Annotated in this window: 50 protein-coding genes and 1 pseudogene (2 of these 51 only partly in view); 17 read left to right on the forward strand and 34 right to left on the reverse strand. The window is 42.3% G+C overall.

Features of this window, described 5'->3' with window-relative positions:
• The 5 genes from AB0756_RS24075 to AB0756_RS24095 all read right to left on the reverse strand — a co-directional run.
• A protein-coding gene (locus AB0756_RS24075) for a two-partner secretion domain-containing protein (protein WP_167844745.1) crosses the window boundary here: on the reverse strand, nucleotides 1-3,676 show its 5' portion. Its footprint begins 1,121 nt before the window's first position; the window shows 3,676 of its 4,797 coding nt (coding positions 1-3,676); the start codon lies at nucleotides 3,674-3,676; the stop codon falls past the left edge of the window.
• Nucleotides 3,677-3,983: 307 nt separating this feature from the next.
• Nucleotides 3,984-5,651: a response regulator gene (locus AB0756_RS24080; protein WP_038081941.1), complete on the reverse strand. Its 1,668-nt coding sequence runs from the start codon at nucleotides 5,649-5,651 to the stop codon at nucleotides 3,984-3,986.
• 46 nt (nucleotides 5,652-5,697) lie between these two features.
• Nucleotides 5,698-6,093: a VOC family protein gene (locus AB0756_RS24085; protein ID WP_038081939.1), complete on the reverse strand. Its 396-nt coding sequence runs from the start codon at nucleotides 6,091-6,093 to the stop codon at nucleotides 5,698-5,700.
• A 51-nt stretch (nucleotides 6,094-6,144) separates the two neighbouring features.
• Complete coding sequence (locus tag AB0756_RS24090; protein WP_408019788.1) at nucleotides 6,145-7,983, reverse strand: energy transducer TonB; 1,839 nt, start codon at nucleotides 7,981-7,983, stop codon at nucleotides 6,145-6,147.
• 408 nt (nucleotides 7,984-8,391) lie between these two features.
• Nucleotides 8,392-9,585, reverse strand: a complete 1,194-nt coding sequence (locus tag AB0756_RS24095; protein WP_050045211.1) for an MFS transporter — start codon at nucleotides 9,583-9,585, stop codon at nucleotides 8,392-8,394.
• A 1,106-nt stretch (nucleotides 9,586-10,691) separates the two neighbouring features.
• On the opposite strand from AB0756_RS24095, the gene AB0756_RS24100 reads away from it, so the two are divergent.
• On the forward strand, nucleotides 10,692-11,708 hold the full coding sequence (locus AB0756_RS24100; RefSeq protein ID WP_038078936.1) for a DUF2235 domain-containing protein: 1,017 nt from the start codon (nucleotides 10,692-10,694) through the stop codon (nucleotides 11,706-11,708).
• 479 nt (nucleotides 11,709-12,187) lie between these two features.
• On the opposite strand, the gene AB0756_RS24105 is transcribed toward AB0756_RS24100, so the two are convergent.
• The 4 genes from AB0756_RS24105 to AB0756_RS24120 all read right to left on the reverse strand — a co-directional run bounded on the left by AB0756_RS24105 (nucleotide 12,188) and on the right by AB0756_RS24120 (nucleotide 21,122).
• Nucleotides 12,188-15,364, reverse strand: coding sequence for an efflux RND transporter permease subunit (locus tag AB0756_RS24105; RefSeq protein WP_038078939.1), 3,177 nt, complete (start codon nucleotides 15,362-15,364; stop codon nucleotides 12,188-12,190).
• A gap of 108 nt (nucleotides 15,365-15,472) precedes the next feature.
• Nucleotides 15,473-16,813, reverse strand: a complete 1,341-nt coding sequence (locus tag AB0756_RS24110) for an efflux RND transporter periplasmic adaptor subunit (RefSeq protein ID WP_038078942.1) — start codon at nucleotides 16,811-16,813, stop codon at nucleotides 15,473-15,475.
• A gap of 313 nt (nucleotides 16,814-17,126) precedes the next feature.
• Entirely contained in the window at nucleotides 17,127-19,775 is a 2,649-nt protein-coding gene (locus tag AB0756_RS24115; RefSeq protein ID WP_038078944.1) for an MGH1-like glycoside hydrolase domain-containing protein, read from the reverse strand.
• Nucleotides 19,776-19,931: 156 nt separating this feature from the next.
• Nucleotides 19,932-21,122: an MFS transporter gene (locus AB0756_RS24120; protein WP_038078946.1), complete on the reverse strand. Its 1,191-nt coding sequence runs from the start codon at nucleotides 21,120-21,122 to the stop codon at nucleotides 19,932-19,934.
• Nucleotides 21,123-21,354: 232 nt separating this feature from the next.
• Between AB0756_RS24120 and AB0756_RS24125 the strand changes: the two genes are divergently transcribed.
• Nucleotides 21,355-23,577, forward strand: coding sequence for a CHASE2 domain-containing protein (locus AB0756_RS24125; RefSeq protein WP_038078948.1), 2,223 nt, complete (start codon nucleotides 21,355-21,357; stop codon nucleotides 23,575-23,577).
• On the opposite strand, the gene AB0756_RS24130 is transcribed toward AB0756_RS24125, so the two are convergent.
• The 12 genes and pseudogenes from AB0756_RS24130 to AB0756_RS24185 all read right to left on the reverse strand — a co-directional run bounded on the left by AB0756_RS24130 (nucleotide 23,553) and on the right by AB0756_RS24185 (nucleotide 34,436).
• Nucleotides 23,553-26,492 (reverse strand): beta strand repeat-containing protein, encoded by a 2,940-nt coding sequence (locus AB0756_RS24130; RefSeq protein WP_038078949.1) that lies wholly within the window; start codon nucleotides 26,490-26,492, stop codon nucleotides 23,553-23,555. The two genes, AB0756_RS24125 and AB0756_RS24130, sit on opposite strands and share 25 nt — an antisense overlap.
• Nucleotides 26,493-26,511: 19 nt before the next feature.
• Nucleotides 26,512-27,270, reverse strand: coding sequence for a DUF928 domain-containing protein (locus AB0756_RS24135; RefSeq protein ID WP_038078951.1), 759 nt, complete (start codon nucleotides 27,268-27,270; stop codon nucleotides 26,512-26,514).
• A gap of 63 nt (nucleotides 27,271-27,333) precedes the next feature.
• A complete protein-coding gene (locus tag AB0756_RS24140) occupies nucleotides 27,334-27,468 on the reverse strand; it encodes a hypothetical protein (protein WP_272899759.1) in 135 nt (44 codons plus the stop codon).
• Between the two features lie 152 nt (nucleotides 27,469-27,620).
• Nucleotides 27,621-27,860 carry a hypothetical protein gene (locus AB0756_RS24145; RefSeq protein WP_038078953.1) on the reverse strand — a complete coding sequence of 80 codons (240 nt, stop codon included), beginning with the start codon at nucleotides 27,858-27,860 and terminating at the stop codon, nucleotides 27,621-27,623.
• Between the two features lie 2 nt (nucleotides 27,861-27,862).
• Entirely contained in the window at nucleotides 27,863-28,009 is a 147-nt protein-coding gene (locus AB0756_RS24150; protein ID WP_237265937.1) for a BREX system ATP-binding domain-containing protein, read from the reverse strand.
• 139 nt (nucleotides 28,010-28,148) lie between these two features.
• Nucleotides 28,149-28,634, reverse strand: coding sequence for a GNAT family N-acetyltransferase (locus AB0756_RS24155; protein ID WP_038078957.1), 486 nt, complete (start codon nucleotides 28,632-28,634; stop codon nucleotides 28,149-28,151).
• On the reverse strand, nucleotides 28,635-28,916 hold the full coding sequence (locus AB0756_RS24160; RefSeq protein ID WP_038078960.1) for a type II toxin-antitoxin system TacA family antitoxin: 282 nt from the start codon (nucleotides 28,914-28,916) through the stop codon (nucleotides 28,635-28,637).
• Nucleotides 28,917-29,567: 651 nt separating this feature from the next.
• Entirely contained in the window at nucleotides 29,568-29,867 is a 300-nt protein-coding gene (locus AB0756_RS24165; RefSeq protein ID WP_038078962.1) for an RNA recognition motif domain-containing protein, read from the reverse strand.
• 280 nt (nucleotides 29,868-30,147) lie between these two features.
• Nucleotides 30,148-30,406: pseudogene (gene nifH, locus AB0756_RS24170) on the reverse strand (nitrogenase reductase); the annotation flags it as partial.
• Between the two features lie 2 nt (nucleotides 30,407-30,408).
• Entirely contained in the window at nucleotides 30,409-30,714 is a 306-nt protein-coding gene (locus tag AB0756_RS24175) for a P-II family nitrogen regulator (RefSeq protein ID WP_038078967.1), read from the reverse strand.
• A gap of 193 nt (nucleotides 30,715-30,907) precedes the next feature.
• A complete protein-coding gene (locus tag AB0756_RS24180; protein WP_082051593.1) occupies nucleotides 30,908-33,574 on the reverse strand; it encodes a CHAT domain-containing protein in 2,667 nt (888 codons plus the stop codon).
• 145 nt (nucleotides 33,575-33,719) lie between these two features.
• The gene (locus AB0756_RS24185; RefSeq protein ID WP_038078970.1) at nucleotides 33,720-34,436 is read right to left on the reverse strand and encodes a pirin family protein; all 717 of its coding nucleotides are present in this window, start codon (nucleotides 34,434-34,436) and stop codon (nucleotides 33,720-33,722) included.
• Nucleotides 34,437-34,719: 283 nt separating this feature from the next.
• Here AB0756_RS24185 and AB0756_RS24190 point away from each other — a divergent pair, with 283 nt between their 5' ends.
• Together AB0756_RS24190 and AB0756_RS24195 are read left to right on the forward strand one after the other, a co-directional pair.
• The gene (locus AB0756_RS24190) at nucleotides 34,720-34,986 is read left to right on the forward strand and encodes a hypothetical protein (RefSeq protein WP_038078972.1); all 267 of its coding nucleotides are present in this window, start codon (nucleotides 34,720-34,722) and stop codon (nucleotides 34,984-34,986) included.
• Between the two features lie 123 nt (nucleotides 34,987-35,109).
• Complete coding sequence (locus AB0756_RS24195; protein WP_038078974.1) at nucleotides 35,110-35,433, forward strand: hypothetical protein; 324 nt, start codon at nucleotides 35,110-35,112, stop codon at nucleotides 35,431-35,433.
• A gap of 295 nt (nucleotides 35,434-35,728) precedes the next feature.
• Here AB0756_RS24195 and AB0756_RS24200 read toward each other — a convergent pair whose 3' ends face one another.
• The 3 genes from AB0756_RS24200 to AB0756_RS24210 form a co-directional block, all read right to left on the reverse strand.
• A complete protein-coding gene (locus AB0756_RS24200; RefSeq protein WP_038078976.1) occupies nucleotides 35,729-36,034 on the reverse strand; it encodes a putative quinol monooxygenase in 306 nt (101 codons plus the stop codon).
• 101 nt (nucleotides 36,035-36,135) lie between these two features.
• Nucleotides 36,136-36,276 (reverse strand): SDR family oxidoreductase, encoded by a 141-nt coding sequence (locus tag AB0756_RS24205; protein WP_082051594.1) that lies wholly within the window; start codon nucleotides 36,274-36,276, stop codon nucleotides 36,136-36,138.
• Nucleotides 36,277-36,438: 162 nt separating this feature from the next.
• On the reverse strand, nucleotides 36,439-36,999 hold the full coding sequence (locus AB0756_RS24210) for a MerR family transcriptional regulator (RefSeq protein WP_237265936.1): 561 nt from the start codon (nucleotides 36,997-36,999) through the stop codon (nucleotides 36,439-36,441).
• 162 nt (nucleotides 37,000-37,161) lie between these two features.
• Between AB0756_RS24210 and AB0756_RS24215 the strand changes: the two genes are divergently transcribed.
• On the forward strand, nucleotides 37,162-37,341 hold the full coding sequence (locus tag AB0756_RS24215) for a hypothetical protein (protein WP_050045212.1): 180 nt from the start codon (nucleotides 37,162-37,164) through the stop codon (nucleotides 37,339-37,341).
• 267 nt (nucleotides 37,342-37,608) lie between these two features.
• Here AB0756_RS24215 and dps read toward each other — a convergent pair whose 3' ends face one another.
• The 7 genes from dps to cysE all read right to left on the reverse strand — a co-directional run bounded on the left by dps (nucleotide 37,609) and on the right by cysE (nucleotide 42,177).
• The gene (gene dps / locus AB0756_RS24220; protein ID WP_038078982.1) at nucleotides 37,609-38,181 is read right to left on the reverse strand and encodes a DNA starvation/stationary phase protection protein Dps; all 573 of its coding nucleotides are present in this window, start codon (nucleotides 38,179-38,181) and stop codon (nucleotides 37,609-37,611) included.
• Between the two features lie 679 nt (nucleotides 38,182-38,860).
• Complete coding sequence (gene nifT, locus AB0756_RS24225; protein ID WP_038078986.1) at nucleotides 38,861-39,064, reverse strand: putative nitrogen fixation protein NifT; 204 nt, start codon at nucleotides 39,062-39,064, stop codon at nucleotides 38,861-38,863.
• Between the two features lie 52 nt (nucleotides 39,065-39,116).
• Nucleotides 39,117-39,410, reverse strand: a complete 294-nt coding sequence (locus AB0756_RS24230) for a nitrogen fixation protein NifZ (RefSeq protein WP_038078988.1) — start codon at nucleotides 39,408-39,410, stop codon at nucleotides 39,117-39,119.
• On the reverse strand, nucleotides 39,397-40,533 hold the full coding sequence (nifV, locus tag AB0756_RS24235) for a homocitrate synthase (protein WP_038078990.1): 1,137 nt from the start codon (nucleotides 40,531-40,533) through the stop codon (nucleotides 39,397-39,399). The genes AB0756_RS24230 and nifV overlap by 14 nt, the downstream gene beginning before the upstream one ends.
• Nucleotides 40,534-40,898: 365 nt before the next feature.
• On the reverse strand, nucleotides 40,899-41,108 hold the full coding sequence (locus AB0756_RS24240) for a DUF2949 domain-containing protein (RefSeq protein WP_038078992.1): 210 nt from the start codon (nucleotides 41,106-41,108) through the stop codon (nucleotides 40,899-40,901).
• Between the two features lie 53 nt (nucleotides 41,109-41,161).
• Nucleotides 41,162-41,407 carry an Asr1405/Asl0597 family protein gene (locus tag AB0756_RS24245; RefSeq protein ID WP_050045213.1) on the reverse strand — a complete coding sequence of 82 codons (246 nt, stop codon included), beginning with the start codon at nucleotides 41,405-41,407 and terminating at the stop codon, nucleotides 41,162-41,164.
• Nucleotides 41,408-41,409: 2 nt separating this feature from the next.
• Nucleotides 41,410-42,177, reverse strand: coding sequence for a serine O-acetyltransferase (gene cysE, locus AB0756_RS24250; RefSeq protein ID WP_038078994.1), 768 nt, complete (start codon nucleotides 42,175-42,177; stop codon nucleotides 41,410-41,412).
• A gap of 1,097 nt (nucleotides 42,178-43,274) precedes the next feature.
• Between cysE and AB0756_RS24255 the strand changes: the two genes are divergently transcribed.
• Nucleotides 43,275-43,973, forward strand: a complete 699-nt coding sequence (locus AB0756_RS24255; RefSeq protein ID WP_038078996.1) for a carbonic anhydrase — start codon at nucleotides 43,275-43,277, stop codon at nucleotides 43,971-43,973.
• Nucleotides 43,974-44,030: 57 nt separating this feature from the next.
• Here AB0756_RS24255 and AB0756_RS24260 read toward each other — a convergent pair whose 3' ends face one another.
• Nucleotides 44,031-44,972, reverse strand: coding sequence for an NAD(P)-dependent alcohol dehydrogenase (locus tag AB0756_RS24260; protein WP_038078998.1), 942 nt, complete (start codon nucleotides 44,970-44,972; stop codon nucleotides 44,031-44,033).
• A 304-nt stretch (nucleotides 44,973-45,276) separates the two neighbouring features.
• Here AB0756_RS24260 and AB0756_RS24265 point away from each other — a divergent pair, with 304 nt between their 5' ends.
• The gene (locus tag AB0756_RS24265) at nucleotides 45,277-45,738 is read left to right on the forward strand and encodes a hypothetical protein (RefSeq protein ID WP_167844743.1); all 462 of its coding nucleotides are present in this window, start codon (nucleotides 45,277-45,279) and stop codon (nucleotides 45,736-45,738) included.
• 137 nt (nucleotides 45,739-45,875) lie between these two features.
• Here the strand turns inward: AB0756_RS24265 and AB0756_RS24270 are convergent, their stop codons facing one another.
• Entirely contained in the window at nucleotides 45,876-46,502 is a 627-nt protein-coding gene (locus AB0756_RS24270; RefSeq protein WP_038079000.1) for a type I restriction enzyme HsdR N-terminal domain-containing protein, read from the reverse strand.
• Between the two features lie 1,591 nt (nucleotides 46,503-48,093).
• Between AB0756_RS24270 and nifB the strand changes: the two genes are divergently transcribed.
• From nifB to AB0756_RS24315, 9 genes are all read left to right on the forward strand, one after another.
• Nucleotides 48,094-49,554, forward strand: a complete 1,461-nt coding sequence (nifB, locus tag AB0756_RS24275) for a nitrogenase cofactor biosynthesis protein NifB (protein ID WP_038079002.1) — start codon at nucleotides 48,094-48,096, stop codon at nucleotides 49,552-49,554.
• Between the two features lie 128 nt (nucleotides 49,555-49,682).
• The gene (locus AB0756_RS24280) at nucleotides 49,683-50,087 is read left to right on the forward strand and encodes a 4Fe-4S binding protein (RefSeq protein ID WP_082051595.1); all 405 of its coding nucleotides are present in this window, start codon (nucleotides 49,683-49,685) and stop codon (nucleotides 50,085-50,087) included.
• Between the two features lie 81 nt (nucleotides 50,088-50,168).
• Nucleotides 50,169-51,377 carry a cysteine desulfurase NifS gene (nifS, locus tag AB0756_RS24285; protein ID WP_038079004.1) on the forward strand — a complete coding sequence of 403 codons (1,209 nt, stop codon included), beginning with the start codon at nucleotides 50,169-50,171 and terminating at the stop codon, nucleotides 51,375-51,377.
• A gap of 91 nt (nucleotides 51,378-51,468) precedes the next feature.
• A complete protein-coding gene (gene nifU / locus AB0756_RS24290; protein WP_038078008.1) occupies nucleotides 51,469-52,371 on the forward strand; it encodes a Fe-S cluster assembly protein NifU in 903 nt (300 codons plus the stop codon).
• A 159-nt stretch (nucleotides 52,372-52,530) separates the two neighbouring features.
• Nucleotides 52,531-52,887: a group I truncated hemoglobin gene (locus AB0756_RS24295; RefSeq protein WP_038078023.1), complete on the forward strand. Its 357-nt coding sequence runs from the start codon at nucleotides 52,531-52,533 to the stop codon at nucleotides 52,885-52,887.
• Between the two features lie 280 nt (nucleotides 52,888-53,167).
• On the forward strand, nucleotides 53,168-54,058 hold the full coding sequence (gene nifH, locus AB0756_RS24300) for a nitrogenase iron protein (protein ID WP_038078010.1): 891 nt from the start codon (nucleotides 53,168-53,170) through the stop codon (nucleotides 54,056-54,058).
• Nucleotides 54,059-54,265: 207 nt separating this feature from the next.
• Entirely contained in the window at nucleotides 54,266-55,696 is a 1,431-nt protein-coding gene (gene nifD, locus AB0756_RS24305; protein ID WP_137986109.1) for a nitrogenase molybdenum-iron protein alpha chain, read from the forward strand.
• 177 nt (nucleotides 55,697-55,873) lie between these two features.
• Nucleotides 55,874-56,458 (forward strand): GNAT family N-acetyltransferase, encoded by a 585-nt coding sequence (locus AB0756_RS24310; protein ID WP_137986110.1) that lies wholly within the window; start codon nucleotides 55,874-55,876, stop codon nucleotides 56,456-56,458.
• A 12-nt stretch (nucleotides 56,459-56,470) separates the two neighbouring features.
• Complete coding sequence (locus AB0756_RS24315) at nucleotides 56,471-56,731, forward strand: hypothetical protein (protein WP_038078012.1); 261 nt, start codon at nucleotides 56,471-56,473, stop codon at nucleotides 56,729-56,731.
• A gap of 84 nt (nucleotides 56,732-56,815) precedes the next feature.
• Here the strand turns inward: AB0756_RS24315 and AB0756_RS24320 are convergent, their stop codons facing one another.
• Nucleotides 56,816-57,394: a hypothetical protein gene (locus AB0756_RS24320; protein WP_038078019.1), complete on the reverse strand. Its 579-nt coding sequence runs from the start codon at nucleotides 57,392-57,394 to the stop codon at nucleotides 56,816-56,818.
• Between the two features lie 127 nt (nucleotides 57,395-57,521).
• Between AB0756_RS24320 and AB0756_RS24325 the strand changes: the two genes are divergently transcribed.
• Nucleotides 57,522-57,671, forward strand: partial view of a prolyl oligopeptidase family serine peptidase gene (locus AB0756_RS24325; protein WP_137986111.1) — the 5' portion only. 2,052 nt of this gene lie beyond the right edge of the window; the window shows 150 of its 2,202 coding nt (coding positions 1-150); its start codon is at nucleotides 57,522-57,524; its stop codon lies off the right edge, out of view.

Below are 57,671 nucleotides of genomic sequence, written 5' to 3' on the forward strand. Positions count from 1 at the left end.
CAGAGGCAGCGCGAACAGTGGTTGCCAGTTGTGCCCCATTGGTCAGGGACAGCGAATCACCTGTAATCCTGATATCACCACCGTCACCTACGGCTCCTGCATTCACAGTACTCAATACGGCGCTGCCTAATCCGCTATTTGCTGTTCCATCAAAGGAAATAGCTCCCCTTGCTGTCAGTGAAATTGTTCCCGCTTTACCTTGTCCAGAAGTACTGGAAGTTAGTTGTCCGCCATTAGTTAATGAGAGTGAGCCTGCTGTAATGTTGATGTCACCTCCATTGCCCACTACACCCCGACCTACACTCGTCCCAACTCCACTAAAGAATGCACCACTTGCCCCATCCATCGTCACTGCATCGCGAACATTGATATTTACATTCCCCGCATCTCCACGTCCTGCGGCTAAAGAACCAGAAGCTTCGTAAACGCTAGTTTGCAATTGTGCGCCGTTATTCAACAACAGCGAGCTTGCTGTAATATTGATACCGCCCCCATTGCCTACTCCTCCTGCTTCCACACTGCTGAAGATAGTCGTGTTTCTACCAGCCAGAGATACTGCTTCATCTGCTTGCACAAATACACTTCCTGCATCTCCTAAACCAAAGGTAGCGACGGATACCTGAGCGCCATCAGTTAAAGACAGCGCTCTAGCATTCAGGCGAATGTTTCCCCCCTTGCCTTCTGCACCCTTTCCCAGACTGCTAGAAATAAGGGCATTTCTCAGGGAGACAGTATCTGTAGCTTGAATAGAAAGATTACCTGCTTTGCCCTGTCCCGACATATCGGCGTTCAGTAAACCATCGTCAAATAGAGACACTGAACCAGTTTGAATATTGATGTTACCACCATTGCCAACTGCTCCAGTTTCTACACCGCTGAGTATTCCACTGCGGAGTCCATCGCTACCAACTCCAGCGATGGTCAACCTATTGCGAACATCAATACTCACATTTCCAGCATTGCCACGACCACCAGGCACACTACCAGACGAACCGCGTACAATTGTTCCCAGTTGACTCCCTTTGAAAAGGGAGAGTGACTCTGCAGCAATCCTAATATCACCACCGTCACCTACTGCTCCTGCATCCACAGTACTCAATGCGGAACTGCCTATTTCACTGCCTGGTGTACCAAAAGAAATAGCTCCCCTTGCTGTCAGCGATATTGTTCCCGCTTTGCCTTGCCCAGCACTGCTTGCAGATAATTGCGCGTCATTGGTCAATGATATTGACTCTGCCGTAATGTTAATGTTACCCCCATTGCCGACTACACCCCGCTCGACAGAGGTAAAAACTCCACTTGGGAATATGCCATTTGCCCCATCTATCGTCACTGCATCGCGAACATTGATATTTACATTCCCCGCATCTCCACGTCCTGCGGCTAAAGAACCAGAAGCTTCGTAAACGCTAGTTTGCAATTGTGCGCCGTTATTCAACAACAGCGAGCTTGCTGTAATATTGATACCGCCCCCATTGCCTACTCCTCCTGCTTCCACACTGCTGAAGATAGTCGTGTTTCTACCAGCCAGAGATACTGCTTCATCTGCTTGCACAAATACACTTCCTGCATCTCCTAAACCAAAGGTAGCGACGGATACCTGAGCGCCATCAGTTAAAGACAGCGCTCTAGCATTCAGGCGAATGTTTCCCCCCTTGCCTTCTGCACCCTTTCCCAGACTGCTAGAAATAAGGGCATTTCTCAGGGAGACAGTATCTGTAGCTTGAATAGAAAGATTACCTGCTTTGCCCTGTCCCGACATATCGGCGTTCAGTAAACCATCGTCAAATAGAGACACTGAACCAGTTTGAATATTGATGTTACCACCATTGCCAACTGCTCCAGTTTCTACACCGCTGAGTATTCCACTGCGGAGTCCATCGCTACCAACTCCAGCGATGGTCAACCTATTGCGAACATCAATACTCACATTTCCAGCATTGCCACGACCACCAGGCACACTACCAGACGAACCGCGTACAATTGTTCCCAGTTGACTCCCTTTGAAAAGGGAGAGTGACTCTGCAGCAATCCTAATATCACCACCGTCACCTACTGCTCCTGCATCCACAGTACTCAATGCGGAACTGCCTATTTCACTGCCTGGTGTACCAAAAGAAATAGCTCCCCTTGCTGTCAGCGATATTGTTCCCGCTTTGCCTTGCCCAGCACTGCTTGCAGATAATTGCGCGTCATTGGTCAATGATATTGACTCTGCCGTAATGTTAATGTTACCCCCATTGCCGACTACACCCCGCTCGACAGAGGTAAAAACTCCACTTGGGAATATGCCATTTGCCCCATCTATCGTCACTGCATCGCGAACATTGATATTTACATTCCCTGCATTTCCACGTCCTGCGGCTAAAGAACCAGAAGCTTCGTTAACGCCAGTCACCAATTGTGCGCCGTTATTCAACAACAGCGATCCTGCTGTAATGTTGATACCACCTCCATTTCCTACCCCTCCTGCTTCCACACTGCTGAAGATAGTCGTGTTTCTACCAGCCAGAGATACTGCTTCATCTGCTTGCACCAATACACTCCCTGCGTCTCCCGAACCAAAAGTAGCTGCGACTATCTGAGCGCCATCAGTTATGGAAAGCGCTCCAGATCTAACGTTGATATTACCGCCTTTGCCAACTGCTCTACTTTGTAGATTGTTAAAGATAAAACTGTTCCCTATTTTGACGGAACCTGGAACATCAAGTGTAATGTCTCCTGCACGACTATTGACTCCTCCTGAGTCTCTTCTAATGCCTGCACGTAGGAAACTGTTTTCAGAAAGCTCTAAATTCTGAGCATTGATTGTCAAACTGCCACCATTATCGGCAACAACATTAGCTTCAGCCGCGTTTGTAAGAGTTACATTCGCTCGTGCTATATTCTCAGGAAAGCTCAGGCGTAAATTGTTACCATCAACGTCTATACCTACGGTTCCATCTCCTGCTAATCCTCCTATTTCTACATGACCGCCTAAAGCATTTAACCTTCCCCTATTTAAATTCACATCACCACCTACCAGGAGTAAACTCCGACCATCTGGAACCCGTAAACCAAGTACATTTGTTCCTACTGAGTTTGAACCTGAAATTGCTGTTGACCTGTTTTCTATGGCTGCATTTTGAATTTGGTTAAACAGCAACGCAGAAGGATTGACGGACAGTAAAGGATTTTGACTGTCAACGGTTGAATTGAGAGAAAATTTGTTATCTCCAGGAAACTGAATAGCACTAGCAGTCGTGGCTACAAACGAGCCACCGACTTCTAATCGAGCGTTAGGTCCAAAAATAATCCCGTAGGGATTCATGAGAAAAAGATTGGCGGTGCCATTTGCCCGAATCGTTCCTTGAATATCAGATGGATTTCCACCTGTAACTCTAGCCAAAATATTAACAATGCCGATGTCATTGAGGAAGGAGGCAGTACGATCGCTAGGAACACTAAAGTTAGTGAAGCTATGGAAAAGATTCCTACCACCAACGGTCGTGCCTCCTGTAATTTCAAAGACATTACCGTTAACCGTAACTACAGTTCCTACAGAGGGAGGTTGGTTAGACTGAGCAAGTGTTTTCGATATAACTCCCCCGAACACACCCTCTCCCACTCCCATTAAAGTCAACAAACCCACAAGTCCCGACTGCCAAAACCAACTGAGCCAGCTTTTCGTAAACATAAGATTTCTTGACCCTATGAGGACTTTGTTGACCAAAAATATTTTAAATTAAAGAGAAAAAATAAATTCACGAGCCATTGGAATGTACAAATTTCTTTAACATGACTCTAAGTTAGAGGGTCATGATAGTGAAAAGGAATAAAGGTTCTGAAACCCACGTAGGTGGGTTTCGCTTGTATAGCCGCGACTTCTAGTCGCAAAGGCAAGAATTAAAGATAAGTTAGTCGTTGTTTTTTGATAATGATACTCTTTTATTTTAACCACCAACCACTGTGGGGGCGCAATGCCTTGCGCCCCTACTAACCATTTACAACACATTACTCAGATATCGGTGGACAAACTGAACGCAAATTGACCCCTCACCCACTCCAGAAGCGACTCGCTTCACCGAACCGTGACGCACATCTCCGACTGCAAAAATACCGGGGATGTTTGTCTCTAGTAAAAAGGGATTGCGGTCTAGCGTCCATCCTTTAATAGGGCTGCCATCTTTTTGCAAGTCGGGACCCGTTAATATGTAACCGCGTTCGTCTCTTGCGATCGCGCCATCTAACCAATCGGTACGGGGAACAGCACCAATAAAGATAAACAAGGAAGTTGCTCTAACAGTTTGTGTTTCACCAGTTAAGGAGTTTTGAAGAGTCAGTGCTTCTAAACTTGTCTCGCCCTTTGCTTCTATCACGCTCGTATGTGTCTTAACTGTAATATTTGGTGTTTCTGCAATTTGGTCAATTAAGTATTGGGACATACTCTTTGTTAAAGAATCAGCACGTACAAGCATAGTGACGTGCTCGGCATACCTAGAAAAGTACATTGCCGCTTGTCCTGCTGAGTTTGCGCCTCCTATGATGTAAACTTCTTCTCCTTGGCAACTCAAAGCTTCACTCTGCGCCGCACCGTAATAAACTCCTGCACCTGTCAAACGTTCTAACCCTGGAATGTCTAACCGCCGCCACGAGACACCTAATGCCAAAATCATGGCATGGCAACTGATTTCCCTTCCATCACCCAATTGTACAATTCGATACTGGTCTTGTAAGCGAATACCCGTAACTTCTTGCGGAGTAAGAATCTCAACACCAAAGCGTTTTGCCTGAGTAACAGCGCGTCGTGCCAAGTCTCCCCCACTCAATCCAACAGGAAAACCAAGGTAATTTTCAATACGCGAGCTTGTCCCTGCTTGACCTCCAGGAGCTTCTCGTTCAATCATGACAGTGCGTAGCCCTTCCGATGCGCCATATACCGCAGCTGCCAAACCAGCCGGTCCACCGCCAATGATAATTAAATCGTAGAATGGCTTTTCTGCTTGGGTTCGCAGCCCAATTTTCTCAGCAACTTGGAGGTTGGTTGGCTGCATGAGAGTGGAACCGTCAGCAAAAAGAACGAGGGGTAAATTTAATTTATCGCAGTCAGCGTATTCAGCTAATTTTTGTGCTTCTTCTGATAGTTCGATATCCAACCACTGATAAGGTAGTTGATTCCGCGCTAAGAAGTCTTTTATTTGATGGGAATGGGGAGACCAGCGATTGCCAATAACACGAATGCCTTCAAATGGTGGACGGAAATCTGCTATCCAATAATCTAGCAAATCGTCAAGCACCGGGTATAAGCGTTCTTCTGGTGGGTCCCACGGCTTCATCAAGTAGTAATCGATTTTGGTGTTATTGATGGCGCGAATCGCAGCATCGGTATCTGCATAGGCGGTTAATAATGCCCGTTTTGCATCAGGGAACATTGACATGGCTTGTTCCAAAAATTCCACTCCAGACATTTGTGGCATTCGTTGATCGACTAAAAACAATGCCACTGGCTGATTGCGGAGCTTGATCTGTTCTAACGCTTCGAGCGCACTAGCACCAGATTCGGCGCGGATGATTCTGAAGCGATCGCCGTACTCTTGGCGTAGGTCCCGCGCCACAGCTTGTAAAACTTCTGGATCGTCGTCCACCGTCATAATTACAGGTTTCGTAGCCATAGCGCTTTGACAACCTCCCCTTGTTAAATTCCTGGTGTATTTTAGATTACATTAAATATTGGTACAAACCAATGAGAGTGCCATCTGGATCTCGAAGATAAGCTGTTTTTAAGTTGTAGTATGGATTATTCATGGGTGCAGCAGTAAAATTCACGCCTTTATGCCTCAATCTCTGATATTCTTCCTCTAAATCATGTACGATAAAAACTAGAGCTACAGTATCTTGGCATTCTGCATGAGCAGGCTTATCGGCATTGTGAATCATTTGTGCCATTTCTTGTCGTCGAAATAGAGTTAACCGCATATCTCCCGCTTTAAACTCAGCATATCCGGCTTCTTCATCTACCACTGCAACATCAAATTCAATAACCTCTTTATAGAAGAAAAAGCAATCTTTCCAGTTTTTGACAAGCAATCTTGTATATGCCGTATCAACTTTCATTTTGACCCCATAGGTGAGAGTTTAATTATTTATTTTCCTATTTCGCTGTCTCTATTGCCCCATAAATAAATCGAGTTGCCCATAAACGTTAATACTAAACGTAAATTCAATAGATAAATAGTTTCCTGAATACGTAGTTGGTAAAGGAGCAAAAGGTGCTGCTCGCTGGACGGCGTTCAGCGCAGCTTCATCAATAGCGTCGAATCCAGAGGGTTGTGCAACTTGAAGACCGGTGATTCGACCCGAACGACTAATAGTAAAGTAAAGGACTGTTCGGCGGGACGATTGGGTAAGTCCGGGTATCCATTGCTGCTTCACTCGTTGCTGCAATTGTGCTAGATAGGGACCCAAGTCATCCTTGCGAGCATCCATACCATCAACAGCTCGATTGGAGGGGTTAGAATCAGGTAGGGCGGCTAAATTTTCAATATTGCGACTTGATAAACTGACTGGACCACCCAAACGACTCGCTGCTCCTGATGTCCGAGATGGCTTAACTTTAGGTGGTGTGCTTTGAGTCGATCTAGGTTGTAATTGTCCGGATGAAGGGCTAGCTACCAGCTTTTGTGTGCGATTTGCTGGTTTAGTTGTAGGTGCAAGGTTTGTTTGGCTGGGTTTAGGTTTTGTAAAAGTGGTACTGCGAGCAATAGTTGTTTGCTGGGGTTTGGGTTGTGATGGTATCGCAGATGGAGTTGGTGTTGGTTGCGTTGCGGGTGTTGGGGACGTTCTGACGCGACGCGCTAGCGTGGATTGTCGGAGTTTGTTGTTTAATGCTGTGGTGTCGTTGGGAGTTGGTGTTGGTTGTACTTCGGGTGATAGGGACGTCCTGACGCGACGCGCCAGAGTGGATTGTCGGAGTTTGTTGTTTAATGCTGTGGTGTCGTTGGGAGTTGGTGTTGGTTGCGTTGCGGGTGATGGGGACGTCCTAACGCGACGCGCCAGAGTGGATTGTCGGAGTTTGTTGGTTAATGCTGTGGTGTCGGGAGTTGGTGTTGGTTGCGTTGCGGGTGATGGGGACGTCCTAACGCGACGCGCCAGAGTGGATTGTCGGAGTTTGTTGGTTAATGCTGTGGTGTCGGGAGTTGGTGTTGGTTGCGTTGCGGGTGATGGGGACGTCCTAACGCGACGCGCCAGAGTGGATTGTCGGAGTTTGTTGGTTAATGCTGTGGTGTCGGGAGTTGGTGTTGGTTGCGTTGCGGGTGATGGGGACGTCCTAACGCGACGCGCCAGAGTGGATTGTCGGAGTTTGTTGGTTAATGCTGTTGTATCGTTGGGAGTTGGTGCTGGTTGTATTTCGGGTGTTGGTGTTACAACAGATGGATTTTCCTCTTTTTGTGGAAGTTGCGGTTCTGGAGAAGTGTTGGTGGGAACTTCCGAGCGAGCGATTTGAGGTTCTGTTTGTTGCGCCAGAGGTGCGATCGCTTGTGATGGTTGCGATTGCTGTTGTTGAGATGATGAATTTGGTGATATTGCTGGTTGTTGCGTTGGTGGCTGTGGTGGCGATACTGTTGCTGGATTTGGTTCGGGTAAGGTTTGAGGGCGAACAGTAGGGGTTTTGGATTCTGCTGGTAATGCCGATTTTGTGACAGCAATTGAGCTTTTCTGTTTAACTTTGCCACCGTTTGCAGAATCTCTGGCTGCTCGTTTTGAGGTTTCTGGAGGTTTCTTTGCTGGTTCGGGAGGAACTTCAAGATATTCTATTGGAATGGGTTGGGAAAGTTCTTTCTCGCGATTGGGCTTAAAAACTTGCAACCAATAATCCATGCCAAATAATACGATGGCGTGTAGGAGGATGGAAGTGACCAGATAAAAGAGCAAATCTCTGGGAAAGCGATCCCTCTGTTCTGTCTTTTCTGTCTTTTCTGGCTGTGATGTATAAGACTTAACCATAGCGAGCTAGTGTCCTATTTTCTTAACAACAGCCTCAAAATTGTATCTAACATTGGTTTGGTATGTTCCAGCTACGTATAACGAGTATTTTTCTCCTTAATTATAGAAAGATTACCGAATAATCTGCACTCCTGTCTTTCATGTTCTTGCGGAAAATGTTCTTATCTTGCTTGCAGCAGAATAAAAACTTCAGAAAAGCAATAGTTTTCTGACTTCTTCTCTCTACGTAATCTGTAGATTTATAGTTAAGTATTTTACTATAAATCTACAGATCGCGCAGAGGAAAAAGATAAGGAATTGCCACCTAAATCAAACTTTTATAAGTCATTCTAACAGGGATAGGCGATCGTAAATACCTTGTATCCAACTGAAAATGTTGGGTTGAGGCTGTAGGGGAGCTAGCTTAACTTATAAACAGGTGCAGTATTTAAACACAACGAGAATTAAGAGGGAAAATGCTGCACCTAAATAAAACACGCTGTTGATACCTCCAAAACCAAAAGCTACAAGCATCAGTAGCGGTCCTAAAGTTTGGCCCAATCCAAAAAACGTGCCATTGACAGATAAAATTGTCGCTAAATACTGTTTTGGTGCAATCTCGGTTAACCGAGTTTGTATACTTGGAGAACCAATTCCCAAACCAATACCAAAAATTGTCGTCGGAATCAAGAGTAACCAAATATTCTTTACTAGGGGAACAGTTAACAGAGCTAAAGCATATAAAATGAAAGATGCTCTAATCAATGTTGTAGAGTGGTACTTTTTCGATAACCTTCCTAATTGTGATGATGTAATTGTAATAGCCACGGAAACGCTAGATAGTAATAATCCAATGGTAGCTGCGGGCGCTTTAAATGTCTGACTAATAAGTTGAGGTAGATAAGTTATGTAAGCCCCGTAGAGAAGAACAAAGTTAGCAGCACTACCAATAAATAACCCAGCTAATTTGCGATTTTTTAAAGTTTGTAGAGCATTTTTCAAATACTCTTTTAAGTTTCTTTCTCCCTGGGGTTCTTGATTTTTCAATGTAAATAATACCAGAAACCCAATTGGAATTGCTGTTACAGGCAATAAAAAGGGGTAGTACCAACCAAAAGTTGCTAGCAAACCACCTATTGTCGGGTAAAATGCTGTACCAATACTAGTAACGCTAGCATTGTAACCCATTGCCATTGTGCGTCTATCAGCAGCATATATATCGCCAATTAAGGTAATACTGAGAGATAGCAAAGAAGCTGCACCAATTCCTTGTAGGAACCGCAGTAAAAGCAACAGGTTAAAATCGCGAGCTAATGCACAAGCTGTACCTGCTAGACCAAATATAAACAGAGAAGGAACAATAATTTTTTTCCTCCCCATGCGATCGGCTAGGACACCAATAAAAGGACCTAGGATAACAGTTGGAAAAGTAAATACCGTGACTAATAATCCCAAATTTTTTGGGTCAACATTTAATGCTTGAGCTAGTTTAGGAAAAGCAGGGGTAATGCTAGAAACTCCAATGACTGCTATGAGAGAAACTGCACAAATAATTTGAAAATTTGTGTCTAAGTACAATGGTTTGGGTGACTCTGGCTGGCTGTCTGGGCTGGCTGGTTCCATGAATTTAATTTCTCAATACAAGAGATTTGTAAGTAATTAGTACCAATGCATCAATTTATCAAAAAGTCCGCATCAACTTAAGTATTGATGACTTTCAAGACACAAGAATCTCTATGGTGGAGTTTTTACGGTTATGGCAATCCTATTTTTCTGGTAAAAATTTACAGATCCCAGAGACCCGGCTTTTTTAAGAAGTCAGGGCTCTAACTTGGATATATGAGAAATTCACTTGACAGGTACAGGGAAGGAACTCACCACGCTGTGGTAAGCTAATGCATCTTTAAATCGTATAGCATGAGAGGCAAGATGCCAATACCGCAGGAGTAGTTAAATATCAAGGACACTTCTTTGCGAACTCCTCATACATACTTGTATTTACTTATACCATGCTACTAAATGATTGCTATATGCGATCGCCAAGTCCCGTTCAACCAGGGGGAATCTCATTTGTTTCAAAGATTTCAGGAATTAGTCTTACACTTATACTTACGCAAGCTTCTCAATTTCAATCGCACTCCAACCTGATTTACGTAAATATATCAGTTGTCTCTGAGAATTTATTTATGCCACTATAGTCATGACACTAAAACTTAATAGTATAAAGTTTTAGAAATCAAATAGAACCTTAGCATTACTACTGTCTATCAATCTATCATCACTATTTCCAAAATACTTCCTGATACCAAACAGACAATCTTCCTCAAACACATGTTGTTCTTTATTGAGAGTTCTTAATAAAGAACAACATGAAGATCGTCAAACTCTTGTAAGAAAATAATGGAATTGAATGATAAATTTGATTCTTTAATTATGTATTGACAAGACTTTTTGTCAAGACGATGTTAAGGCGTGTTTCCTAGTTTTATGGCCAACCCATAACTGATTGAAGATTCGGAGGTAGAGGGTAACAGGAATGATGTTTGTTGGAGTTGAGATTTCCAAAAACTCGTAGATAGCTTGCAACCAGAGGGATTTTAAACCACTGGAGCAGCTTTGTTAATGGAATAAAAGGTATTAATATCACCTTCCATTTGATTCTTCATAACTGCCCTTTGCCTTCCTTAATAAAATGTCGATCTAAGTCTCAAAAGCTTTGAAATAGAAATATGAAGCGTCTTGTTGTTTGTTGTGATGGAACTTGGCAACAGTTAACTAGCCCTTACCCAAGCAATGTGGTGAAACTGGCTCAATCCGTGAAATCTATCGCCCGTGATGGGGTTGCACAGATCGTGTTCTATGACGAAGGTATTGGAACCGAGAGTCAAAAGGTTTTAGGGGGCGCGACTGGACTGGGAATCGATAGAAATATAGAAGATGGCTACCGATTTCTGAGTCTTAACTATGTTCCTGGTGATGAAATCTATTTGTTTGGCTTCAGTCGTGGTGCTTACACGGTAAGAAGTTTAGCAGGTATGATCTATTGCTCTGGTCTGCTAGATCGCCCTCATGTTACCAAAACCCATGAAGCTTACGAGCTTTACCGTAACCGAAATATTAAACCTAAGGATCGCTTAGCAGCAGAATATCGTGAAAGCTACGGAGATCGCGTTCCTATCACTTTGGTCGGTTGTTTTGATACTGTTGGTGCGCTTGGTATCCCTGGATTACCCGCCTTCAGTAAGCTGCACGAGCAATTGAATAAGCGCTACAGATTCCATGACACCACTTTAAACAAATGCGTTCAAAATGCTTTGCACGCAATGGCGATCGATGAAATCCGCGAAGTCTTTGATGTGACTCCTATGAAGAAGCATCCTGAGGCTGAAAACCAGCGAGTGATTCAAAAATGGTTTCCTGGCGAGCATGGCTGCGTTGGTGGTGGAACCGAAGAACAAAGCGGTTTATCCGATGCTGCTTTGCAGTGGATGATTGATTCGATTGGTGAGTTGGGATTGGGACTTGACTTCGATACAAGTATGATTCCTACAGGTATCAACCCCAATTATGAATGTGACTTTAAGAACGATCCTGGATTCTTTAAATTGGCAGGAATCAAACTTCGTGAAGTCGGTGATGCCATTGAAGATCTTCATGATAGCACGCTCAAGCGTTTGAAAGGTCGTAAGGATTATAGACCCAAGAATCTACAACAAATTCTTTCCAAATTAGATACCCACGTATAAGTTACCTGCAACAAGACAAGCAGGCGTTCAAAGACTTTCAAAAGCGTTTGAGGGAAATCGAACAAAAAACTTCCGAGCGGAATGCTACTTTGGTAAAATCCGGTCAAAAACCCTATATCTATCTCCTACCGTCTCGAACTCCGCAAAGTATTGCTATTTGAGTGAGCGGAAGAACTGGCTAAACGGGAAAAAGATAACTTTCACTGCAACGCACATTTAAATTGAAGAAGGCAGAAGTACGAAGGCAGAGGGCAGAAGGTTCCATTTAGAAGGGGATTCAGACCCCTCCTAAATGGTAGCGACTGAACGGAGTTCAGTCGGGGTCTTAAACCCTTGTTCCCTTTGGTCACTCGCAGAGAGCGGAGCCAGTATTCTCGAATGCCTCCTGCAAAGCTGCCCTCTGCCTTTCTTAATAAAAATGGCAATGAAAAGGAGTAAGAGTCTGACTCTTACTCCTTTTTATTGCATTTTACCCGTATTTAGCGATGCGTTTCATAAGGAACACGATCGCCTTTTTCAGCAGCTTCTAACGCCAATGAAGGACGGCGTGGCGCAAAGCGAGCGCGAATATTGCTAATTACGATGTAAAGGATTGGCACAACAAACAAACTTAAGAACGTTGCTACTAACATTCCACCGAACACGGCTGTCCCCAAAGATTTACGGCTTGCTGCACCTGCACCTGTAGCGACTGCTAGTGGATAAATACCCAACAGAGTAGAAAGAGCAGTCATCAGAATGGGTCGCAAACGTTGTTGTGATGCTTCCACAGCAGCTTTAGCAATCGAAAGACCTTGGTCTCTCAATTGGTTAGCAAACTCCACAATCAAAATTGCGTTTTTACTTGCCAAACCAATAAGCATTACCAAACCAACTTGACAAAAGACATCGTTAGGTAAGCCCCTTAACAACTGAGCTGATAGCGCCCCCATGATAGCTAAGGGAACTGACAGCATGATGATCAAGGGGTCAACGTAGTTTTCATATTGTGCTGCTAGCACCAAAAAGACGAAGACCAACCCCAAACCAAAAATGAGAGGTGCTTGACCGCCAGATTGTAACTCTTCTGCAGCAGTTCCCGACCATTCATAACCAAAACCTGCTGGTAAAATTTGTTTTGCGAGTCCCTCCATTGCTTGAATAGCCTGTCCGGAACTAAAACCGGGTGCTGCAGCACCGTTAATTGCAATCGAGCGAAATAAGTTGTAATGGTTAATGGTCTGCGCCCCAGTTGCTGAAGTTATTTTCACTAAATTACTGAGGGGAATCATTCGATCGCTAGCAGAACGGACATACAAACGACCAATATCTTCAGGATTGGAACGGAATTGAGCATCTGCTTGAACGTAAACTCGGTAAGTCCGCTGAAGATAGTTGAAGTCATTAACGTAGCGGGAACCCAAATAACTTTGTAGAGTGTTAAAAATCTCATCAACATCGACTTGTAGAGCTTTAGCTTTATTGCGGTCTACCTCAATTAAAAGTTGAGGTGTATCTGCAGCAAAGGTACTAAAGACAGCTTGTAACCCCGGAGTTTGATTTCCTTGACCAAGTAATTGACCCATGACCTGTACCATAGCATCCAAGCCACTCGTACCTCTTCTGTCTTGTAACTGGAATTCAAAGCCGCTGAAGTTACCCAAACCTTGGATGGCTGGTGGGTTAACTGGTAAAACCCTCGCTTCCGTAATTGTGGATAGCTTTCCAAATAAATTACCAATAATTCCTTGTACTGACTGACCTGGTTGAGTCCGCTCATCCCAAGGTTTCAAGGTTGTAAAAATAACACCATTGTTGACCGTGCTACCAGTAAAACCAAAACCACCTATGGCAAAAGTCCCTACAACTTCTGGTAACTTGAGAATTTCCTCTTCTACCTGACGCATAACTTTACTCGTGTAATTAAGCGAAACTCCTTGTGGACCTTGGATGATAGTGATGAAATATCCTTGGTCTTCATCAGGAATAAACGCTGTAGGTACGCGAGTATAAAGCCATCCTGTAAACCCTAAAGACAGAACAAACAACAGTACAACAATAGCTTTTAGACGGACAAGGCGCTTGAGTAACCAAGTATACCCGCTTGTCATGGCATCAAGAAATCGGTTAATTATACCAAAAAACCAGCCAAAAATACCGCCCTGTCTTTGCTGGGGACGCAGTAACAAGCCAGCTAAAGAAGGAGTGAGGGTAACCGCAAGGAAGGTAGATATTGCGATCGAAAAGGCTATTGTTAAAGCAAATTGTTTGTAAATTTGGCCTGTTGAACCAGGAAAGAAAGCAACCGGTACAAACACAGCCATCAACACTAGAGAAGTCGCGATAACTGCTCCAAAAAGTTCGTGCATTGCGGAAGATGCGGCTTGACGTGGCGACATCTCTTCTTGTTGAATGAGACGGGCAATGTCTTCTACTACAACGATCGCATCATCGACCACCATACCTGTTGCTAGGGTTAAACCAAATAAGGTCAAGGTATTGATGGAAAAATTGAACACTTTTACAAAGGCAAAAGTGCCAATCAATGCCAGGGGAATAGTAACGATGGGAATGATAGTGGTGCGCCAATCTTGTAAGAAAAGAAAAATCACTAAAACAACGAGGATAATTGCTTCAAACAATGTCTTGGCAACTTCTGCGAGTGATTCTTCTACAAACGAGGTCGTATCGAACGCCACTTGATATTTCATCCCTGGTGGAAAATCCAGGGCAAGTTTTGCCATTTCTTCTTTAACAGCCTTCGCAACACTCAAAGCATTACTACCTGGAATTGGAAATATTCCAATCCCAACACCTTCTTGACCTCTAAATCTAAGGAATGTGTTGTAGTTTTCTGCTCCGAGTTCTGCCCGACCGATATCTTTGAGCTTAACAAGCGTACCATCCTGACCGGATTTAATCACCATGTCCTCAAATTCGGATGGTTCTCTAAATCGACTCAGCGCCCGCAGGTCTACCTGATACATTTGGCTTTCTGGAGCAGGTTGCTGACCAATTTGTCCAGCACCTACCTGTATGTTTTGCTCGTTGAGAGCATCAACCACATCTTGGGCTGTGAGGCTGCGACTTGCAAGCCGGTTGGGGTCGAGCCACAGACGCATTGCATAACGGCGTTCGCCAAAAATCCGAGCTTCACTCACACCGTTAATTCTTTGTAGGGCATCTACTAAGTAGAGGTCAGCGTAGTTGCTTAAGAAGATGTTGTTATACTCGTTCTTGTCGCTGTACAGTCCCATCGCTAACAAGATATTGTTAGATTGCTTGCTAACACTGACTCCCGTTCGCTGGACTGCTTCTGGTAACTGAGGTTCAGCTAGAGACACTCGATTTTGTACGTCAACTGCTGCAATATCTTTATTCCGCGATGCATCAAATGTGACTGTGATGGTACTATTGCCAGTACTGCTACTACTTGAGGTCATGTACTTCATGCCCTCAACCCCGTTAATTTCTCTTTCTAAAAGAGTGGTTACGGTATTTTCCACAACGTCAGCATTGGCACCAACATAATTGGCAGAAACGTTTACTTGAACTGGGCTAATTTCGGGATACTGCGCTGCGGGTAACGTGGGAATACTGATTGCTCCCACTAGAAAAATAACGATCGCGCAAACACTCGTAAATACAGGTCGCTTGATAAAGAAGTCAACGAACATAGGAAAATTGCTAATTGCTAAAAAGCCAGTTGCTAATAGCTAATAGCTAATGGCTAATAGTTATGAATTAGCCCGTCTTCTATTAGCTATTAGCCCGTCTTCCATGACTTACGATTCAGGAATAATCGGTGCTCCATCTCTAAGATTGAGTAGCCCTGAGACGATGATTCTATCTCCTGGCTGCAATCCTTCAAGAACTTGGTAATTATTACCTTTGATATTGCCCAACTTCACTCGCTTTTGCCGAGCTACAAGTTGAAATCCTCCGCCTTGCGCGGATTGCGGTGATGGTGATGCTGGTGGTGTTTGAGCTACATACACAAAGGTTTCTCCTGCTACTCGAGTGACGGCTGTTGTTGGAACTAAAACTCCTGGGCGTTGGTTCCAGATCACTCTAGCTCGTGCAAATTGATCTGCCCTCAGTTGATTTCTATTGTTGTCGTAAAGGGCTTTAATCAGTACTGCTTGGTTGTTAGTGTTTGCACTTGGTGAAATAAAAAATACCCGACTCATGCCTAAACTTTTACCTTGTGCGTCCATGACCTCCACTGGTGTTCCTTTACGTAATTGAGGTCCGCGCTCAATTGGTACAAAAATGTTTAATTCTAAAGGTTGGTTTTGCGTAATTGTAGCTAATTGTGTAGATGTATTGACAAAATCTCCCACTTTGACTGGTATATCTCCAACTGTACCCGGAAAAGGAGCAGTGATTTTGTAGTACTGAAGTTGAACTTGCTGTTGATTAATATTTGCTTGTGCTTGCTGTAAAGATTTTTCTGATTGGATGATACTGGCAGTTTGTGCTTTTATCCGCGCTTCTGTAGCACGGAGTTGCGCTTGTGCTGTTTCTAACCTATTTGCATACTGATCTCGTACCTGTCGGGATTCTGCGCCTTCTGCAGCTAAGCGAGCATAGCGATCGTATTCTCGCTGGTTCAATTTCACATCAGATAGATTCGATAAGCGCTCTGCTTGTAGGGATTGAAGAGTTGCACGCGCATTTTCCAATTGCGATCGCGCTACCTCTGCTGCTGCTGCAACACTACTCACAGATGCTTGTTGCTCTCTGGCATCAACTTGGATAATTGGATCTCCTGCTGCTACTGTATCTCCCGCTCTAGCATATATCTGAGCGATCTGACCCTGAATTCTGGGTTGAAGATTGACCGACCGACGAGATTCCAGATTGGCAACAAACTCCGAACTGTCCTCTATGATACCTGTTTGCACCGTAGATATCTTAACTCTTACCCCAGGGGGCTGAGCGCTAGCAGGCGTAGGTTCTTTTTGTCCGGGGGCAAGGAAACGCCAAAGTGCATAGCCTCCTCCTGCCAGTACTCCCAGAGCTACCAACAACCAAAGCCACCGCCGCTGTTTGCGAGGTGGCTCTTCTGAGGTTCCCTCTGGAAGATTATCTTCAAAATGAGTTTGAGACTCAGAGAATTTCATGACTTACAGGCACCTAAGGAGAAACTAACTGGAAGCTAATAGGATTTTTATCCTAGTATAAGATTTATATCTTTTGGTCGAGGCTATGTCGGTAAATCGTGATATGTGACCTACCCAAATATAATGGCTTTCCTCCAGTTATTTATCTATCCAAAGAAGAATGCTATTGCTAGCTTACATAAAAAGTCAGCTTGTTGTCTTTTCAGTTCTTGCGGAGTTATTCTAATTTTGCTTTTACACCTACATCTAATATCCTGTTACCATTTTCAATCCTCATCAGGATAGAATTTGTTTGTAAATTTTATACGGACTGCTATAATAACCTTACAATCAATGCCGTCCACCCAGTTTGATGGCTAGCACCCAAACCAGAACCCGTGTCACCACAAAAGTACTCGTGAAAAAGAGTTAAGTGACGCCAATAAGCATCTACAGAAAAATATTGGTTTTTCCCTTGCCAAGGACAATACCCTCTTGTATCCGGAAGGAAAATACTAGCTAAGCGTCGGGAAATTTCTTGTGAAACTTGCCCCAAATTCATCATTTGTCCGGAACCTGTGGGGCATTCAACTAATAAATCATCGCCGTAAAATTGGTAATAACGGTCTAGAGCTTCCACAAGCAAGTAATTCAGGGGAAACCAAATAGGTCCGCGCCAGTTAGAGTTACCGCCAAACAAGCTACTATTTGATTCTCCAGGAAGATACTCAACACGGTACTCTCGATCGTCAATAGGAAAAACGTAGGGATGTTCTAGATGAAAGCGAGATAGGGAACGGATACCGTAGGGGGAAAGAAATTCGTTTTCATCTAGCAAATAGTGCAGCACTTGTTGCAAGCGTTCTCTTGTGGGAATTGCTAGCAAAAGATGATTGGTCGCTTTTGCTTTTTTCATGCAAGAGATATACTCGGTGACGTTTTGGCGGTTTTCCAAAAACCAATGCATTCGTTTGGTAAACCCTGGTAAATTTTGGATAACCTGAAAATCCAAAGTTTCTACTGCAAGTAAGATGACAATTCCCACAAGAGAGCGTACTTTCAAAGGTATATACTTGCTATCGACTGCCAACCAATCATAATAAAAGCCATCTTCTTCATCCCAAAGCCCGGTTCCTCCAATGGTATTCGTCGCCTCAGCAATGGCCATAAAGTGTTCAAAAAACTTAGAAGCAATATCTTCGTAAGCTGGATCTTCTTCAGCAAGTTCTAATGCCATTGCCAGCATAGTTACGCAGTAAAATGCCATCCAAGCAGTCCCATCGGCTTGTTGGAGTTCGCCCCCAGTAGGCAAAGGTTTGGAACGGTCAAAAACACCTATATTGTCCATTCCTAAAAAACCACCCGCAAAGATGTTTTTTCCAGCAACGTCTTTACGATTTACCCACCAAGTAAAGTTCAACAACAGTTTTTGAAAGACACGAGTGAGAAAAATACGGTCTTTCTGACCTTGCTCGGCAGTGATTTTGTAAATACGCCAGCAAGCCCATGGGATAACAGGTGGGTTTGTACCGGAAAAGTCAAACTCGTAAGCGGGTAGCTGTCCGTTGGGATGCATATACCACTCACGTAAAAACAAAATCAGTTGCTGCTTGGCAAAATCTGGGTCAATTTTGGCAAAGGCGACGAGATGGAAAGCAACATCCCAAGTTGCATACCAAGGATACTCCCATTTATCTGGCATGGAAATCACATCGCGATTGTAAAGGTGAGTCCAATCAGCGTTGCGAACCTCTTCATTTCTCTGGAGTGGCGGTTGTGAAGGATCTCCTTCAAGCCAATCTTTGATACCGTAATGATAGAATTGTTTGGACCAAAGCAAGCCGGCATAAGCTTGTCTTGTTACCAGGTTTTCATGTTGAGACAGTTCGGATGAAATACGATTTTTGTAGAATTCTTCTGTTTCACAAATGCGTTGTTGAAAGATTTGCTGGAAGTTTTGCCCAAATGGATGTGCTGGTGCTTCTTCTTCAGAAAACAAGCGCAATCTGAGTGTTACTTCCTCGCCAGCCGGAACTTCCAAGCAGTATTGTACTGCTGCTTTAGTTCCCACCATCTTGGGATTAATAGCATCCTTCTGTCCGTGTACGATGTATTGGTGAAAAGCATCTTTGACATAGGGAGTGCTGTTTTCTACATTAAATAACCTTTCCGAATTAGTCTCGTTTTCAGTAAACAGAAAATTAGGAGTGTTCTGCCCTAGAATCGGTTCGGCGATAAAACGGAATTTACCTAATGTTTCATGAGAAAGCAAAAGCTCTCCATCTTTTTTATATTCAATGCAGGGTTTTGTCCAGTAACTTTCACCCGTGCGACCCCAAGACCAACTGTTCTTAAACCAAATTGTGGGTAAAACATGGAGTTTGGCGGTTTCTGAACCGCGATTGACAACTGTAATTTTGATTAATATATCGTTGGGTGAAGCTTTTGCATACTCTGCAAATATATCAAAGTATTTATTTTCTTCAAAAATTCCAGTATCAATAAGTTCAAACTCTCCTAAATCCTTGCTTCGGTTGCGGTTCTCTTCTACGAGGCGTGTATATGGAAATTCTTTCTGTGGGTACTTGTACAAGGCTTTCAAATAGGAATGTGTTGGGCTTGAGTCTAAATAAAAGTAATATTCTTTGACATCTTCCCCATGATTGCCTTCAGTATTCGTTAAGCCAAAAAGACGTTCTTTAAGAATGGGGTCTTGTCCGTTCCATAGTGCAAGAGCAAAACACAAACGTCCTTCGCGATCGCATATTCCCAAAAGCCCATCTTCTCCCCACCTATAAGCTCGCCTCCGGGCGTGGTCGTGGGGCAAATAGTCCCAGGAAGACCCATCTGTTGAATAGTCTTCACGCACGGTTCCCCACTGTCTTTCTGCTAAGTAAGGTCCCCAGCGTTTCCAGTTTTTCTCGCGTCTTGTATCTTCTGCAAGGCGTAAAGATTCAGCATCAAGGTTATCTTTCTGGTTCATGGACAAATACCAGTCTACTCAAACCAAATGTAAAGTTAAGTAAAGTGTGACGAGAAACAGTTATTCATAAATCTCTCTGTGGTCATAAAAGTGAGCCTTAAAGCTTGCATTAGAGATAATTTTTGCTTGAAGTTGTCTTCTGAGTCATTTCCCCAATCAAGCACGGCTCACCTGATGCTGTGCCAACCAACGATGCAAAATTATCATAATGACTGCGAGAGGAAGCATCAAAACTGGAATAATTTCCAAGCCAAAACGCGTTGCTAAAGTCCCAACAGCAGAGGGGATAGTTGCTGCACCCAAACTAGCAACACTTGTCATACATCCAATTGCAGCCGGAACAATAGCTTTACTTACTCGTTGTGGCATCAACCATATTGTTAGTGGAAATATAGGGGCGAGTGCAAAGCCAATGATTGGTAAACTCAGCAATTGATTTGGTAACAACCACCAAGCAGTTAAACCAAGCCCAAGCAGTAGCAAGGAACGCTCGAGAGTACGCAGAGCACCCCAGCGTTTAACAATACGTCCCGTCACCGCACGTCCTATGGTTAGCCCTATCCAGTAGCCACTGACACTATAACCTGCAAGCAACTTTGGCGTGCCTCGACTGAGACTTTGGACGCTATAAGCCCAACTTCCAACTGAAGCTTCTGTACCTACATAAATAAATAAGAACAGAGCAGCTATACATACGACAGGAGTTGTAAGGGCTACACGTAGATTGGTTCGCGCATTTGTTCCCGTTACTTGTACGCGCTTGTTCAACGGTTTGTAGTCGTACACAACTGCCCAAAGCATTCCTGCGACCATTATGCCGACGAAAGTTGCAAAAACTAGGTAGATACTTCTCCAATGCAAGTTAAATGCCAAGAGCGTAGTCGCGATCGCCGGACCTAACAAAGCCCCGATACCATAAAATGCGTGTAGCAGCCCCATTAAGTCAGCCTGCTGTTGTTCGTTAGCAATATAGCTGTTGATACCAGCATCAATCAGACCAATTCCCAAACCGAGCAATGTTCCTGTAGCAACCATCAACCACCAATAAGGGCTGAGAGCATAGCTCACAAGGGCACAGGTCAGAACAACAGATGCTAGCAGCAACATCCGCGCCATTCCCATATTGCTCGTTAAGATACTGCTGGCTAATGCTGCAATAATATAACCTGTCACTTGACTGAGGAAAAGTAGGGAGATGGTGGCAGAAGTCAAGTTGTATGTTTGCTGAATAGAGGGGATTAAGACGCCCAAGCCTCCTTCCGCAACGCCAATGGCTATAAAGGCGTAGAAAGAGAGAGCGATCGCAATCCACATTTTGCTGTTTGTTTGGGAGCGCAATGTTGGCATGATAGCAGTACCCGATGTCTACCCCAGAAAAAATCAGGGGAATTACTGTTATGAGTCTTTTACACTAGTTTCTATAATATCGTTGCGATCGTTCTCGTTAATCTTACAGATGCATACAGCATCCCTAAATCACTCGCGAGAGAGACTCAATATCTTATAAGTATCGAGATTTGATAGGGCTAAGGTTATCTAACAACTCATACCATTTTGGATTGCTGAAGAATGCCAGCTTATGCGGACAAGTCTTAAAAAACTTTTATGGCAACATCGTGGTGCTTTGATGACCGCTCCGGCGATCGCAGCGATAATAATTGGTTTGCGCTATCTTGGCTGTTTGCAATCTTTGGAGTTAGCAGCGCTAGATAGATTTTTTCAACTGCGTCCAATTGAACCAAGAGATTCGCGGATTGTAATTGTAGAAGTCAATGAGAAAGATATCCGTAAATTGCGATGGCCCATCCCCGACGCTCAACTTGCAAAAGCAATATCGATTTTAAAACAACAGCAACCTCGTGCCATTGGGCTTGATATTTACCGGGATTTACCAGTAGAACCGGGTTATCAAGAACTCGTGAAAGTTTTTCAAAGTACACCCACATTGATTGGTATTCGTAAAGTAGTCAGTGACTATTCTGGTTCTGAAATCGATCCACCTCCTGCTTTGAATGCAGAACAAGTGAGTGCCAATGATTTGGTTGTGGATAAAGACGGTAAACTGCGCCGCAGTTTGTTGTCTGTAAAAAATGCTAAGGGCGATACTATCTTAAGCTTGGGAGCACATTTGGCTTTAATGTATTTGGAAGCGCAAGGAATTTACCTACAGCCAGAAACAAATAAAATGAAGTTAGGTAAAGCAGTATTTGTGCCTTTTAAAAAACATGATGGTGGCTATGTCGGTGCCGATACTGGAGGATATCAAATAATATCCAATTTTCGCAATATACAACAAGGTTTTCTGACTGTTTCCATCAGTGATGTGTTAGCTGGAAATATACCCAAGAATTTTGCTCGCGATCGCATTGTCTTAATTGGGGTAACTGCAGAAAGCAGCGGTGACTTTTTTTATACACCTTATAGCGCCAGCGCTCACAGTCAAGCGACCTTTAGAAGTGCGGGAGCGATCGTTCATGCCGATCTTGCCAGTCAGATAATAAGCGCTGCTTTAGAAGGTCGTCCTTTAATAAAAGTTTGGTCTGAAACCCAAGAATGTTTGTGGATTGGTATCTGGGCTATTGCGGGAGCAAGTATCGCTTGGACGCAGCGCTATCAACGCAACAGCCGTGTACCCGCTGCTAATCTCAACATCTTGCTACTCAGTCTTGTGCTCACAGGTGGTTGTTATGTCGCTTTTTGCACGGCATGGTGGTTACCAATAGTCCCTGGCTTGTTAGCTTTAGTAGGCTCTGGATTTACTATTACTGCCTATATAGCCCGAAATACTGCTGCCATGCGGCAAACTTTTAATCGCTATCTGACCGATGAAGTTGTCTCTACGTTATTAGAAACCCCAGGTGGTTTAAAGTTGGGAGGCGAAAAGCGGGATGTCACAATTTTAATTTCCGATCTCCGAGGTTTTTCTGCCATCTCCGAACGAGTACCGCCAGAAAAAGTGGTGGAAATTATCAATCTGTATTTAGGGGTAATGACTGATGTTATCAACCGTTACAAAGGTACGATTAATGATTTTATGGGCGATGGCATTTTTGTCATGTTTGGCGCACCTATCGATCTTGAAGATAATGCCCAACTAGCTGTTGCTTGTGCCATTGAGATGCAATTAGCAATGGATGATATCAATCAACGATTGGTCGGTATGGATTTACTTCCTTTAGAGATGGGTATTGGTATTCATACAGGAGAAGTCCTTGCTGGTAATATCGGCTCTCACCAACGTGCCAAATACACTATTATGGGTAGCAACGTTAATCTGGCTTCCCGAATTGAAACCTATACTGTTGGAGGGCAAATCCTCGTTTCTCAAGAAACTTTAGATGCAGTAGGAGAAATTATCCAGATCGCCGGACAACTTCAAGTACAACCCAAAGGTTTTGCCGAACCCATTACGATCTACGATATTGGCGGTATTGGCGGTCAGTACAAACTCGCTTTGCACGATACTACAGAAAATTTAACCCTTTTAACAATGGAAATTCCCATACAATATCGAGTGATGGAAGGCAAACATCTTTCAGATGAAGTGTTCCAAGGTAGTTTGGTACAATTATCTGCAAGCAGTGCCCAATTGCGGACAAAACAGCCCGTGCAAATTCTCAGCAACCTTCAAATACAACTGCTTGCTGAAGATGAAAAATTAAACAAGCTAGATGTGTACGCTAAGGTGGTCAAAGTTGCAAACGACAACCAAACAAATTTTGGTATTCGCTTTACCGCTACACCTACAGAAATTGCTGTTTATTTTAAACAGTTGTGTCAGAGCGATCGACAATTCATTTGAGGGAAAACGGGCTCGCTAGCTATTTGACTGACCAAAGTGACTTGACCTTTCCCATCAACAACCCATCCTTGAGCTTCTACTATTTCTGGATTGGCATTATTTGTGGTAGATGCAGGCGATTCAGACACTTGTTTCTTCTCAGATGCAGAAATCAATTCAACTAAATCTACCAGTGTTGTTGTTCCTGTAAATGGTTCATTAGGACTTTGTGGTAATCCACCACGTCCTACGATCGCAAAATAATTACCTTTTTGTGCAGTACATTGGGTTGTAATTTGATGACTGGCTTCAGTAAAATTTGCAGGTAGTTGAATCAATCCGGAATTAGGATCGATTGCTAAAGTATTAATATCCACCACACCACTAAATTCATAACCCAAGGAAGACGTTGCGGTAATATCGTTTTCAGGTGTTAGTTGTTCGCGAAACTTGCTCCCTATGATACCTTGAGCATTAACAATTACCTTACCGCCAAAACTGGCTTGAGAGTTAGCAGTGATATCGCTGTTTTCTGCGGCTACTAAAGTATCTGTATTGATATTGATATTGCCTCCTGTGGCATCCTGAGTGGCATTAGTGGTAATGCGGCTACCGTGACGCAATAAAATATTTGACGATGCCAGGAAAATATTTGCTCGTTCTCCCTCTACCGTTTCGGCGCTAAGGATACCGTTATCGAGATAGATTTTATCAGCTAGGATATTTAAATTACCTGCAGCGCCTTTTTGTTGGCTGCTTGCAGAGACTTGTGCTTCATCGCGAACAATTAATTGACCGGTTTCAATTGTTAGAGTATCAGCATTTCCATAGCCAGGAGAACTCGCAAAAAGTCCGCTAGGAAATTTCTTTCCCGAACTATCTGTAATGAGTGGCTGTATTCCAAACCGAGTATTATCGATTTCACTTGTTCCTGATAGCTCTATCAAGTCCTTAGCTCGAACAAACAAACTCCCTCCTTCACCCATCCCAAAAGTCGCTGCTGAGATTTGGTTACCATTATTAACAGTCAAACGTGAGGTTTCAATGAAAATATCTCCCCCTCTTCCTGTTGCGGTTTCATTAGTTTGAGCAATTATGCGGCTGAAGCCACTGTCAGTTGTACGGCTGAGTTCTACCAATTCTGTAGCGTGAATGGCAATACTACCACCATTTCCTGCTCCCTCTGTCCCAACGTCAATAACTCCTCCATTCTGGAGTATCAAACGCCCTGTTTCGATTGACAAACTACCGCCATTTCCTTTTCCACCCCGAATAGCCGCAAATATACCGCTGGGAATGCCTGTACCATTCATCCCACTTAATTCCACCCGATCTGTTGCTTCAATAGTAATACTTCCTCCATTTCCATCACCAAAGCTATCAGCAGATAAAATTCCCCCACCTTGTAAACTCAAGCGTTGGGTTTTTATAGTCATGTGACCGCCACTACCCGTAGCTCCAAATTTAGCAATTGTTGCTAAGCCAGCAGAACGACCCTCAGAAGCATTACCAACTTCAATTGACTCGGTTGCTTCGATTCTTAATTCCCCTGCATTGCCAGAACCTCCCGTACTCGCAGAGATTGTCGCCTGATTATTTAAGCTTAAGCGTTCGGTTTTAATGGTGGTAATGCCACCACTCCCTGCACCTGCGGTATCGCTTGCTACAAGAGATTTACCGTTAAGATTGACGTCCTTTGCTTCAATACTGACATCACCACCGTTTCCTGTAGCTTGTTTAAAGACAAAGGAAAATAAACCGATCTTTTGATCCGTAGTTGGGGATAGTAATTGACGAACACTTGAAACTGAGGAAATTGTTTGACTTTGCGAAGATGCAACATTTAATTGTGTCGCCTTGACATTTAAATTTCCTGCATTTCCAGAACTGCTGGTTTGGACTGATATCTGCGAATCTTCTACCGTCAGATTTTCAGTTTTTAAGTTAATATTGCCTCCAGTACCAGTCGAGTTATTTTGCAATTCGTTGATAATCTCACTACTTTGAGTTAGCAAGGTATTGCCTGTGAGATTTATTTGAATATCCCCAGCGACAGCACCTGGATGGCCATGTTGTTCTCGGATTCCAGCTTGCAACTGAGTGTTGACCATCTCAAGATTTCGAGCGTTAATGCTAATATTTCCTTTCCCAGAAGCCATGACATCAACGAACGACCCATCTATTGAAATATCCCCACGTTCTACCGCTACTGGAAAGCTAAATGCTTCTAATCCATTTAAGTTAACTCTTCCCGCACCCGATAAACTGCCTAATTCAACGTTTCCCCCAAATGCTTTTAATTGACTGCTTTCTATGGAAAGATCTCCTCCCACTAACGCTAAAATTTGACCTGGCTTTACTTCTAAATTGGCTTGCTGTACTTGAATAGCAGCAGGAGACACACCATACTGCAACCCAATAGGAACGTTAACACTCAATAAAGGTGTATTTTGATTTGGTATCGTACTAAAAGTTATGTTGTCTGAAAAGACAATACTGTTTGCCGTTGAGCCAATGAATGACCCCCCAACATCAAGCCGAGCATCTTTACCGAAAAAGATCCCGTTAGGATTAATCAAAAATAAATTGGCTTTACCTGAGGTGCGGATAAGCCCATTGATGTAAGAAGCGGCGTTCCCCGTCACCCGCGTGAAGATATTCTCAATAGTAGAATCATTTTTGAAAAATGCTTCGCTTCCTGTAGCTAAGGAAAATTCTTGAAAGCTATGAAATAGATTTTTGCCCTGAATTGTACCGCCTTCTATGGTGCAGATACTGCATCCGGGGCTAACTAGAGAATTAACAGGTAAGGTCTTATCGGGAATAATTTGCGCGGATACGGGGTCAAGCAGTAGGGGTGTAAGAAATTGCACCCCCAGGAAACAGCCAACAGTGAAACGACTAGCAAGCCAACATAGGGGTATGGATTGATTCATAGACAGGAGGAGTGGGGCTTTATTTTTGTAGGGGTGCGTTTGCGATCGCATTTAAATCAACTGATTCCAACAACTCGTTCCAAGCTGTTTTAATTTCACGATTTTGGGGTTGGGAAAGCCTCAGATTGGCTAAATTTGTCAGTGCTTCAAACCAGTAACCGGATTGACTGTAAAGGACAATTTGCTCGAGTGGTTTTGCTTTATTGATGCGATTTGTGAGTGTTGCATTCACAGGCGATCGACGCACCAAACCTTCGATAAATGGGTTTGTTGGTCCTGTTTGCTGACAAATAATTGATACAACCCATCGGTAATCTTTGCCTACTTCCAGTGCTGGTTCTGTTTTAGGTAAACTAAAGCTAACAATACCTGGAACGCCTTTGAGGTTAATTTTAGTCTGATAAATTCCCTCACCTGCTTCATCTTCAAGAGTAAATTCTAAGACTTTAGCAGAAGTTTTTGGTACATAAACAAGAAAGGTAGGATGGCTCGTTAGTGTTAAACCTAAATGTGTTGAAGGTAACAACGCAGTCAGTTTTTCTGCCGTATTAGCACCAGTCATACGGCTATTCGTTGTATTGCTTTGTCCATCGCAAGTACCATTATCGCGCCTCCCACCACCAATGGTAATTTTTGGTGCTGGTTCGCTCTTAGGCGGTTCAAATTTTACCTTTAAAGCAAAGGCAGGAGTTATGCCATTCAAAATGACACTCGATTGTAATAGTAACGCTGTTGAGAGTGATAGAAGCAATAAGCGGATGTTCTTTGTACCGATCATAAAATTTTTTTGTTACAGTTTGTATGGAGTAAATATTGACTAAAAGCTATACGCTATCAGCTCTCAACTCACCGCAAGGCAAGGACTAAATAGAAGCCCGTGCAGGTAGGCTTTGTTTGTATCACTGCGATCGCGAACATCTCCTGGTGTTGTTTCTAATTTGGGATGCTCCCTAAGAGCCAGCCTTATATTTCCCAAAAATGCTTTGGAAGTAACACATTAGGGCAAGAATCAGCCATTGGGTGTGAATGCAATGGTAATAAGTTAAAATCAAGGCAATTTTGTCAACATATCTAAGTATAGAAATAAATTTTTCTCTAAGAATAAGAATTAAACTAATAGATAATCGGTCATACTTCATCATCGTAGATATTTTCTCGCCTTAGAGCTTCATCAGAAAGGTTTGCAGAGCTTTTTGGTGCTGTATCTATCCATTCCTGCCAAAGCAATAATCTCTCTCCTGGTGTTTGAGGCTTACTGGTTCGTAACGTTAAATGCTTATTACTAAGCTTTTCTTGAAAAAGTTTTTGCTCTTCGGGGGAGAGGTTTAGTACCATTTCTACCACGGAGTTTACAAGTTGTACATTCATGGTTATTTATAGGATTTTTGGAATTGACGGTGAATTTCCGTTCGCTGTTTGTCAATACCAACAGCAAAGGCTTCCAAACCTCGTTCTGGAACAACACCAGAACGAAGACGCTCAAAGATATGCTCAATATCTCGTTTGCTGATTGCCATAGTTTTTTTAATTAATACTAATACGTTTACTTTTATAACCTGCGTTCGGGATAAGGAAAGGGGCAGGTAGTAAGCTGAAAACAACATCAGCGCATTATGAAGCGTAAAAATACATTTTTTACAAGCGCTGATTTTGAGATTATATTATGACTTTCTTGATAGATAGAATAAGCGTCATGGGTTGCGTGGGCGAAGGAGAAAACCCGTAATGCTGGTAGAATTGCTTAGCTTCTTCCGATATGGCATGTACTACTATTCCACGAATGCCTAGTATCTCTGCCGCCTGCATTGTACGCAGCACCGCATCCTGTAGTAACGCCGCGCCTAACCCCTGCCCTTTCCATGAGGTATCTACTCCAAGCCTTCCAAGAATGGCTACGGGTATGGGGTCGGGCATATTACGTCTTATAGGCGATGGCGCGTGTGAGAGCGCCAATGCGCCAGAGGAAAGGCAATAGTAAGCAATCACTTTTTCCCCATCCGTTACAACATAGGTACGTGATGCATTGTTCTTCTGATTGGCAACAGCGCGGCGCTTTAACCAGTCATTTAGGCTGGCAACTCCGCAATCAAAGTCATCCAATACGTGAATATCCGCAAGAGGTACAGGGGCTTGAAGGGTCATCTATCCCCACGGCTTCTTAACATTCATCAAGCGTTCAAACCCTTCATTGCAGGGCGGGCTATCCAGAACATTCAGAAAATGCTGATAGGTTTCTTCGTCCACTCGCACAAAGGTCTGGTCAAGCAGCGTATCTTCCGCCGCTCGCCGCGCAGCATCAATCATAAAGTCCGAACGTGATTTGCTTTGCGCTTTTGCTGCTCGGTCAATAAGCGTCCGCACATCCTTACGGATACGCAGATTGACGGCACAAGTAGGAATATCGGGGTTGCTCTGGGGCTGCATAATGTCCTCCTTTGTCTTGTACCCTAGCATGGGACTGCCAGATACACAATGTGTATCTTTATTATAGTATTAGGGGTTATTCTAGCAAGCGTGTTATGAGAGGCCAGATAGACTGAAAGTATTGCTACATATACTTTTCAGATATCGTTTCCTATGAAATCATCTAGACCTAGCTCACGCTCATCTGCCCAAAGTTACCACAAGGGTGGAACGAAAGAATAAAGGTTGTAGCCATGTTTTGTCATACTACAAACTGAGTTTTTGTACTACTTGCCCCTGGTAACACGCTTGCTAGAATAACCCCTATTAACAACTCTTCTCAATATTTGGGCTTCTTCTTCTCACCCCGGCTTAATGGCTCGGGTGTTTCCATTAGAGAAAGTCAAGGTAGATAAAAGCTTGTTTTAAGCCGCGAATGTTCTTAAGGAATTATCATCAAACTTCAAGAAAAACGAATATTGGATATATGAAAAAGGCTCAAGCATTTTTGCCTGAGCCACTACTTAATGAAACTAACACTCTTCCACACTTTCTACCAAAGAAAATTTAAAATCTATTTTCACGTTCGTTACTCTGATAGATTGATGAATTCCTTCGGTAATTGCCAAGTGCTTCGGGAGTTGTTAGCTCTTGGAGCTAAATTTACAAAGCTTAGTAGCGGTTGCGGAAACTGCTGTTCCCCCGATTCCCACCAAAAGAACCTCTTTCTTCTCTGGGCTTAGCCTTATTCACTTTGAGATCGCGTCCCATCCACTCTGCACCATTAAGTGCATCAATAGCAGCTGTTTCTTCAGCGTCTGTACCCATTTCTACAAAACCAAAGCCGCGTAAACGACCTGTTTCACGATCTGTAGGTAGCTGAACTCGCTTGACAGAACCATATTCTGCAAACACAGCATTCAGACTTTCTTCCGTAACTTCATAAGAAAGATTGCCTACGTAAACTGACATACACTGTCTCCGAAATCATAAATGTGTGGAGATTTAAGTTTCGGAGAAAAGTTTGCTAATACCAAAAACAAAAAGCCTGTTAATACTAAAAACAAAAGCTGTTAACCGAATTAACTCTCATTTCCGATTGTGGCACAGTAGAAAAATTTACGCAGAAGTAACAAGAAAATCTTTATATAAAGTTATGCAAACAATTAAGAGCTAAGTATAGATGTTGACTGGGGGATTAAGGTTGAGGCAAATGCTTTAGGGTGGGCTGCTACCCACCCTAAATAATTACTTACTTGATAACACTTTTTACTTTAGCTTCAGCCGATTGCTGACCAATCAACTTTGCAGCATTTTCCTCACTTTCTTTGGATACCGACTTCAATCAACAACTCTTCTAACTCATCCATCTCAATAGGTGTAGGAACTCTAAGATTGTTGCTGTTGTTGACGCTCTTTGTAGCCAATGTCCGATATTCGTTACTGTGATTGCTGTCAAGTGCATACTCGTTCACAGTCATCCGGCTTAGCTCGGTATGCTGTACGAGGTTAATTAATAGAAAGCTTCTACATTGTGTCGGAAAGCAATCAACGCATGCTTACCCTGCTCTTCTTTAAGAGCCGAAAGGATAGCATCAGAGACTTCTAAGGAAACAATGGTCTTGATTTCAATATTAGTGTTGTAGCCTGGTAAGTCTGACACGCGTCTTCCGTGTCCGCCCTCACCCTGAACTTGACTAATAGTGTAACCACTTACACTGTAGTTTTTCAGTAGCTTAACAATCCGGTCTTTCAGCACTGTTTCCCCAATAATGGTAATTAAGACGGCGGATTCGAGAGGAGAGTCTAAATTTGACATGGAGAACTCCAGAGAATAGGTTTTTAGCTTCTATAGCTTAAGTTTTTCATAAAATAGGTGTTACAACTTGTACCCCTAAGATGAGATTCGTCTTCTAAATGGTCGATCGATGAGCCCATCTTAGAATATAAAGTTTGCTCCGATCTAAAGTGGTAATGTAAATTCAAACCTCAGTACGATTTGCTGGCAAACTTTACAACCAATTACCTACTAAAACAAAAGGTGCCCAATAAAAAGGGTGTTGAAATTCTTGTTGTTTTAATAATTGCAGTTGGGCGCGACGCACAGCTTCTGCTTTAGAAACTCCAGTATGTGACAGTTGTTTGTAAAACTCCGCCATAAATACGGAGGTAGAGCGGTCGTCTACCGACCAAAGACTTGCCAGAGTGCTGCGTGCGCCAGAACGTATGGCGACTCCAGCTAATCCCAAAGCAGCACGTTTATCACCTTGAGCTGTTTGACAGGCGCTTAAAACTAACAATTCGATGGGTGTATGGCTGTCGCCTTCACGCTTCTGTAATAAGTCTCCTAATTGTTTAACATTGATACGGTTATCCCAAGTCAAGACAAAAGTGTCTTTGGCGTTGGAACTAAACTGACCGTGAGTTGCCAGATGCACGACCGGAAAAGGGTTATTTCCAATTTGTTGTGCGAAAGTAGTGCTGGTAAAAGCTTGATTAAAAAGTACTTGGGATGGAATTTCCGATTTAATTTGCTTGACTTCGCTTTCTACACCAGGTAGAGGTATAAATCCTTGCCGAGATTCACTCAATCCCCCAACCAAGATCTTAAGCTGATGATGTTCTTTTGCAGAAGGTACAAATAGTTGCAATCCCGGACTTAATGCCAACCTGTATTGTTCTATCAAATATTGTTTTCCGTCATAGAGTGCAGCCATTGGCAAGTTTTTCATGGCTCCATCAAGAACAAATGCAAGAGTTTTGATGTTATTTGTTTTTAAATCATTTTGTGCGGGTCGGATGAGGAGATCGTAAAATTCTTGCGATATTTTGAGTCGTTCTCGTTTGAGAGAAGTCCGTCGCAGCGATCGCAGCATTTCGTCTATCCGTGTTTCAAGTTGGGTTTGAGGAATGGCTGTGGCATAATGACGTAGGGATTGATTTGGTAATGACAGCACCACCTCTAGTCGGTCGGATAATATAATTGGATAAATAACGGCTGCTTGCGAATCCAATCGATCGATTTGTACCGGAGTACCGTTCAAACAAGCTTCTCGAAAATAATTATCTAATTCTGCTAACTGGAGAGATTCAATCGCCTTGCGAGCTTGTTTGAGGTTTTCTTGACTGACCTCCGTTTGAGTAGGCGATGGTTGCAATAATAACTGGGCTAACTCTCGATACACTGGTTCGACACTTTCCCGAAAAGAAAACTGTAGATCTAGATTGCTTGCAACTAAATCGTTGCGAATAAGACTTAAGGTATTTACTGCTTCATTGTAGGCCAATATTGCTTTTTGATACTCTCCTTGAACCTTAAGCAGTCGTCCGTTCTGCCAATGCCAGCGATAGGCAATATCGGAAGCATGGCTGCTTTGTGCCAGCAGGAGTGCTTTTTCAGTTAACTTTTGTGCCTCAGACCACTGTTGTGTTTGTTCGTAAATTTCGCCTAAAGAACCCAAAGCATAAGAAGCAGCCCGGTAGTCAGAGATATCTTCAGCTTGTCGGGCAGCGATCGCCAAAATTTTAGCTGCTAGAATTTGATTTGTACAACGAGAAGTATGGTTTTGACAAGTTTTCATTAGGCTTTGGGCAAAATTGACCCTAGCATAAATGGATAGGCGGTTGGCTGGTAAAAAATTTTCAAGTTGCGGTTGAATTTCCTCTATAAGTGTTCGTGCATCTTGCCATTTTTCAGTTTCTACAAGCAGATGCAGTCGATCGAGCTGTGCTTGCAGTTTGATTGTTGCTGATGGTGATGCGGCTATGGCTTGTTGGTAGTATTGGAACGCTTTGTCTGGCAATTTTTGCGATCGCGCATTGTTACCCAAGTTCATCCACACCACAGCCATATCCGCTTTCAAGTTGAGTTTTTGTGCTATTGTCAAAGCTTGTTGCAGTGCTTCCTGAGAGGTTTCTAATTCTCCCATGACTCGTAGAGTCTCGCCTAAATTCAGCAAGCTCGCAAATTTCAGTTGCAAGTCAGCTTCAGAATGCAAAGTTTGATTCACCTGTTCTAGTATCTTCCTAGCACGCGGGTAAAGCCCTAACGCTCGTAAGGCTAGAGTTTGATTGAGCAAGCAACGACTCAACCCTGCTTTATCTTCTGTTTGTTTGTAGATAACAGCCGCGTTTTCCCAAGTCGTAAGAGCTTGTTGTGCCTGACCCTGTGATAATTGTAAACTTCCTTGAATAAGGAGCGCAGCTGCCAGTAAAGACTTGGCTTGAGAAAATTTTGTATTTTGCAGGATGCTGAGACTCTGTTCTATCGATTCGTAAGCTTGCTTCCATTGACCTAACTGCTGGTAAGCTAATGCCAAGTTACTTAATACGGCTGCTTGGTTGAGATTGTCGCCTGAGATGGCAAACGCTTGTTGTCCTTGCTGCCATTTGGCGATCGCTAAGGCAAATTCTCCATTCTGATAGTGTTGTTTTCCAACTGCTACTAATGCAGTAGGCGATCGTGAAACATCAAGTCGATCTGGTGTGGCTGCTAAAGTTTTTGGTATTTGGATTCCAAAGAATAAATTGCCTTGAGTTAACATGAGGCTCAGTATAGCTAAAATCCCTAATATCAAATACCGGAGGCGTTTTGTTTGCAGTAAATCATTCCTAACTCTTATCAGTTGTCGATCGGCTTTCCAAAATCTTTTGAGTTTACGTATAATTACATATTTCATTGATAATATAGATTACTATTAATCCTTCTGTTATAACGCAATGCAGTTCCGTTAGCACGATTATAAAGTTAGGACGGGCATTTTGCCCGTCCTATAGGAGAAAATTGAGTTGTGTAAGATAGATAGACTCTCTCAACCGGATACATTAGCCCAGATCGAAGAGCAAGATTTCTGCGCCTACATCTGTACTAATTTCGAGTTTTTCCTCTCCGTTAATTTGTACTCCATCGCCTGCTCGGAGTTCTTCTCCGTTCAACGTTGCTACGCCTTGAGCCAAGTGCAACCAAGCATAACGATTGGGTTGAACGTGATAGTTGATAACATCACCAGCATCTAGAACAGATGTGTATAAATCAACATCTTGGTAAATAGTCACTGCACCATCACGTCCATCTTTTGCACCAATCAAACGCAGCTTTCCGCGTTTTTCTTCAATCGGAAAACTTTTTTGTTCGTATCTTGGTTGCAACCCTTGTTTGTTAGGAATAATCCAAATTTGGAGAAAATGGACTGGCTCTGTTTCAGAAGGATTATACTCGCTGTGCAGAATACCAGTACCGGCGCTCATAATTTGCGCGTCACCCGGACGTATGACTGAGCCATTACCCAAACTATCTTTATGCTCTACCGCTCCTTCCAAAACATAGGTGAGGATTTCCATATCTTTGTGTCCGTGGGTTGGAAAACCTGCACCGGGAACAACGCGATCGTCATTAATCACTCTTAAAGAACGAAAGCCCATGCGACTGGGATCGTAAAAACTACCAAAGGAAAATGTGTGACGGCTATCCAACCAGCCTGTTTTGCTTTGACCGCGTGCGTTGCGATCGTGAATGAGATGTGTTTTAGAATTAACAGCCATAAGTTTTTTCCTCCGCTTAAAAATTTACAATTAATGTAGGCAACTTTCTTGAATAAGCAAGCATTACAACCAGTCTTCTGGCAACTCTTTTTTAACTATCTTTATCTTAAGATATGTATATTTAAAATGAAAAGTACGCACTTCAAAGTGCCGTACTTACCAAAAAGATACTACTCTCTTCTTACCTCTAAAACCGAGTGCTTGGTTGCTCAGGTCTTCGGGACGCGACCCATTTTCAAAAACTTGTGCCAGAATGATAGCGTTGTATAAAAGTTAAGTCAGTATGCTAGTTGGACTTCCCACTGTTAAAAGTTTTCCAGACAAGCTTTTTGATGCAATCTACGAAACTATTAAAGATAGTTACTTAGAGTTAGTGAAAGGACAAGAAGTAGAAAATCAAGAAAACATAAATGTAAAAATATACATCCAAAAATTAAAATTTTTTGATACCAATTGGTGTTTGAAATTTTTCTTTAATAAATCTGTTGATGAAGTCAACGGAACTATTGTCTTGAATCTATTGGATGAGCTTCCTGTTTGCAATAATTAACCATTTATGGAATGGATAGTATCTCAGTCGGCTATTCCCTATTTATAACTTGGCTTTTTAGAGCATCCCGTGAAAACTCTGGTTCTTGAAGCAATTTAAAATACTTTATCTCTTTGTTATTACATGAATTTTTTATCAAAAATAGAAAAAAGGATTAAAGCAACAAAGCTTTCTCCTTGGGAACGGATATTAATAGTTGTATTATTAAGTTTAAACATAATTATTATATATCCATATTATTCCGCTTCTATTAAAGTACACATTACTGATAAATTAACAGAACCACCTGAAATAAAAAGTAAGCGTTTTTGTGACCAAGTATTTAGATTTGGTGGAGATAACCTACCTGCTGCAACTCAAAGGGAATGTCGAACTACTGAAGATTTTTGTAAAAATGTAAAAATACGGGATAAGAAATATAAATGCCAGAAAAAAGGATGGGAATAAAAAATACCCCAACTATTTGGAAGAGTGGTTTCAACGCTACAAGGATTTACCCAGTCTAGCTTGATTACCTCGGGAGCATCCAGTTTTGGCAGAAAGTCAACTCAGGATAGATTAAATGCTAGTATTTACCAAACGTCAAGCTACCTCTATGCAGATCGGCATCAGTATAAAAACTCATGCCTTTAAAACTGCAAATAATCTGTAATCTCTAGCCAGCATTACTTTTGGCTTTATGGAAACTGGGGCGATAAAACTGTCCAAATTAAGGAATATTTACCATTCCCACAAATCGCAGTCATGATGGTTCAATTTTTCTCAGAGACAAAACTTCGATCGGTTCCGCCAACGTCTCCTCATAAGCTTGCAAAACCTGTTTCACGTAAGGCTGCTCAAAGTGAGCATCGAGAGCTGCCCGATCTTTCCAGTTTTCGTACAGCACAAAAACCGTTGGCTCATTTATGTCTTTCAATAAGTCAAAGGTGATGCAACCCGACTCTGCACGAGTGGTCGCAAGTAAACCCAGTAAGTCTTGCCGCATTCGGTCTTCCATTCCAGGTTTTGCTTTAATACGAGCAACGATCGTCAGTAGAGAGTCATTCATAGTTTCTCCTAATGTGTGTAATGAACCAATTCTTGCCAACCTTTGCGCTTTGTATTTCAGTATTAGTTAGTTATTTCTGTCAGGTCTTGCTTTTAGCCGATTCAAGAACCGCGAAAACCAGGCATGGCAAAGCCGCCATCAACAGCGATCGTCTGTCCTGTGATGTAAGACGCAGCATCGGAGCAAAGCCAGACTACCGCTTCTGCCACTTCTTCTGATTCGCCCAATCCCCGAACTTCCACCTGTCACCAAAGCGACTTTGTTTTGCAAATTCATTGTGAATTCTCCATTGTTGTGAAGGTTAATTTCAGCGCAATGCTAACCAGTGAGGTATGCCGTTTACAGACCACACTCAATAGGTGAAGTTGAACGCTGTAGCTCTAGAGTAAAAAGAACATTCAGCGTTATGATTGAAATTTGCTCTCATGCAAGGAACCAGACGCTTCGTTGGATTGAGGTTCAACTTCTGCTTCAACATCTACCTGTTGGAGAGCGCGTTCCAACATAAAAGCTCGTCCTGCCGCCAGACATTTCTGGCGTTCGTTTGCTTCTGAATAGGAATCGGTTGCATCCGTCTGGTGACGGGCTTCCAATCCCTTGTAATAGCCAATCTTCCACTGAATCATTTCCAGGTTGCTCCTCAGTTCTTGAATGTGTGCCTGTACCTGTTGCTCGTGGGCTTCTAGCAGCTTGCGGCGGGAGCCAATTGCCTCTGGTCGCTCTCGAAACAGTCGGGCAAATTCCTGCATCTGCCGAATTGGCATTCCGGTTGCCCGCAGGCGAGTCAGAAACTCGATGCGGGCAATGTCTTGTGCCGAATAGCGACGATGCCCACTGCTAGCGCGATCGACTGGCTCCAGTAAGCCATTGCGTTCGTAGTACCGCAGTGTGTGAACCGTTAAGCCCGTTTGCTGGGCAACCTGTTGAATCGTCAGGGTTTGCATGGGACTCACCGAGAGAAACATAGTTTCACCTTAGAACTTAGAGCGCACTCTAAGTCAAGCCCTGCTGAATCAAATGGTGGAAAATCATCCGATTGGAGGAACGCTCGTGCCTAATCTTTTATACTACGTGATTCAAGGATAATTGTTGTATGAATCATAGATTGAGAGTAAAGCAAAGAATTTTTGCCAAGGTTGGAAGTTGAAGAATTGTTGGAAAGATATGCTGCTCGGGAGAGAGATTTTGAAATTAGTGATTTGAGTGGAGTTGATTTGAGTGGCGCTTCGTGGTGTTTCAATGCCAAAGACGCTTTCTTTAATAACACCATCATGCCCGATGGTACTGTTAAGACTGGAAGAGGCTAAATCGTATAATTCTGCGCTGCAATCACAGGGCTTAGGCATCCAGCTAGGTATTATCAAAACATCGTATTAAAGTTGCAAAGGGAGTAAGACCTCAAAAAACAGAAAAGGTGGGTATTGCCCACCTAGCCTTGTAAAAATGAACTAAATTTTTAGACAAAAAAGCTCTCTTTCCTCTGCGCCTCTGCGCTTAAAAAAGAATTTATTAAACTACAGCAGCACAGAGAGATAAAAAATTGGGAAATAACTTTATCCTTCATTCTTTACACTTCATACTCTAGCAGCAGTTCTGTCCAGATTTTGAGCAGTAGCTGGAGCACCATTTCCAGAATTATTTGCAGCTGCTTGTAAATGAGCATCAAGGAACCAGAGGCGCTTGTCGATAGTGCGAGAAACTTCGGTGTACAGGTCAGCGGTGTCAGCATCGCCTAAATCGTTGGTTTTGTCGATCGCTTCACGCAAATGCTTGGCATAAGGTCCAAAGCGATCCGCCAAAGCAGTAACGTGCTCCATTCCAGCGATAATCTCTGTAGGATACTCTGGCAAAATAGAACTTGCAGCTGCCATGCGTACAGTTCCGCAAGCATAACCACCCAAAGCAGTAATACGTTCAGCAACTAGATCGATAAATTCTTCTAACTCACCTGCAATTTCATCAAATAATTCGTGCAATTGATAGAAGTCAGTCCCTTTGACATTCCAGTGTGCTTGTTTTGTTTGAGATTTTAAATCTGAAGTGGCTGCTAGAGTTTGGTTGAGAATTGCAACTATCTTGGAGCGTGCGTCTGCGGGAATATCAATACGGGTAGGATAAAGGCGTGATGCAAGTTTGTTGTCAGTCATGGTAAGTGTTTGTTTCTTTCATCAGCGTGACACCACTCAGTTTACAAATATTTGTCTGATTTCGGAAACCTTCTCCTGATAGATGGATTTTTATCCAAAAGACTTATAATGATTCTTAATTAGATATTGTATAATATATAGATAAAATATATGCTTTATAGCATGGGTAGCTATAAGCTAAAAGTTAAGCTTATAGCTAAAGTCAGTTAAAGCCCTCTGAAGACTAAATTTAGTACCCTGATGGTAGGCAGGGAGACTTATATCTTGCACCTACACTCTCGTTGGGTGAGGCTATACAAACGAAGAGGGCGCTTCGCAGGCTATAAATTCCGATTTTTGGTGTTATTGATAAAAACATATGTTTATTGAGTACATAAAAATTCAGTATTAATACCTTGGTGCAAGATGTAAGGAGAGGCTAGCTTAACTGGGCTTATCATTATTCAACTTGAAGGAAGACAGACAAGAGAAGCTGCTTTATTTGTGGGTGATGAAGTATTAATTGACCAGAATGTATTGGAAACGTTAAATTTGCTTGTGAATTGCAAGAATCAATGTTTAATTGCTCATTCAAAACATCCTGAATATTCAATATTCAGGATTTAACTTAATTATTCGCGTCCTAAGTCCTCAGTCATTTACCACTACTCATGACAAATGACAAAGGACAAGTGACAGTTTACGCAATTCGCTTAGCTTCTACAGTTTGAGGTAACTTGAGTGGGTCTGGCAAATTAGGAAATGAGAGTTCCCAGCCATTTGCGAGAGTGAAAATCTTGCCGTCTGCTCCTTCTGTTTGCTTGACAACTTCTTCCTCTAAATCTTTCTTGGCAACGTAAACAACTAAATTTCCAGCAGTATTTTGACGCAGCATGACTTTCATGTATTTTTCCCGCTTTCTAGTGGTATTATGGATGTACTATAATCAATCGTTCTCATTCCCCGTCAGGAGAGGCGTTTTCTTGGCTTTCCTCAACAAGTTCTAGTTCACCTTTGCGACAACCTACGACATACCCCGTAGTTTGAAGAAAATGAACGGCATAAATGTAGGATCTTTGTAAGAAAGTTCCTACGCTGACGACATAGCCAATATCTCCTTTCTTGGCGAGGACTGTTCCTATTTCTAGTCCGGGAAAAGTGCCATCGTTTTTGATTAATTTGCGAAGTCGGACTTTATCTCCTATCTCAAAGACTGGTTCTAGACCTAGTTCTAGTTCATCCAATTGCATGAGAGTACCTCTGTTGCTCTTTTGCTAAATTCAACAGTTCTTGCACCGTTAAGCTGCGTTTTTTCTCGACTGACTCTTGCCGCACTGCTTCTAATACAGATTTGGTTTCTTCTGAGTTTAAGAAGATACCGTGTTGCTGCAAAACGTTCGATACTAAGTGTCTGCCAGAATGTTTGCCCACAACCAATCGCCGTTCCCACCCTACCTCTTCTGGAGCAAAAGGTTCATAAGTGGAGGGGTTTTGCAATACGCCGTGAGCGTGGATACCTGCTTCATGAGCAAAGGTATTTTCACCGACAATTGCTTTCCAAGGCGGTACGCTAGAGCCTGATGCTCGAGCAACAAGTCGGGATAGTTCTAATAAACGAGGAGTGTCAATGCCTAAATTGACGCCGTAGATGCGTTTGAGAGACATGACAACTTCTTCTAATGCTGCATTTCCAGCCCTTTCACCAAGTCCGTTAACAGTTGTATTTACGGATGTGGCTCCAGCTTTAATTCCTGCAAGAGCATTGGCGGTAGCCAACCCAAAGTCATTGTGGGTGTGTATTTCTACAGGAATTGATAATGCTGTGACCAACCGTTTCACTTTGTAGTAAGTGGTGAAGGGGTCAAGAATGCCAACAGTGTCGCAAAAGCGAAATCGCGATGCACCCCATTCTTGGGCATAGTTGGCGACATCTAGGAGAAAACTCTCGTCAGATCGCGAAGAGTCTTCTCCTCCAACAGCTACCCAAAGCCCTTTATCAACGGCGAAGCTAATGCTATCTCTAAGTTGTTGTAGTGTAACCCGCCACTGACCTTGAAATTTTGCAGTAATTTGAATTCCGGATACAGGTACGGAAATGTGTACTCGCTTCAATCCACAAGCTATAGATGCTTCAATATCTGATATGACAGCACGGTTCCAACCTAAAAGTTTGGCTTGCAAATCTAAGTTGCGAATAGCCGATATTGCTCGGGTTTCTTCCTCTCCCATTGCAGGAATGCCAACTTCTATCTCGTGAACGCCAATGGCGTCCAGAAATTGTGCGATCGCGGCTTTCTCTTGTAAGTTAAAAGCGACTCCAGCGGCTTGTTCGCCATCGCGCAAGGTGGTGTCATTAATTAGAATTTGATTCATGAGTTGAAAACCTATAGGTGAGAATGTTAGTTGTTAGTTGTTAGTTGTTAGTTGTTAGTTGTTAATGGCTATTGGCTACTAACTACTCTCATAAATATGTAATGTACAAGCATAATAAATTACACATTCTTTTTATCTGTTGGTGCTTTTTCTTCACCAAACAGCAAATAGCTAATATAGGTATTAGCAACTCCTGATAAAATTAATAAGCTCAATCCAGCAATTAAACTTGAAATCATAATAGACCTCTCTCTTTTTTAATCGTTTTGTTGGCTCACTTGCAGTTATTCTCACTACAATTTGCAATGAGAAATCATTTATTGGTAGTTTTTCAACCAATCCACATTTGGTTAGAACAAATTTGGTTACCAATAGTCAGTCACTGGTTGGTCTTCCAACCAATCCAAAATACGTTCTAACTGTTCTATATCAACTAATCCATACTGCCAGAGCAGCATCGTTAATGGTTCGTTATTTAACTCATGTTTTTTCAGTGCGATCGCAATATCGCCCGCAGTTAGTAAAAGCTCCTTTTGTAAAAAATTGATGAATTGTGTATTACTGTAATGATTCATAACTCAATCTCACACGCTTGAATTTATCAGCAACACACCCATACCCCAATCATTTAAGCCTCCCAGCATTGCTCCAACCAATCAATTAATTCTTGACGAGTTGCTACCAATTGCAAGACAGTACTGCGAACGAGACATGCTGTCAGACATCCATCAATTTGTACTCGCAGAGAACCATCAGGAAGACACCAACAGGGAATCATCAATTCTTGCAAGCGGTGATAGATTCGCCAGCGATCGCATACAGGAATCTGAAGAATATGCTCGAAAGAATTTTGCTCTCTACAAGGTTGCAACATAATTAATGTTCCTTAGTTACCAATTCTTTTTCCTTTGCTGATGAGTGAAAGGTTTGCAGCCTTTGTTCGAGTTGCTCAATACGCTCTACCAATGAGCGAATCATGCGAGCTTCTAGATCGGGTAGCTTGCCATGCTCTAAGGGAGAAAGGGGTTTTTCTTGCTTGTGGGAAATAATACGACCTGGAATTCCTACAACAGTAGAATCTGAAGGGACATCCCGCAAAACAACCGAACCCGCACCTATACGGACGCGATCTTCAATACGAATATTGCCCAAGACCTTTGCCCCAGCGCCTACAACAACGTTTTTACCTAAAGTAGGATGGCGCTTACCGCTTTCTTTGCCTGTTCCTCCAAGGGTGACGCCTTGGTAAATCAAACTATAGTCTCCAACTATGGCAGTTTCGCCAATGACAACTCCCACACCGTGGTCGATAAATACACCTTTGCCTATTTCTGCTCCAGGATGAATTTCAATTCCAGTAAAAAATCGCCCCAAATAAGAAATAAAGCGGGGGAGAAAAGTCACTTTCTGACGGTGTAGCCAGTGGGCAATACGATGCAAGCAAAGTGCATGAAACCCAGGGTAGCAAAAAAGCACTTCTAACCAGTTCCGTGCGGCTGGGTCTCGCTCAAATATGATGCGAAAATCCGTTAAGAGTGGTTCAAAAAAAATGCCAGTCCAGATTGCTCTGAGTAAGTTGACAGTGGCAAATACCGGCATTTTTGTAGATTTGGAATTTTGGATATGCTCGAGGGACTGTTGCATCGGTACTGTTTGGTGAAAAGAGCCGTATGCGGTTATGTTTTCTGCTTATACCAGATGGCTCTAAAAATGCTTGTCCCGTCGATGCTGATTGTATTTATTGGATTGATTAAGGTTGTACTCACTCGCCTCAAACCCGCGCCCCATAAAGCCTTAAAATTGTTGTTGGGGTAGGGGGACTAGTATTTTCAGGGCGGGGGGACTAGTATTTATGGGGGAGGGGAATAAGTATTTCTGTACTCGATATAAACCCGCTTACCTGTAGGCTTACATTGCTTTGAGGCAAGATAAATTTGCATAAATTAATAAAAACTCACTTGAACTCAGACAAGAGTCAAGTAGGCGTTAAATGTAGAGATTCTGTATACCCTATTACTTTTTATTATTTTATTCTTTTCCCTGAAAAAAGACAAGCCCCTCTTTATTTATTCGATAGCAATCTGTCTGTGCATATAGATACTGTTTGAGAAACCGCTCGTCAAGTAGGTGCTAAGCTGTGCTGACTTTAATTTTCTCATGTTGACCGAGAGGGTGAGGGTTTGACTCATTTTTCCCTAGTTTGAGAATCTGCAAATTATATGCACGACAGCTTAACTATCCCGATTGCTTTTCATGAGTCGGAGTATCGCACATCATAAGATAAAAAGGTTTAGTTAGACTCTCTCCTCTTGCCTTGTGATGGCAGGTTAGGATCATATATCAGTATCGAATACTACAAACACCAACCGTATTGCTTAAGATTTACTATCCGCTTCTAACAATATGTCCAATTATTTTAACAAATCTTTATATTTACCATAAAGAATATAATTATTGTCGAGCTATCTTCTGTCAACGATCATAGATTTAAACTAATATATATCATCAGATAATTAAAGCATAAGAATTTATTAGAGTAACCATTGTTTAATTATCTAGCCAATATATTTCCTTGTGATACCCATAAAGGCTAATCTATTCCTAATAAGATTAAGCAAAAATGAATTTGTCTTAGTTTCCATAATAACAATGCTTGAAAGGAACAGTTGTTCATTGACAACTGCGTCTTGTTTTGCTGCAATTTTTTGAAGATGGGCAGATTAATCCGTAGAGAGAAGACAATGAAAAGAATAGTCTCCAGAAGAAATTTACTGAAGTTAGGTGCAGGAGTAGTAGGTACGGGAGTCGTAACAGCAGGAGTAGGCTCTGATTTAGTTTTTCCGCAAAAAGCAGTTGCCAAAGATGATGTTACTCCCGAGCAAGCCCTGCAACTCCTTATAGAAGGAAATGAACGATTTGTTACAAGAAAACGAAAAAACCCCAATCAAACTTCTGCACGTCTAGTAGAAGTTGCCAAAGGTCAGAAACCGTTTGCTTCTATTCTCGGTTGTGCCGATTCACGGGTTCCTTCGGAGATTATCTTTGACCAAGGATTTGGGGATTTATTTGTATGTCGTGTAGCTGGTAATATTGCTACGCCAGAAGAAACTGGCAGTCTGGAATTTGGCAGTGTAGTATTAGGTTCAAAAGTCATTATGGTGCTGGGGCATAAAAGATGTGGTGCGGTAGAAGCCACACTCAAAGGTACCCCAGTTCCCGGTCAAATTGCTACTTTACTGGCTGCTATTAAACCAGGTATAGAATCAGCCAAAAATCTACCGGGAGACAAATTAGAAAATGCCTGTAAAGCCAACATTGCAACACAAATAGAAAAGTTGAAAACATCTCCACTGCTCTCGCAATTAATTCTTGAGAAAAAACTCATTATGGTGGGTGGTTATTACGATCTAGATACTGGTCGTGTCAGCCTACTGAAGTAGTATTTCATGCACTCAAGGTAGATCTCTTTGATATCAAAATTCCTGTGGTTCTCTTAGCTAAGCGATCGTAATGGCAATTTTACCCACAACGCGATCGCTTTCACTATATGCATGAGCAGCAGCTATTTCTTGTAAAGTATATGTGCGGTCAATTACAGTTCTCAGTTTACCCGCCTCGCTCAATTCTTTCAAGTAAGCCAAATCTTGAGTTCTGGGTACTGCAAAAATATTCCTAGCTTTTTGACCGGGAAGGATAACAGTCAATACATTTTGGACTACACTTTCAAAGCTAGGAAGCGTAGTTATATAAGTTCCAAGTGGTTTGAGAACTTTTTTACAAATAGAAAATGACTGCTTGGCAACAGCATCTAAAATAATATCGTACTGCGTGGCATCTTGAGTGAAATCCTGTTGTGTATAGTCAATAATTCTGTCTGCTCCTAGAGACTTTACCAAATCCACATTTTTTGTACTGCAAACAGCGGTAACTTTTGCACCTAAAGCTTTAGCAATTTGTACTGCATAAGTTCCAACACCACCGGAAGCACCATTAACGAGGACAGTGTGTCCTGATTGGATATTGCCCAAGTCTCGTAACGATTGTAAAGCCGTCAGCCCTGCGACAGGTATCGCAGCGGCTTCCTCATAGGTCATATTTATTGGTTTGAGTGCAGCACTTGTTTCCGGAACAGCTGTAAATTCAGCGTAAGCCCCTCCCTTCAAGCCTACATTTCCGTAAATTGCATCTCCCGGTTTGAAGAGTGTAACTTGGGAACCCACTTCTACAACATCTCCTGACAAATCAAATCCCAAAATCATGGGGAATTTATTTCCCGTGACAAACTTCAACATACCCTTGCGGATTTTCCAATCAACGGGATTCACGCAAGAGGCGCGGACTTTAACAAGTAATTCATTAGGTTGAATCTTTGGTAGTTCCACTTCTTCATACTGTAAAACTTCAGGAGAACCGTAGTGGGAGATAACTGCTGCTTTCATGGGATACCTCTTATGAAGTGTTATTTAAAGTTAGAACGAGTATGAGATTCTTTTGACAACTTAAATTTTTTAATAACCCCGTATTGATTTTATTGCGATCGTGGATAATTATAGGGAAAGTTATCCGTCAAAAAACAATTGGTGATTATACATAATAGATAGCATAGTATCGCTTGCCATGGCTGAAATACTTTAAAATCCAAGCTTTTTAGCTAAACTCTAAATTCAAAACCTGTATAACTCATAATTTATATCTTTATCAATTCACTTTGAAAAAGCTATTACTACTTTCGGAAGAAGAACAATGTTAGATTTTGGAATAGTTGGTTTTTTATCCAATCTTATAATTTTTTCTGACTTTACCAAAGAATACTCGCAGGAAAGTCAATTCCAACCAAAAGTAGAATTTAATGCTAACCTTAGAGAGATGTCAGAGGATTTTAACTTTAAATTAGAAAATTATAGAATGTTACATCATGGATTTGTCCATAACATAAATATTGATGTTCGCTATCAATATGTTAAGGGTATAGCAAACGGTCAGTATCCAGATTTTCTCAAATTGGAGGAAGATATAAAACAGTTTTTAGGAAATTATCCCAATGAAACTGATTACTGGGAAATTATTAATAAGGAACTCGCTAAAATGTTACTTGTTAAATATCCTCAACTTTCGTCTATCACTCTTAAGATTGATGTACCTCCTGATGTAAAAGTGGCAAGACCCCGCTCTAGTACTGTAACTTTGACTCGATATCAACAGTAGGCTTTTGTATGCGTAGGTTCGGTTGAACGAAGTGAAACCCAACACGATATTAAGAAGATATGTTCAGCTTAATGGCAAAATAATAATATATGTTGGGTTTCGTTCCTCAACCCAGCCTACAGATAATATTTGAAAATTTATTTTTGAGAAACAAGTTGAGCTAGACGCTTTAATATTTTTACGACGTTATCTATATCATCACGGCTATCTAAGGCAAACAAATCTGATACAGCATATTGAGGGGTTTGTGCTTGCACAAGTTTAATAAATCTAAACTCACTGCCATTTGTTACAAATCCAAAAGCTGGTCTTTCTGAAGTTAAATTAGTCAGCATATAAGCTAATGCTTGGGGAATCGCCAGAACTAAAGAATATTCTGCTCGTTTTGCTTCGATAACAAGAACCCAGAATGGAGGTTGAAAAACCAAGATATCGATACGTCCTCTAATAATTGTTCCTTGGTCTTCTGAAGAGATTTCAACTTCTATCTCTGAAGCAATGTAGAAAAGAGGATTGTAAAAACCTGCAAGACGCAAGAGTGGTGATAGTACCACCATTTTGACAACAGGTTCTAAAATTGTGTACTGGGAAAGATGGAGATATTCTGCTTTGACTTCAGTTAGGGTTTGCTTGTCGGCTTCGCTCAGATCGGGTAAATTATCTTGCCACTCTCGGAAGAATTGTTCATCTTGTGAACGTTGCAAATTAAATTTCTCTATGAGATCGACTAGAGTAACATCTTTGCCTTGAAGAATTTGAACCATATTTTGTGATGAATATTGTTTGCACCTGAGGTTTATTACTGAATGTTACTTGTATATTGAAATGCACTATCTACAGACAACATATATGACCAAATACCGATCGCCCTATCAATTTCTACATTTTATTATTCGCGATATGTACTTAAGATAACTTTTTTACCAATTGTAAGACTATGCGATCGCTAAAATACTGGTTCAATATTTTAACATGAGTGAGCTATGCTAAGAATATTTGTACAGCATTCCTAAATCTAAGGTATACAGAGGAAGATAAGAGCTATGGCTACTCTAGCACTCAAAATTCCTCGCATTACCCATGAAAAATTTTGGGAAATTTGCCAGTGTATCCGTGCTGACTAGTTGCGTTTCTCCTGAGTTATTCTCAAGGGCTAAGCCATCTGTTCCCGTACCATGTCCGGAAAAGTGTATACTAACGCTTGCCGATCGCACCTCTATTCTTCTCTCTGCATTCTCTGCGCCTTGGCGATTAACAAGTAATTAATTTAACCACAGAGACACAGAGAGCGCACGGGAAAGAGGAAATGTTAGTCTAAAAAATTGCGTGTTTTTTGTGTTTTTACTGGACGGGCTTCGCTACATCCCCAATTTTAAATCCTTGACCTTAAGATGATAAAGTTTCCGCTATTGTATGGGAGTCTGTGTCCAAAAGCATTTTTTCACTTTTTAAAACCCATTAATTAGGATAAAATCTCAATAGATGTAGATTGTATGTAAAGAAAAAGCCAAATTATCAACTACTTGAGCTTGTACGCAGTCTAATTTTAGTGAGAAATTATGGTGTTTGATGGGAGGACACAAAAATTTACGCAGGATTAAAAAAATATGAACTGCATTTTTCCTGGGAAAAAAATGATAGGTTAGATACAGAATTGAATTTCGCAAATCTTTGGAGTAAACACATCCATGTTGCTCCAAGTTTCCAAGCTCTGAATCTACCTTTTGACAAGGATCTGAGTGCGAACGATCGGTCTTTGAGTACAAGGTAAAAGAGCTTTAAACAAGTTAAAATTTCCCTGAAACTGATGCTGGGAAGAAACTTTGGGTGAGTACAGAAATACTTGTCCCCGTTTCCATAAATGCTAGAACCCCAACCTCAAAATTCTAGTACCCCTATCCGAAAAATTTTTTTTTGAACCCTGAAATGCTCTCTTGGCTTGGGTTTCCAACTTTGAGTACAAAACCAATCAATTCAATAAATTCTATCCGAGGCAGACTCACTACCCCCTTGAAAACGACTGATATAAATCAAGTATCGCCAACACTTAATGCGCTAACAACGGCGCACTAGAGTGAGTGGAGGGATGAGATAGCACCATGCCCCTGTGAACCGAAGTCGCGGATTGACCCGCAATTGACCCAAGTCTCAAAGCTCTGACACACACCAGCTAAGAAACAAGGGTTTGTGGCGTAAGTCCAATACGCGGCTTCCATTCCTTAACACATAGGTTGTGACAACATCTGCCACGGGCAATACTGTTAAAAGTTAAAACTGAAAAATTAAAAGGCTGCCTTTTAACTTTTGACTTTTGGCTTTTGACTCCTGACTTTATGTGAAAGATTGCGAAATTCAATGACACAGTCAACAGGACTCGTTACTCCCCTCATTACACAACAGGCAACTCAATCTAAATCCAGTGGTTGTGGTAGTGGATGCGGTAGCACCAGTGCAACTCCGGAAATAGATGAAAAGCTAAAACAACGGATCGAAACCCATCCTTGTTACAGCGAGGAAGCCCATCACCATTATGCAAGATTGCACGTTGCAGTTGCTCCTGCTTGCAACATTCAGTGCAACTACTGCAATCGCAAATATGATTGTGCAAACGAAAGCCGCCCTGGTGTTGTCAGCGAACTACTTACCCCAGAGGAAGCAGCACACAAAGTTTTGGTTATTGCAGGTAAGATTCCCCAACTCACTGTATTGGGAATTGCGGGTCCTGGCGATCCACTTGCAAATCCAGAGAAAACCTTCCGTACCTTTGAGTTGATTGCAGAAAAAGCACCAGAAATCAAGCTTTGCCTGTCAACTAACGGTTTGATGCTTCCTGAATATATTGACCGGATCAAACAATTAAATATTGACCACGTTACTATCACCATTAATATGGTGGACCCTGAAATTGGAGCAAAAATTTATCCTTGGGTTCACTACAAGCGCAAGCGTTATAGAGGCATTGAAGGGGTTAAAATTTTACATGAAAAGCAGATGGAAGGTCTGCAAGCCCTGAAAGAAGCTGATATTTTGTGTAAAGTTAACTCGGTAATGATTCCGGGAATTAATGACGAGCACCTATTAGAAGTTAATAAAGTTATTCGTGAAAAAGGTGCGTTTCTGCACAATATTATGCCGTTGATTTCTGCACCAGAGCACGGCACTCATTTTGGCTTGACGGGTCAGCGCGGTCCTACACCCGCAGAATTGAAAGCAGTACAAGATAATTGTGCTGGTAATATGAAAATGATGCGTCATTGCCGTCAGTGCCGTGCAGATGCAGTTGGTTTATTAGGTGAAGACCGCAGCTTAGAATTTACCAAGGATAAATTCATGGAGATGACTCCTGAATACGATCCGCAAAAGCGCCAAGAAGTTCTTGCTGGTATTGAGAAGTTTAAGTCAGAACTGAAAGCAGCTAGAGCAAAGGTAAATGTCGAGACAACCGATAGCAAGTCTTTGCAACAAAACAATCCAAAAATCCTAGTTGCTGTTGCAACAAAAGGTGGTGGATTGGTTAACCAACATTTCGGTCATGCGAAGGAATTCCAGGTTTACGAAGTTGACGGTCATACCGTTCGCTATGTAGGACATCGCAAAGTTGACCACTACTGTCAAGGTGGTTACGGAGAGAAAGCTACTCTGGAAAATATCATTCAATCCATTGCTGATTGCAAAGCAGTACTCGTTTCCAAAATTGGTGACGGTCCTAAAGAAAAGTTACAAAATATCGGCGTCCAAGTCTACGAAGCTTACGACTCCATCGAAGTTGCAGCCCTAGAGTTTTACAAGCAATACTTGCAAGTTGTTAGCTGTTAATTGTTAGTTGTTAGTTGTTAGTGGAATAAATAATAACCACTAACCACTAACCACTACCTACTAACCCATCCCCATTATCCAGTACCCATTTCTTAAATTGAAGTCTCTTACTATTCAGGGGAAAAGTTATGTCTTACAAGATAACCAGCAAGTGCATTTCTTGCAAACTGTGTCTCTCTGTGTGTCCTGTTAATGCAATCAAGATTGTTGATGGTCAGCACTGGATCGACCCCAATCTCTGCAATAATTGTGTTGGTACTGCCTATACTGTTCCTCAGTGTATGGCTGGTTGTCCAACCTGTGATGGTTGCGTTCAAGAAACGAGCGATTACTGGGAATGCTGGTTTGCTACTTACAATAAACTACTAGCAAAATTAACAAAAAAACAAGATTATTGGGAAAACTGGTTTGACTATTATTCACAACAGTTTTCCAAACAATTAGAAAAAAATGTAATAGCTAATTGTAAGACCAGCCCTGCAGGCGGGTTTCCCGCCGTAAGGGACTGGCGCACCCGAAGGGCTAATAGCTAACGGCTATTAGCAATCAACAATTAGCTATTAGCTATTAGCTATTAACCATTAACTATTCGTTATCTTACAAAGTTGGAAGCAATGCTAAAAGATTGTATTTATCTAGATAATAATGCCACCACAAAAGTAGATCCAGAAGTTGTAGAGGCAATGTTGCCTTACTTGAGTGATTATTACGGTAATCCTTCTAGTATGCACACTTTTGGCGGGCAGGTTGGTAAGGCAGTTAAACAAGGACGCGAACAAGTTGCTGCGCTCTTAGGTGCTGATGAATCTGAGATTGTCTTTACCAGTGGCGGTACTGAAGGTGATAATGCTGCTATCCGTGCTGCATTGCTAGCACAACCTGACAAGCGTCACATTATCACAACGCAAGTCGAACATCCTGCAGTCCTGAATGTCTGCAAGCAACTCGAATCTCAAGGTTATTCAGTTACTTATTTATCAGTTAATCGTCAGGGACAGTTGGATTTAAATGAACTGGAAGCTTCGCTTACAGGTAACACTGCTCTCGTGACAATCATGTATGCTAATAATGAAACTGGTACTATTTTCCCAATCGAACAAATTGGGATGCGCGTGAAAGAGTACGGAGCGCTGTTCCATGTGGATGCAGTCCAAGCTGTGGGCAAAATTCCCATGAATATGAAGACTAGCACCATTGATATGTTGACCATGTCGGGTCACAAGATTCACGCACCCAAAGGTATTGGTGCTTTATATGTACGTCGTGGAGTTAGATTCCGTCCTATGATTGTGGGTGGAGGACAGCAGCGCGGAAGACGGGGCGGAACAGAAAATGTTCCAGGAGTAGTTGCATTAGGCAAAGCAGCTGAACTAGAATTATTACATCTAGAAGAAGCAACAACCAGAGAAAAGCGCTTACGCGATCGCCTCGAACAAACTCTTCTCGCTCAAATTCCAGATTGCGAAGTTAACGGTGATGCAAGCCAAAGATTGCCAAACACAACCAATATTGGTTTCAAGTTTATCGAAGGCGAAGCAATTCTGCTCTCTCTAAACAAACATGGTATTTGTGCTTCATCTGGTTCTGCTTGCAGTTCTGGCTCTTTAGAACCCTCCCACGTTTTGCGGGCAATGGGTTTACCCTATACAATTTTGCACGGTTCCATTCGCTTTAGTCTTTGCCGCTACACCACAGAAGCCGAAATTGATGCAGTTTTGGCAGTAATGCCCGGTATTGTGGAACATCTGCGTACACTCTCGCCCTTTAAGAGTGACAATGCAAGTTGGCTGCAAGAACAAGAAAAAAGTTTGGCTCATCGCTAATTAGTTAGTGGTTAGTGGTTAGCCATTAGCCATTAGCCATTAGCCATTAGCCATTAGCAATTAGCAATTAACAATCACTCTAAAATCGGCTATGTGGGACTACACGGATAAAGTAATGGATCTCTTCTACAATCCTAAAAACCAAGGGGTTTTAGAAGAGACAGATGAAGCTGGTGTTAAAATTACTGTTGGTGAAGTAGGCAGTATTGCCTGTGGAGATGCTCTAAGATTGCATCTGAAAGTAGAGGAAGAAACTGAAAAAATTCTCGAAGCTCGCTATCAAACTTTTGGTTGTACTAGCGCTATAGCTTCTTCAGAAGCTCTGGTTGACCTTGTTAAAGGAAAAACTCTAGACGAAGCGCTTAAGATTAGTAATAAAGAAATTGCTAGCTATCTTGGTGGATTGCCAGAAGCAAAAATGCATTGTTCGGTTATGGGACAAGAAGCATTAGAAGCTGCTATCTATAATTATCGAGGTATTCCCCTCGCAGCCCATGACGATGATGATGAAGGAACTCTCATTTGTACTTGTTTTGGCATCAGCGATACAAAAATTCGGCGCGTTATTGTAGAGAATAATTTAACGACCGCCGAACAAGTAACAAATTATGTAAAAGCTGGTGGCGGATGCGGATCTTGTTTGGCGGCAATTGATGATATAATTGCATTAGTACAGAAAGAAACCGCAGCCCCTGTAAATAATTCCCTACAACCAAGGACTGCAAGTCAGTTTTCCCAAAAGCCACTGACATCGGTGCAAAAGATTGCACTCATTCAAAAAGTCCTGGATGAAGAAGTTCGACCCGTTTTGATCGCCGACGGGGGAGATGTGGAACTGTATGACGTAGAAGGCGATCGCGTGAAGGTTCTGCTTCAAGGTGCTTGTGGTTCGTGTTCTAGCAGTACGGCAACTTTAAAGATTGCTATAGAAGCTAGATTGCGCGAGCGGGTTAGCAAAGATCTTGTAGTAGAAGCAGTCGATCCTTTGATTTAGAGTTTAGTAATTTGCATTCGCCTGAAACACCAAGTAGGAATCAATGCACGTAACCCTACTGGAATTGGTTAACGGTGAACAGTTACCCCTAAAGCGCTGCGATCCAAGAATCAGAAGAGTGTGAATTTCGGTATCCAACTCGCTTCAAAGGACAAGAATATGAGCGCATTATTCGACAAACTCGGTGGACAGCAAGGTGTTGAGAAAGTAGTCACTGAATTTTACAAGCGTGTCATGGCTGATAGCACCCTCAATCACTTCTTTGCTAACACAGACATGGCTAAGCAACACGCTCAACAAGTTGCTTTCTTTGCTCAAATCTTTGACGGTCCTAAGGTCTACAACGGTCGTTCAATGGACAAAACCCACACAGGTATGAATCTACAGCCCCAACATTTTGATGCTGTTTCAAAGCATCTTCGTGATTCATTAACTGCATGTGGAGCTTCCGCAGAGGACACAAACGCTGCTCTCGATCGCGTCGCCAAGCTGCAAGGCGCTATCTTGAACAAGTAATGTCTAACGCATTGATTTTTGACAGATAATTCCGTCAAGCCCTACTTGGTGTTTCAGGCGAATGCACATTATGAAGTACTTGTAAAGTACTTAAGTCTGAAGAAATTTAGAAACTAACTGAGGAATAGATGATGCTTTCAATGGTTTTAGCGGTAGGGCGATCGCCTCCGGTGACGTTCTACAACAAGTCACGGCTGTAACAAATCAGCGTGACGTCTCTTCAACCAAACAGACCCACCCAACAACCAACCAATCAATCAATTGCAGGAGAAAACTCATCATGTCTGACGAAAAAATTAGACAAATAGCTTTTTACGGTAAAGGCGGTATCGGTAAGTCCACCACTTCTCAAAATACCCTTGCCGCTATGGCAGAAATGGGTCAGCGCATTTTGATTGTAGGTTGCGACCCCAAAGCAGATTCCACCCGTTTGATGCTACACAGCAAAGCTCAAACCACCGTATTACACCTTGCTGCTGAGCGTGGCGCAGTAGAAGATTTAGAACTCGAAGAAGTAATGCTCACCGGCTTCCGTGGTGTTCGTTGCGTAGAATCTGGTGGTCCTGAGCCTGGAGTAGGTTGTGCTGGACGTGGTATTATCACTGCCATCAATTTCTTGGAAGAAAACGGTGCTTACCAAGATCTAGATTTCGTTTCCTACGACGTATTGGGTGACGTTGTTTGCGGTGGTTTCGCAATGCCAATTCGTGAAGGCAAAGCACAAGAAATCTACATCGTGACTTCTGGTGAAATGATGGCGATGTACGCTGCTAACAACATCGCTCGTGGTATTCTCAAGTACGCTCACTCTGGTGGTGTACGCTTGGGTGGTCTGATTTGTAACAGCCGTAAAGTTGACCGGGAAATCGAACTCATCGAAACCTTGGCAGAACGCTTGAACACCCAAATGATTCACTTCGTACCTCGCGATAACATCGTTCAGCACGCTGAATTGCGCCGGATGACTGTTAACGAGTACGCACCTGACAGCAACCAAAGCAATGAATACCGCGCATTAGCTAAGAAGATCATCAACAACGAAAAACTAACAATCCCCACACCTCTCGAAATGGACGAGTTGGAAGCTCTACTCGTAGAGTTCGGTATCCTCGACGACGATTCCAAGCATGCAGATATCGTTGGCAAGCCAGCTTCCGAAGTTCCTGCATAAGCAACCCAACAGAAGTAGGGAATGCTTGTTAGGTGGGCTATCTGCCCACCCGATCCTCAAAGGATAAAGTATGAAGGATAAAGGATAGAGTATGAAGAATAAAGGATGCAAAACTTTTTAGATTTCACACTTCATACTTCATACTTCATAATTCATAATTCATACTTCATACCGCGTCTTACCAGTTACTAAGCCACAGGGAACACCATGACATACACAGAAGGCAAAAATAACCTAGAAAATAAGGTAGAAGAACATAAAGAACTGATTAAAGAAGTTCTTTCTGCTTACCCAGAAAAATCTCGCAAAAAGCGTGAAAAGCACCTGAACGTCCACGAAGACGGCAAATCTGATTGCGGTGTTAAATCCAACATCAAATCAGTTCCCGGTGTAATGACTGCTCGTGGATGTGCTTATGCAGGTTCTAAGGGTGTGGTTTGGGGTCCTATTAAGGACATGATCCACATCAGCCACGGTCCCGTTGGTTGCGGTTACTGGTCTTGGTCTGGTCGTCGTAACTACTATGTTGGTAAGACTGGTGTCGATTCCTTCGGTACCATGCACTTCACCTCCGACTTCCAAGAGCGCGATATCGTATTCGGTGGTGATAAGAAACTTACCAAAATCATTGAGGAAATTGAAGTACTCTTCCCCCTCAACCGTGGTATCTCCGTTCAGTCTGAGTGTCCTATCGGTTTGATCGGAGATGACATCGAAGCTGTTTCTAAGAAAGCTGCTAAACAAATTAACAAGCCAGTCGTACCTGTACGTTGCGAAGGCTTCCGGGGTGTTTCTCAATCTCTCGGACACCACATCGCTAACGATGCTCTCCGCGACCACATGTTCCCCAGATTCGATAAGGCTAAGAAAGAAAATACTCTGTCTATCGAACCCGGTCCTTATGATGTAGCACTTATCGGTGACTATAACATCGGTGGTGATGCTTGGGCTAGCCGCATGATCCTTGAAGAAATGGGCTTGCGCGTTGTTGCTCAGTGGTCTGGTGACGGTACTGTTAACGAGTTGGTTAACGGTCCTGCTTCCAAGCTAGTGCTCATCCACTGCTACCGCTCGATGAACTACATCTGCCGTAGCTTGGAAGAAGCTTATGGTATGCCTTGGATGGAATTTAACTTCTTCGGTCCTACCAAGATTGCTGCATCCATACGCGAAATTGCAGCTCGCTTTGATGAGAAGATCCAAGCAAACGCTGAGAAAGTCATCGCTAAGTATACTACAGTGATGAATGCAGTGCTCGATAAGTACCGTCCTCGCCTCGAAGGCAAGACAGTCATGCTTTACGTTGGTGGCTTGCGCCCCCGTCACGTTGTTCCCGCGTTTGAAGATCTCGGTATCAAAGTTGTTGGTACTGGCTACGAATTCGCTCACAACGACGACTACAAGCGTACCACAAACTATATTGATGGCGCGACCATCATTTATGATGACGTAACAGCTTTCGAGTTTGAAGAGTTCGTCAAGCACATGAAGCCCGATTTAGTTGCTTCTGGTATTAAAGAGAAGTACGTATTCCAGAAGATGGGTCTGCCTTTCCGTCAAATGCACTCCTGGGATTACTCCGATTTGGCGATCGCACCTCAAAGTCAGATGGGAAAATATGTTTTGAAGGAAGAATAAAATCCAGCCTAACTTTAGCCTAAATTAAACTTTTTCAGTATTTTAATGATAATATTTTCTGGATAACCCGGAAGATAAAATGCAAATCCTGTCTACTTTGTAGGAAAAAATTAAATTTTTATTAAAGAAAAACAGTATAAATCAAAACTTTTTGAACTTCTGTTTTATTAGACTAATATGAATATTTTCAACTACATCATTGGCACATCAACAGACTTTCGTATCCAGTTAATTAGATGGAATAACAAATGTAGAGAATACATTAATACCTTTTATAGCGGTGACATACATAGAATATTTGGAACAAGATTTGGAGATTGTGTTGCAAAAGTGGAAGCACTAGCTTTTTCTGGAGCCAATAGTAGTAGTTATCGAGGAGTTACTGACAATTCAGGAATATTACAAGCTGCAGCAATCATATCAATTGAACAAATAGAAATTGAAGCAGAATTAAAACAAGGTATTATAATTGAAAGCTTGACTAATGCTCCCTGGAATGTAATTGAACAACCAGGTCAAGACATCATCTACAAACGTAAAGGCGCTGCTACCTCGCTAATCGAAGGTATCATCGGAGAAAGTCAATCAAGTGGGTTTGGTGGTATTGTAAAAGTACTAACAATTGAAAGAGCTAAGGAGTTCTATCAAAATATTGGATTTCGAGAAACCGATTATTCGAGAGAGTTAATAGTAACCGAATATATAGCCAATACAGTTTTGTCAGAAATAAAACAGCGCCGTCAACTACAACCACTTGATTAACCAGAAACACCAATGACTCATTCTCCCACTCCCGAACAACTCCAACGTTGGGCAAAACTAGATGAATTAGAAGCCACAGCCTTTGCTGGTCGAGAAATTTCCCAACAAGAATTTAGTTTACTAGTACAGTCTGTACTAGATGGTAGCAATTTACTTAAACATCTAGCAGAAATTAAAGAACGCCGACAACAATTAATGAAAGAAGTAGCCGAACTTGAAGAGTATGAACGATGGTTGGAAAACCATATTCAAGAAACTTTAGGAGAGCGATAATGACGAGCTATATGAATTTTACAATCCAAACCCAACTGAAATTGAACAAGAAGTTGTCGATCCATTGCTAGATCGCTGGGAAACTTAATCTGGAAAAGCCACACCAGTCAATGGATCGCGAATATATAACCCTAGAGTGAGACTACGCATCACTTCATCCCAAACAGGTGTTAGCTGTTCTGCTTGGTCTACCCAATAATCAAACGTAATCAAGCACTGAATGTTCGATCCCAAACCAATGCAAGTCCGCGAGAAAGCTTCCCTTGGTTCCGCCTGGGTGTCGATGAACTTAATCTCTGTCCAGACAATCTTGGCAGTTTGGCGCTTGACGGTAATTATTTCTCCCTTGGCAATGACATTGCGAGTTTCATTTTCTACAACTTTCTTCAGAGTCGATTTTAGTGGAAACAGACTCCAGTCGTGGGGTGGTAGGCGATTGAAAGAGACTTCCAGACAACAATCCTCATCGGGTGGTTTTTTATCAAAGAACTTAAATGATTTTTCTTGTGGCTCAAAAGCCCAATCCTGCGGTACATTGAAACGAACTGCTCCCCGATCTGCCACAAAGATTTTGTAACCTGGTGGACCTTCCCAGTGATGATCTGGTTTTAGTTCAAGCGTTTGTTTCATCCACTCTAGGTTGTTTTTTTTACGCTTTGCCATAATGCTTTTACCATTCTGGTACTTTAATCGCCCACTTTGTTAATAGTATCAATTTCTTATAAACCCAACAATAAGAATTTTCTGCTTCTTAAACTGTTCGATTGGGGTTGTAAAGATCGGACTCAGCGTGCGTCGGTTATTTGAGATACATTTAACTCAGATCGCATCTTCTGAAGAAACACAAGATATGACTGAAAAACTCAAGCCACCCGTTGCGCCAGTTACACCTGTCACAGACGACTACTTCGGCACAAAGGTAACGGACAATTACCGTTAC

It is taken from the genome of Tolypothrix campylonemoides VB511288_2, from assembly GCF_045999855.1.
In the GTDB taxonomy this organism is placed as follows: domain Bacteria; phylum Cyanobacteriota; class Cyanobacteriia; order Cyanobacteriales; family Nostocaceae; genus Scytonema; species Scytonema bouteillei_A.

What these genes read in the sequence shown, in the direction of transcription:
- AB0756_RS24240 (WP_038078992.1), bottom strand. Translation starts at nt 41,108, where the DNA reads ATGAATCATTACAGTAATACACAATTCATCAATTTTTTACAAAAGGAG.
- AB0756_RS24100 (WP_038078936.1), top strand. Translation starts at nt 10,692, where the DNA reads ATGAAGCGTCTTGTTGTTTGTTGTGATGGAACTTGGCAACAGTTAACT.
- AB0756_RS24295 (WP_038078023.1), top strand. Translation starts at nt 52,531, where the DNA reads ATGAGCGCATTATTCGACAAACTCGGTGGACAGCAAGGTGTTGAGAAA.
- AB0756_RS24080 (WP_038081941.1), bottom strand. Translation starts at nt 5,651, where the DNA reads ATGGCTACGAAACCTGTAATTATGACGGTGGACGACGATCCAGAAGTT.
- AB0756_RS24210 (WP_237265936.1), bottom strand. Translation starts at nt 36,999, where the DNA reads ATGTTTCTCTCGGTGAGTCCCATGCAAACCCTGACGATTCAACAGGTT.
- cysE (WP_038078994.1), bottom strand. Translation starts at nt 42,177, where the DNA reads ATGCAACAGTCCCTCGAGCATATCCAAAATTCCAAATCTACAAAAATG.
- nifH (WP_038078010.1), top strand. Translation starts at nt 53,168, where the DNA reads ATGTCTGACGAAAAAATTAGACAAATAGCTTTTTACGGTAAAGGCGGT.
- AB0756_RS24145 (WP_038078953.1), bottom strand. Translation starts at nt 27,860, where the DNA reads ATGAATGTACAACTTGTAAACTCCGTGGTAGAAATGGTACTAAACCTC.
- dps (WP_038078982.1), bottom strand. Translation starts at nt 38,181, where the DNA reads ATGACTGACAACAAACTTGCATCACGCCTTTATCCTACCCGTATTGAT.
- AB0756_RS24135 (WP_038078951.1), bottom strand. Translation starts at nt 27,270, where the DNA reads ATGATCGGTACAAAGAACATCCGCTTATTGCTTCTATCACTCTCAACA.
- AB0756_RS24085 (WP_038081939.1), bottom strand. Translation starts at nt 6,093, where the DNA reads ATGAAAGTTGATACGGCATATACAAGATTGCTTGTCAAAAACTGGAAA.
- AB0756_RS24150 (WP_237265937.1), bottom strand. Translation starts at nt 28,009, where the DNA reads ATGGCAATCAGCAAACGAGATATTGAGCATATCTTTGAGCGTCTTCGT.
- nifV (WP_038078990.1), bottom strand. Translation starts at nt 40,533, where the DNA reads ATGAATCAAATTCTAATTAATGACACCACCTTGCGCGATGGCGAACAA.
- AB0756_RS24130 (WP_038078949.1), bottom strand. Translation starts at nt 26,492, where the DNA reads ATGAATCAATCCATACCCCTATGTTGGCTTGCTAGTCGTTTCACTGTT.
- AB0756_RS24230 (WP_038078988.1), bottom strand. Translation starts at nt 39,410, where the DNA reads ATGCAATTGGATGAACTAGAACTAGGTCTAGAACCAGTCTTTGAGATA.
- nifS (WP_038079004.1), top strand. Translation starts at nt 50,169, where the DNA reads ATGCTAAAAGATTGTATTTATCTAGATAATAATGCCACCACAAAAGTA.
- AB0756_RS24265 (WP_167844743.1), top strand. Translation starts at nt 45,277, where the DNA reads ATGTTAGATTTTGGAATAGTTGGTTTTTTATCCAATCTTATAATTTTT.
- AB0756_RS24180 (WP_082051593.1), bottom strand. Translation starts at nt 33,574, where the DNA reads ATGAAATATGTAATTATACGTAAACTCAAAAGATTTTGGAAAGCCGAT.
- AB0756_RS24165 (WP_038078962.1), bottom strand. Translation starts at nt 29,867, where the DNA reads ATGTCAGTTTACGTAGGCAATCTTTCTTATGAAGTTACGGAAGAAAGT.
- AB0756_RS24095 (WP_050045211.1), bottom strand. Translation starts at nt 9,585, where the DNA reads ATGGAACCAGCCAGCCCAGACAGCCAGCCAGAGTCACCCAAACCATTG.
- AB0756_RS24190 (WP_038078972.1), top strand. Translation starts at nt 34,720, where the DNA reads ATGCTAGTTGGACTTCCCACTGTTAAAAGTTTTCCAGACAAGCTTTTT.
- AB0756_RS24310 (WP_137986110.1), top strand. Translation starts at nt 55,874, where the DNA reads ATGAATATTTTCAACTACATCATTGGCACATCAACAGACTTTCGTATC.
- AB0756_RS24175 (WP_038078967.1), bottom strand. Translation starts at nt 30,714, where the DNA reads ATGTCAAATTTAGACTCTCCTCTCGAATCCGCCGTCTTAATTACCATT.
- AB0756_RS24315 (WP_038078012.1), top strand. Translation starts at nt 56,471, where the DNA reads ATGACTCATTCTCCCACTCCCGAACAACTCCAACGTTGGGCAAAACTA.
- AB0756_RS24280 (WP_082051595.1), top strand. Translation starts at nt 49,683, where the DNA reads ATGTCTTACAAGATAACCAGCAAGTGCATTTCTTGCAAACTGTGTCTC.
- AB0756_RS24270 (WP_038079000.1), bottom strand. Translation starts at nt 46,502, where the DNA reads ATGGTTCAAATTCTTCAAGGCAAAGATGTTACTCTAGTCGATCTCATA.
- AB0756_RS24090 (WP_408019788.1), bottom strand. Translation starts at nt 7,983, where the DNA reads ATGGTTAAGTCTTATACATCACAGCCAGAAAAGACAGAAAAGACAGAA.
- AB0756_RS24200 (WP_038078976.1), bottom strand. Translation starts at nt 36,034, where the DNA reads ATGAATGACTCTCTACTGACGATCGTTGCTCGTATTAAAGCAAAACCT.
- nifU (WP_038078008.1), top strand. Translation starts at nt 51,469, where the DNA reads ATGTGGGACTACACGGATAAAGTAATGGATCTCTTCTACAATCCTAAA.
- AB0756_RS24120 (WP_038078946.1), bottom strand. Translation starts at nt 21,122, where the DNA reads ATGCCAACATTGCGCTCCCAAACAAACAGCAAAATGTGGATTGCGATC.
- AB0756_RS24115 (WP_038078944.1), bottom strand. Translation starts at nt 19,775, where the DNA reads ATGAACCAGAAAGATAACCTTGATGCTGAATCTTTACGCCTTGCAGAA.
- AB0756_RS24245 (WP_050045213.1), bottom strand. Translation starts at nt 41,407, where the DNA reads ATGTTGCAACCTTGTAGAGAGCAAAATTCTTTCGAGCATATTCTTCAG.
- AB0756_RS24185 (WP_038078970.1), bottom strand. Translation starts at nt 34,436, where the DNA reads ATGGCTGTTAATTCTAAAACACATCTCATTCACGATCGCAACGCACGC.
- AB0756_RS24255 (WP_038078996.1), top strand. Translation starts at nt 43,275, where the DNA reads ATGAAAAGAATAGTCTCCAGAAGAAATTTACTGAAGTTAGGTGCAGGA.
- AB0756_RS24155 (WP_038078957.1), bottom strand. Translation starts at nt 28,634, where the DNA reads ATGACCCTTCAAGCCCCTGTACCTCTTGCGGATATTCACGTATTGGAT.
- AB0756_RS24160 (WP_038078960.1), bottom strand. Translation starts at nt 28,916, where the DNA reads ATGCAGCCCCAGAGCAACCCCGATATTCCTACTTGTGCCGTCAATCTG.
- nifD (WP_137986109.1), top strand. Translation starts at nt 54,266, where the DNA reads ATGACATACACAGAAGGCAAAAATAACCTAGAAAATAAGGTAGAAGAA.
- AB0756_RS24260 (WP_038078998.1), bottom strand. Translation starts at nt 44,972, where the DNA reads ATGAAAGCAGCAGTTATCTCCCACTACGGTTCTCCTGAAGTTTTACAG.
- AB0756_RS24110 (WP_038078942.1), bottom strand. Translation starts at nt 16,813, where the DNA reads ATGAAATTCTCTGAGTCTCAAACTCATTTTGAAGATAATCTTCCAGAG.
- AB0756_RS24105 (WP_038078939.1), bottom strand. Translation starts at nt 15,364, where the DNA reads ATGTTCGTTGACTTCTTTATCAAGCGACCTGTATTTACGAGTGTTTGC.
- nifB (WP_038079002.1), top strand. Translation starts at nt 48,094, where the DNA reads ATGACACAGTCAACAGGACTCGTTACTCCCCTCATTACACAACAGGCA.
- AB0756_RS24125 (WP_038078948.1), top strand. Translation starts at nt 21,355, where the DNA reads ATGCGGACAAGTCTTAAAAAACTTTTATGGCAACATCGTGGTGCTTTG.
- AB0756_RS24320 (WP_038078019.1), bottom strand. Translation starts at nt 57,394, where the DNA reads ATGGCAAAGCGTAAAAAAAACAACCTAGAGTGGATGAAACAAACGCTT.
- AB0756_RS24195 (WP_038078974.1), top strand. Translation starts at nt 35,110, where the DNA reads ATGAATTTTTTATCAAAAATAGAAAAAAGGATTAAAGCAACAAAGCTT.
- nifT (WP_038078986.1), bottom strand. Translation starts at nt 39,064, where the DNA reads ATGAAAGTCATGCTGCGTCAAAATACTGCTGGAAATTTAGTTGTTTAC.